The 56,584-nt window shown below is 40.6% G+C and carries 71 protein-coding genes, 1 pseudogene and 2 other annotated features (1 of these 74 cut by a window edge); of the genes and pseudogenes, 4 read left to right on the top strand and 68 right to left on the bottom strand.

Annotation, left to right across the window (positions count from 1 at the left end; genetic code table 11):
- The 3 genes from J7E67_RS25150 to J7E67_RS25140 form a co-directional block, all read left to right on the top strand.
- Positions 1-29, top strand: the end of a protein-coding gene (locus J7E67_RS25150; protein ID WP_214733019.1) for an S-adenosylmethionine:tRNA ribosyltransferase-isomerase. Its footprint begins 1,003 nt before the window's first position; 29 of the gene's 1,032 nt are visible here — the last part of the coding sequence; the start codon falls outside the window, past its left edge; its stop codon occupies positions 27-29.
- 113 nt (positions 30-142) lie between these two features.
- Complete coding sequence (locus J7E67_RS25145; RefSeq protein ID WP_214716683.1) at positions 143-1,255, top strand: GAF domain-containing sensor histidine kinase; 1,113 nt, start codon at positions 143-145, stop codon at positions 1,253-1,255.
- A gap of 13 nt (positions 1,256-1,268) precedes the next feature.
- Positions 1,269-1,910: a response regulator gene (locus J7E67_RS25140; protein ID WP_308160715.1), complete on the top strand. Its 642-nt coding sequence runs from the start codon at positions 1,269-1,271 to the stop codon at positions 1,908-1,910.
- A 10-nt stretch (positions 1,911-1,920) separates the two neighbouring features.
- Here the strand turns inward: J7E67_RS25140 and J7E67_RS25135 are convergent.
- Positions 1,921-2,052, bottom strand: a pseudogene (locus J7E67_RS25135) (lyase family protein); the annotation flags it as partial.
- 77 nt (positions 2,053-2,129) lie between these two features.
- On the opposite strand from J7E67_RS25135, the gene J7E67_RS25130 reads away from it, so the two are divergent.
- On the top strand, positions 2,130-2,564 hold the full coding sequence (locus tag J7E67_RS25130) for a CBS domain-containing protein (RefSeq protein ID WP_214716682.1): 435 nt from the start codon (positions 2,130-2,132) through the stop codon (positions 2,562-2,564).
- Positions 2,565-2,996: 432 nt separating this feature from the next.
- Here J7E67_RS25130 and rpsI read toward each other — a convergent pair whose 3' ends face one another.
- The 67 genes from rpsI to J7E67_RS24795 all read right to left on the bottom strand — a co-directional run bounded on the left by rpsI (position 2,997) and on the right by J7E67_RS24795 (position 56,375).
- Positions 2,997-3,389 carry a 30S ribosomal protein S9 gene (gene rpsI, locus J7E67_RS25125; protein ID WP_088085009.1) on the bottom strand — a complete coding sequence of 131 codons (393 nt, stop codon included), beginning with the start codon at positions 3,387-3,389 and terminating at the stop codon, positions 2,997-2,999.
- 20 nt (positions 3,390-3,409) lie between these two features.
- Complete coding sequence (gene rplM, locus J7E67_RS25120; RefSeq protein ID WP_088085008.1) at positions 3,410-3,847, bottom strand: 50S ribosomal protein L13; 438 nt, start codon at positions 3,845-3,847, stop codon at positions 3,410-3,412.
- A gap of 254 nt (positions 3,848-4,101) precedes the next feature.
- Positions 4,102-4,842 (bottom strand): tRNA pseudouridine(38-40) synthase TruA, encoded by a 741-nt coding sequence (truA, locus tag J7E67_RS25115; protein WP_214716681.1) that lies wholly within the window; start codon positions 4,840-4,842, stop codon positions 4,102-4,104.
- A gap of 12 nt (positions 4,843-4,854) precedes the next feature.
- Positions 4,855-5,652, bottom strand: coding sequence for an energy-coupling factor transporter transmembrane component T family protein (locus J7E67_RS25110; RefSeq protein WP_214716680.1), 798 nt, complete (start codon positions 5,650-5,652; stop codon positions 4,855-4,857).
- Positions 5,649-6,518 carry an energy-coupling factor ABC transporter ATP-binding protein gene (locus J7E67_RS25105; protein WP_214733018.1) on the bottom strand — a complete coding sequence of 290 codons (870 nt, stop codon included), beginning with the start codon at positions 6,516-6,518 and terminating at the stop codon, positions 5,649-5,651. Before J7E67_RS25105 ends, J7E67_RS25110 begins: the two co-directional genes overlap by 4 nt.
- Positions 6,494-7,333 (bottom strand): energy-coupling factor ABC transporter ATP-binding protein, encoded by an 840-nt coding sequence (locus J7E67_RS25100; RefSeq protein WP_214733017.1) that lies wholly within the window; start codon positions 7,331-7,333, stop codon positions 6,494-6,496. Before J7E67_RS25100 ends, J7E67_RS25105 begins: the two co-directional genes overlap by 25 nt.
- Before the next feature lie 401 nt (positions 7,334-7,734).
- Positions 7,735-8,097 carry a 50S ribosomal protein L17 gene (rplQ, locus tag J7E67_RS25095; protein WP_088085003.1) on the bottom strand — a complete coding sequence of 121 codons (363 nt, stop codon included), beginning with the start codon at positions 8,095-8,097 and terminating at the stop codon, positions 7,735-7,737.
- Positions 8,098-8,161: 64 nt separating this feature from the next.
- Positions 8,162-9,106 carry a DNA-directed RNA polymerase subunit alpha gene (locus J7E67_RS25090; RefSeq protein ID WP_214716677.1) on the bottom strand — a complete coding sequence of 315 codons (945 nt, stop codon included), beginning with the start codon at positions 9,104-9,106 and terminating at the stop codon, positions 8,162-8,164.
- A gap of 176 nt (positions 9,107-9,282) precedes the next feature.
- Positions 9,283-9,672: a 30S ribosomal protein S11 gene (gene rpsK / locus J7E67_RS25085; protein ID WP_075689916.1), complete on the bottom strand. Its 390-nt coding sequence runs from the start codon at positions 9,670-9,672 to the stop codon at positions 9,283-9,285.
- 22 nt (positions 9,673-9,694) lie between these two features.
- Entirely contained in the window at positions 9,695-10,060 is a 366-nt protein-coding gene (gene rpsM / locus J7E67_RS25080) for a 30S ribosomal protein S13 (protein WP_214716676.1), read from the bottom strand.
- Between the two features lie 24 nt (positions 10,061-10,084).
- Complete coding sequence (gene rpmJ, locus J7E67_RS25075; protein ID WP_000868344.1) at positions 10,085-10,198, bottom strand: 50S ribosomal protein L36; 114 nt, start codon at positions 10,196-10,198, stop codon at positions 10,085-10,087.
- Positions 10,199-10,236: 38 nt separating this feature from the next.
- Positions 10,237-10,455, bottom strand: a complete 219-nt coding sequence (gene infA / locus J7E67_RS25070; RefSeq protein ID WP_007085268.1) for a translation initiation factor IF-1 — start codon at positions 10,453-10,455, stop codon at positions 10,237-10,239.
- A gap of 193 nt (positions 10,456-10,648) precedes the next feature.
- Complete coding sequence (map, locus tag J7E67_RS25065) at positions 10,649-11,395, bottom strand: type I methionyl aminopeptidase (protein ID WP_214716675.1); 747 nt, start codon at positions 11,393-11,395, stop codon at positions 10,649-10,651.
- Positions 11,395-12,042 (bottom strand): adenylate kinase, encoded by a 648-nt coding sequence (locus J7E67_RS25060; RefSeq protein WP_214716674.1) that lies wholly within the window; start codon positions 12,040-12,042, stop codon positions 11,395-11,397. The genes map and J7E67_RS25060 overlap by 1 nt, the downstream gene beginning before the upstream one ends.
- 57 nt (positions 12,043-12,099) lie before the next feature.
- Complete coding sequence (gene secY / locus J7E67_RS25055) at positions 12,100-13,395, bottom strand: preprotein translocase subunit SecY (protein WP_214716673.1); 1,296 nt, start codon at positions 13,393-13,395, stop codon at positions 12,100-12,102.
- Positions 13,395-13,835 carry a 50S ribosomal protein L15 gene (rplO, locus tag J7E67_RS25050; protein WP_168241509.1) on the bottom strand — a complete coding sequence of 147 codons (441 nt, stop codon included), beginning with the start codon at positions 13,833-13,835 and terminating at the stop codon, positions 13,395-13,397. Before rplO ends, secY begins: the two co-directional genes overlap by 1 nt.
- A gap of 32 nt (positions 13,836-13,867) precedes the next feature.
- A complete protein-coding gene (gene rpmD, locus J7E67_RS25045) occupies positions 13,868-14,050 on the bottom strand; it encodes a 50S ribosomal protein L30 (protein ID WP_088084997.1) in 183 nt (60 codons plus the stop codon).
- 1 nt (position 14,051) lies between these two features.
- A complete protein-coding gene (rpsE, locus tag J7E67_RS25040) occupies positions 14,052-14,564 on the bottom strand; it encodes a 30S ribosomal protein S5 (protein WP_088084996.1) in 513 nt (170 codons plus the stop codon).
- A 24-nt stretch (positions 14,565-14,588) separates the two neighbouring features.
- The gene (gene rplR / locus J7E67_RS25035; protein WP_088084995.1) at positions 14,589-14,951 is read right to left on the bottom strand and encodes a 50S ribosomal protein L18; all 363 of its coding nucleotides are present in this window, start codon (positions 14,949-14,951) and stop codon (positions 14,589-14,591) included.
- A 32-nt stretch (positions 14,952-14,983) separates the two neighbouring features.
- Positions 14,984-15,520 (bottom strand): 50S ribosomal protein L6, encoded by a 537-nt coding sequence (rplF, locus tag J7E67_RS25030; RefSeq protein WP_088084994.1) that lies wholly within the window; start codon positions 15,518-15,520, stop codon positions 14,984-14,986.
- 31 nt (positions 15,521-15,551) lie between these two features.
- Positions 15,552-15,950: a 30S ribosomal protein S8 gene (rpsH, locus tag J7E67_RS25025; RefSeq protein WP_168241507.1), complete on the bottom strand. Its 399-nt coding sequence runs from the start codon at positions 15,948-15,950 to the stop codon at positions 15,552-15,554.
- A gap of 29 nt (positions 15,951-15,979) precedes the next feature.
- Complete coding sequence (locus tag J7E67_RS25020; RefSeq protein WP_034676107.1) at positions 15,980-16,165, bottom strand: type Z 30S ribosomal protein S14; 186 nt, start codon at positions 16,163-16,165, stop codon at positions 15,980-15,982.
- Positions 16,166-16,189: 24 nt separating this feature from the next.
- Entirely contained in the window at positions 16,190-16,729 is a 540-nt protein-coding gene (gene rplE / locus J7E67_RS25015) for a 50S ribosomal protein L5 (protein ID WP_088084992.1), read from the bottom strand.
- 28 nt (positions 16,730-16,757) lie between these two features.
- Positions 16,758-17,066, bottom strand: a complete 309-nt coding sequence (gene rplX, locus J7E67_RS25010; RefSeq protein WP_168245868.1) for a 50S ribosomal protein L24 — start codon at positions 17,064-17,066, stop codon at positions 16,758-16,760.
- Positions 17,067-17,101: 35 nt separating this feature from the next.
- A complete protein-coding gene (rplN, locus tag J7E67_RS25005) occupies positions 17,102-17,470 on the bottom strand; it encodes a 50S ribosomal protein L14 (protein ID WP_026565532.1) in 369 nt (122 codons plus the stop codon).
- Between the two features lie 40 nt (positions 17,471-17,510).
- The gene (gene rpsQ / locus J7E67_RS25000; protein WP_088084990.1) at positions 17,511-17,774 is read right to left on the bottom strand and encodes a 30S ribosomal protein S17; all 264 of its coding nucleotides are present in this window, start codon (positions 17,772-17,774) and stop codon (positions 17,511-17,513) included.
- Positions 17,775-17,796: 22 nt separating this feature from the next.
- A complete protein-coding gene (gene rpmC / locus J7E67_RS24995) occupies positions 17,797-17,997 on the bottom strand; it encodes a 50S ribosomal protein L29 (RefSeq protein WP_007085282.1) in 201 nt (66 codons plus the stop codon).
- Positions 17,987-18,421, bottom strand: a complete 435-nt coding sequence (gene rplP / locus J7E67_RS24990) for a 50S ribosomal protein L16 (RefSeq protein ID WP_026565529.1) — start codon at positions 18,419-18,421, stop codon at positions 17,987-17,989. The genes rpmC and rplP overlap by 11 nt, the downstream gene beginning before the upstream one ends.
- A 2-nt stretch (positions 18,422-18,423) precedes the next feature.
- A complete protein-coding gene (gene rpsC, locus J7E67_RS24985) occupies positions 18,424-19,080 on the bottom strand; it encodes a 30S ribosomal protein S3 (protein ID WP_214716672.1) in 657 nt (218 codons plus the stop codon).
- Positions 19,081-19,083: 3 nt separating this feature from the next.
- The gene (gene rplV / locus J7E67_RS24980) at positions 19,084-19,425 is read right to left on the bottom strand and encodes a 50S ribosomal protein L22 (RefSeq protein ID WP_088084987.1); all 342 of its coding nucleotides are present in this window, start codon (positions 19,423-19,425) and stop codon (positions 19,084-19,086) included.
- Between the two features lie 17 nt (positions 19,426-19,442).
- The gene (gene rpsS / locus J7E67_RS24975; RefSeq protein ID WP_026565526.1) at positions 19,443-19,721 is read right to left on the bottom strand and encodes a 30S ribosomal protein S19; all 279 of its coding nucleotides are present in this window, start codon (positions 19,719-19,721) and stop codon (positions 19,443-19,445) included.
- Positions 19,722-19,781: 60 nt separating this feature from the next.
- Positions 19,782-20,612, bottom strand: a complete 831-nt coding sequence (rplB, locus tag J7E67_RS24970) for a 50S ribosomal protein L2 (RefSeq protein WP_088084986.1) — start codon at positions 20,610-20,612, stop codon at positions 19,782-19,784.
- Positions 20,613-20,641: 29 nt separating this feature from the next.
- Positions 20,642-20,929, bottom strand: a complete 288-nt coding sequence (rplW, locus tag J7E67_RS24965) for a 50S ribosomal protein L23 (RefSeq protein WP_174523456.1) — start codon at positions 20,927-20,929, stop codon at positions 20,642-20,644.
- The gene (rplD, locus tag J7E67_RS24960; RefSeq protein WP_168241503.1) at positions 20,926-21,549 is read right to left on the bottom strand and encodes a 50S ribosomal protein L4; all 624 of its coding nucleotides are present in this window, start codon (positions 21,547-21,549) and stop codon (positions 20,926-20,928) included. Before rplD ends, rplW begins: the two co-directional genes overlap by 4 nt.
- 29 nt (positions 21,550-21,578) lie before the next feature.
- Complete coding sequence (gene rplC, locus J7E67_RS24955) at positions 21,579-22,205, bottom strand: 50S ribosomal protein L3 (RefSeq protein WP_098933839.1); 627 nt, start codon at positions 22,203-22,205, stop codon at positions 21,579-21,581.
- Positions 22,206-22,244: 39 nt separating this feature from the next.
- Positions 22,245-22,553, bottom strand: coding sequence for a 30S ribosomal protein S10 (rpsJ, locus tag J7E67_RS24950; RefSeq protein ID WP_066094693.1), 309 nt, complete (start codon positions 22,551-22,553; stop codon positions 22,245-22,247).
- 568 nt (positions 22,554-23,121) lie between these two features.
- Complete coding sequence (gene tuf, locus J7E67_RS24945) at positions 23,122-24,309, bottom strand: elongation factor Tu (RefSeq protein ID WP_088084983.1); 1,188 nt, start codon at positions 24,307-24,309, stop codon at positions 23,122-23,124.
- Between the two features lie 130 nt (positions 24,310-24,439).
- A complete protein-coding gene (gene fusA / locus J7E67_RS24940) occupies positions 24,440-26,518 on the bottom strand; it encodes an elongation factor G (RefSeq protein WP_214716671.1) in 2,079 nt (692 codons plus the stop codon).
- Between the two features lie 48 nt (positions 26,519-26,566).
- Complete coding sequence (gene rpsG, locus J7E67_RS24935) at positions 26,567-27,037, bottom strand: 30S ribosomal protein S7 (protein WP_098933842.1); 471 nt, start codon at positions 27,035-27,037, stop codon at positions 26,567-26,569.
- A gap of 40 nt (positions 27,038-27,077) precedes the next feature.
- On the bottom strand, positions 27,078-27,500 hold the full coding sequence (rpsL, locus tag J7E67_RS24930) for a 30S ribosomal protein S12 (RefSeq protein ID WP_026565517.1): 423 nt from the start codon (positions 27,498-27,500) through the stop codon (positions 27,078-27,080).
- 101 nt (positions 27,501-27,601) lie between these two features.
- Positions 27,602-27,850 (bottom strand): 50S ribosomal protein L7ae-like protein, encoded by a 249-nt coding sequence (locus tag J7E67_RS24925; protein ID WP_214716670.1) that lies wholly within the window; start codon positions 27,848-27,850, stop codon positions 27,602-27,604.
- Between the two features lie 246 nt (positions 27,851-28,096).
- Positions 28,097-31,696, bottom strand: a complete 3,600-nt coding sequence (gene rpoC, locus J7E67_RS24920; RefSeq protein WP_214716669.1) for a DNA-directed RNA polymerase subunit beta' — start codon at positions 31,694-31,696, stop codon at positions 28,097-28,099.
- A 90-nt stretch (positions 31,697-31,786) separates the two neighbouring features.
- Positions 31,787-35,344 (bottom strand): DNA-directed RNA polymerase subunit beta, encoded by a 3,558-nt coding sequence (rpoB, locus tag J7E67_RS24915; protein WP_214716668.1) that lies wholly within the window; start codon positions 35,342-35,344, stop codon positions 31,787-31,789.
- Positions 35,345-35,596: 252 nt separating this feature from the next.
- Positions 35,597-36,199, bottom strand: coding sequence for a class I SAM-dependent methyltransferase (locus J7E67_RS24910; RefSeq protein WP_214733016.1), 603 nt, complete (start codon positions 36,197-36,199; stop codon positions 35,597-35,599).
- 105 nt (positions 36,200-36,304) lie between these two features.
- Positions 36,305-36,664 (bottom strand): 50S ribosomal protein L7/L12, encoded by a 360-nt coding sequence (rplL, locus tag J7E67_RS24905; protein ID WP_214716666.1) that lies wholly within the window; start codon positions 36,662-36,664, stop codon positions 36,305-36,307.
- Between the two features lie 58 nt (positions 36,665-36,722).
- Positions 36,723-37,223, bottom strand: a complete 501-nt coding sequence (gene rplJ, locus J7E67_RS24900) for a 50S ribosomal protein L10 (protein ID WP_088084975.1) — start codon at positions 37,221-37,223, stop codon at positions 36,723-36,725.
- A 33-nt stretch (positions 37,224-37,256) separates the two neighbouring features.
- Positions 37,257-37,402, bottom strand: a sequence feature (ribosomal protein L10 leader region).
- A 53-nt stretch (positions 37,403-37,455) separates the two neighbouring features.
- Positions 37,456-38,154 (bottom strand): 50S ribosomal protein L1, encoded by a 699-nt coding sequence (gene rplA / locus J7E67_RS24895; protein ID WP_168241499.1) that lies wholly within the window; start codon positions 38,152-38,154, stop codon positions 37,456-37,458.
- 102 nt (positions 38,155-38,256) lie between these two features.
- The gene (rplK, locus tag J7E67_RS24890; RefSeq protein WP_007085303.1) at positions 38,257-38,682 is read right to left on the bottom strand and encodes a 50S ribosomal protein L11; all 426 of its coding nucleotides are present in this window, start codon (positions 38,680-38,682) and stop codon (positions 38,257-38,259) included.
- A gap of 234 nt (positions 38,683-38,916) precedes the next feature.
- Positions 38,917-39,453 (bottom strand): transcription termination/antitermination protein NusG, encoded by a 537-nt coding sequence (nusG, locus tag J7E67_RS24885; protein WP_214716665.1) that lies wholly within the window; start codon positions 39,451-39,453, stop codon positions 38,917-38,919.
- 135 nt (positions 39,454-39,588) lie between these two features.
- Positions 39,589-39,771, bottom strand: coding sequence for a preprotein translocase subunit SecE (secE, locus tag J7E67_RS24880; protein ID WP_088084972.1), 183 nt, complete (start codon positions 39,769-39,771; stop codon positions 39,589-39,591).
- A 47-nt stretch (positions 39,772-39,818) separates the two neighbouring features.
- Positions 39,819-39,965, bottom strand: a complete 147-nt coding sequence (rpmG, locus tag J7E67_RS24875; protein ID WP_214716664.1) for a 50S ribosomal protein L33 — start codon at positions 39,963-39,965, stop codon at positions 39,819-39,821.
- Positions 39,966-40,074: 109 nt separating this feature from the next.
- Positions 40,075-40,752 (bottom strand): RNA polymerase sporulation sigma factor SigH, encoded by a 678-nt coding sequence (gene sigH, locus J7E67_RS24870; protein WP_214716693.1) that lies wholly within the window; start codon positions 40,750-40,752, stop codon positions 40,075-40,077.
- 42 nt (positions 40,753-40,794) lie between these two features.
- On the bottom strand, positions 40,795-41,304 hold the full coding sequence (locus J7E67_RS24865; RefSeq protein WP_214733015.1) for an NYN domain-containing protein: 510 nt from the start codon (positions 41,302-41,304) through the stop codon (positions 40,795-40,797).
- Between the two features lie 2 nt (positions 41,305-41,306).
- Positions 41,307-42,053 (bottom strand): 23S rRNA (guanosine(2251)-2'-O)-methyltransferase RlmB, encoded by a 747-nt coding sequence (rlmB, locus tag J7E67_RS24860; RefSeq protein WP_088084968.1) that lies wholly within the window; start codon positions 42,051-42,053, stop codon positions 41,307-41,309.
- 1 nt (position 42,054) lies between these two features.
- Positions 42,055-42,474 carry a Mini-ribonuclease 3 gene (locus tag J7E67_RS24855; RefSeq protein WP_214716662.1) on the bottom strand — a complete coding sequence of 140 codons (420 nt, stop codon included), beginning with the start codon at positions 42,472-42,474 and terminating at the stop codon, positions 42,055-42,057.
- Between the two features lie 3 nt (positions 42,475-42,477).
- Positions 42,478-43,875 (bottom strand): cysteine--tRNA ligase, encoded by a 1,398-nt coding sequence (gene cysS / locus J7E67_RS24850; RefSeq protein ID WP_214716661.1) that lies wholly within the window; start codon positions 43,873-43,875, stop codon positions 42,478-42,480.
- Entirely contained in the window at positions 43,856-44,524 is a 669-nt protein-coding gene (cysE, locus tag J7E67_RS24845; protein ID WP_214716660.1) for a serine O-acetyltransferase, read from the bottom strand. The genes cysS and cysE overlap by 20 nt, the downstream gene beginning before the upstream one ends.
- Before the next feature lie 228 nt (positions 44,525-44,752).
- Positions 44,753-45,002, bottom strand: a binding site (T-box leader).
- 46 nt (positions 45,003-45,048) lie between these two features.
- Complete coding sequence (gene gltX, locus J7E67_RS24840; protein ID WP_214716659.1) at positions 45,049-46,506, bottom strand: glutamate--tRNA ligase; 1,458 nt, start codon at positions 46,504-46,506, stop codon at positions 45,049-45,051.
- A gap of 114 nt (positions 46,507-46,620) precedes the next feature.
- Positions 46,621-47,103: a 2-C-methyl-D-erythritol 2,4-cyclodiphosphate synthase gene (gene ispF, locus J7E67_RS24835; protein WP_214716692.1), complete on the bottom strand. Its 483-nt coding sequence runs from the start codon at positions 47,101-47,103 to the stop codon at positions 46,621-46,623.
- A gap of 114 nt (positions 47,104-47,217) precedes the next feature.
- Complete coding sequence (gene ispD / locus J7E67_RS24830) at positions 47,218-47,919, bottom strand: 2-C-methyl-D-erythritol 4-phosphate cytidylyltransferase (protein ID WP_214716658.1); 702 nt, start codon at positions 47,917-47,919, stop codon at positions 47,218-47,220.
- Positions 47,920-47,944: 25 nt separating this feature from the next.
- Positions 47,945-49,033, bottom strand: a complete 1,089-nt coding sequence (locus J7E67_RS24825; protein WP_214716657.1) for a PIN/TRAM domain-containing protein — start codon at positions 49,031-49,033, stop codon at positions 47,945-47,947.
- A gap of 206 nt (positions 49,034-49,239) precedes the next feature.
- Positions 49,240-50,313, bottom strand: a complete 1,074-nt coding sequence (gene disA, locus J7E67_RS24820; protein ID WP_214716656.1) for a DNA integrity scanning diadenylate cyclase DisA — start codon at positions 50,311-50,313, stop codon at positions 49,240-49,242.
- A gap of 3 nt (positions 50,314-50,316) precedes the next feature.
- Entirely contained in the window at positions 50,317-51,699 is a 1,383-nt protein-coding gene (gene radA / locus J7E67_RS24815) for a DNA repair protein RadA (RefSeq protein WP_214716655.1), read from the bottom strand.
- A 107-nt stretch (positions 51,700-51,806) separates the two neighbouring features.
- Positions 51,807-54,248 (bottom strand): ATP-dependent Clp protease ATP-binding subunit, encoded by a 2,442-nt coding sequence (gene clpC, locus J7E67_RS24810; protein WP_214716654.1) that lies wholly within the window; start codon positions 54,246-54,248, stop codon positions 51,807-51,809.
- Positions 54,249-54,265: 17 nt separating this feature from the next.
- On the bottom strand, positions 54,266-55,336 hold the full coding sequence (gene mcsB / locus J7E67_RS24805) for a protein-arginine kinase McsB (protein ID WP_214716653.1): 1,071 nt from the start codon (positions 55,334-55,336) through the stop codon (positions 54,266-54,268).
- Between the two features lies 1 nt (position 55,337).
- A complete protein-coding gene (mcsA, locus tag J7E67_RS24800) occupies positions 55,338-55,886 on the bottom strand; it encodes a protein-arginine kinase activator protein McsA (protein WP_168241486.1) in 549 nt (182 codons plus the stop codon).
- 27 nt (positions 55,887-55,913) lie between these two features.
- The gene (locus J7E67_RS24795) at positions 55,914-56,375 is read right to left on the bottom strand and encodes a CtsR family transcriptional regulator (RefSeq protein ID WP_214716652.1); all 462 of its coding nucleotides are present in this window, start codon (positions 56,373-56,375) and stop codon (positions 55,914-55,916) included.
- Positions 56,376-56,584 lie beyond the last annotated feature (209 nt).

The raw sequence follows: 56,584 nt of genomic DNA, 5'->3' as shown, positions 1-56,584 counted from the left end.
AGTTTGGGGATATGAATCTAATCTTATGACGAAAGGAGGCAAAAAGCATCAGAAAAGGCAGCTTTTCTAAGTTCAAAGGAAGCGAAACAAACCACCTAATAAGCTATAATAACAGTAAATGCAGGACGCTGGAGGAGAATGTATGTCGGAAGAGAATAAAGATATCGGCATTTTAAAGGAAATCGCTGAACTATTAAATGAAGGAACCGATACAAATGACGTATTGTCTGGAGTGTTGAAAAGGCTTCTTCAAGTGACGGGACTTCAAACAGGCTGGATATTTTTATTGGATGAACATGGAACGCATCATCTTGCAGCCGACGAAGCCCTGCCGCCTGCTTTGGCGAATAACGATAATCAGAGGATGTGTCAGGGTGGATGCTGGTGCGTCAATAAATACAACACTAAGAGATTGAACAAAGCCACCAATATTATGGAATGTAAACGGATTGAAGATGCCCTAGAAGATCAGGCTGGTGAAACATGCGGTCTCACCCATCATGCCACTGTCCCGCTCGGAGCTGGAAATGAACGATTCGGGATCTTAAATGTAGGTTCGCCCTACAAAACCCATTTTCAAAAGAAGGAACTCGCATTACTGGAAGCCGTTGCGTATCAAATCGGCACGGCGCTGAAACGGATCAAACTTACCCAGCGGGAACAAGTAACAGCACTGGTCGCTGAGCGGAATCGGCTTGCAAGAGATCTTCATGATTCTGTTAATCAGCTGTTATTTTCCTTAAGCCTTACAGCGAGGGCTGGAGTGGAAATGACAGAGCAGGATGAAGTGAAACAAACGTTTGGCTATATACAGGATTTAGCGCAGGAAGCGCTTGGCGAAATGAGAGCATTAATCTGGCAGCTGCGACCGCTTGGATTGGAGAATGGAGTAGTAAGTGCCCTGAAAAGTTATGCAGAAATGCTCGGACTGTCCATTGAAGCAAACATCACAGGAGCTGCTAGCATTCCAGGAACGGTCGAGGAAGCATTGTGGCGCATCGGCCAAGAGGCTCTGGCCAATTGTAAAAAGCACTCCCAGACCACAGAAACCAGCCTCACCTTTCATGCTGCCAAAGATGAGGTTGTCATGTCCATCAAGGATCACGGCTGCGGCTTCCACTTTGGAGAAAATCTCGAGATCCCCTCATTGGGATTACAAAGCATGAGAACACGGACAGAGGCATTAAATGGCCAATTTCATTTAAAAAGCAAACCAGGAAGCGGGACAGAAATAGAAATTCATATACCGTATTAAGGAGGAGAACTCAGTGAGTATCCGCGTACTAATCGCCGATGACCATCACGTCGTCAGAAGAGGTCTAGTCTTTTTTCTTCGGACCCAAAAAGAACTTGAAATTATCGGGGAAGCCGCCAATGGCAAGGAAGCGGTTGATCAGGCAAAATTACTGAAGCCAGATATTATTTTAATGGATCTGGTGATGCCGGAAATGGACGGAATCCAAGCCACAAAGATTATTAAAAAAGAACAGCCAGACATCAAAATCATGATGTTGACGAGCTTTTCCGACCAGGATCATGTCATTCCAGCGCTCGAAGCCGGTGCTTCAGGGTTCCAGTTAAAAGATATCCAGCCCGATGAACTGGTCACATCCATTAAAAAAATCATTGGCGGAGAAAACCAGCTCCACCCAAAGGCTACCTCTCATTTACTTGCCAATTTGTCCAATAAAAACAAGCAAGAAAAGAATTTACTAGCGGAATTAACGAAAAGAGAGTTGGATGTTTTAAAAGAAATTGCCAACGGAAAAAGCAATAAAGAAATTGCAGCCTCGTTATTCATCACCGAAAAAACAGTAAAAACCCATGTATCAAACCTTTTGGCGAAACTCGAATTGGCTGACCGGACACAAGCCGCCTTATATGCAGTAAAAAACCAATTAGTAGACTAAAACCCCGTCATAATGAAGAACCAGGCTGACGTGCAGGTAATGTTATCTCGCCGAGTCCTATGCGAGGACCGGAAGCCATCAATCTCAAATCATTGGCAATCTTGGACATGTCCATTATTCATATTTTAAGTGCAGCTGATATATAGAAAAAAGTTACCATTAATAATATCGCCAATGTTACCCATCCTATAAAGGAAAAACATATTTGGAGGTAATTTCATGGCACAATTAAGAGATATCATGACATCAAATGTTCTTACAGTTAACGAAACACAGACCGTACAGGAAGCTGCAGCATTAATGAGCGAATATAATATCGGAGCTATCCCAGTAATCAATAACAGCAGACAAATGGTTGGAATTGTAACGGATCGTGATATTACCCTTCGTACTACAGCACAAGGAGAAGATCCACAAACACCAGTATCTCAAGTCATGACTGCACAGCAGATCGTACAAGGTACACCTGATATGGATGTCCATCAAGCAGCAAATTTGATGGCACAGCAGCAAATTCGCCGATTGCCGGTAATCGAAAATGGACAAATAGTAGGAATGGTTGCTTTAGGTGATCTAGCAGTACAAAATCAATATGCAAACGAGGCAGAACAGGCATTACAAAGTATTTCAACTCCTTCCGCACCTCAACAATAGTAAGGGGTTACCTTTATTGTCATAAAATAATTATTAGCACAGATCAGCCCTTGATCTGTGCTAACATTTTTTTAAGTAAATAAATTAGATGTAGCCGTTAATAACGCTGCACTAACTCCAGATGACAAACCGGCTGCTGAATTTGATGAAAATTATTAGAATCGTTTAATCTCAGTTGATTTAACTGGCACAGCACTTTGCTTAAAATATGAATTGCAGCAAATGTTAAAACAAGGACATAGTGGAAAAAAACGAAGATTTACCTCTTCGTTTTTTTAATTTGTTACTCACCGCTTAAAAGTTTCAAAAGTATATTGAGCCATGATATGTGGTCAAAAAAATTTTTCGTGATCAAAATGTGGTCAAAAGCACTTTTTAGGCATAAAAAAGACCCCCAACCAAATTGGTTGAGAGCCTTTGAAACGCCAAAAATTAACGTTTTGAGAACTGAGGCGCACGACGAGCACCTTTAAGACCGTATTTTTTACGTTCTTTCATACGTGCATCACGAGTTAATAATCCAGCGCGCTTTAATGTTGGACGGAATTCAGGGTCAGCTTGAAGTAATGCGCGAGCAATACCGTGGCGGATTGCGCCAGCTTGACCAGTGTATCCACCGCCGCTTACGTTTACAAGAACATCATAGCTTCCAACTGTTTCAGTAGCTACTAATGGTTGTCTTACAACAACACGTAATGCTTCAAATGGGATATAATCTTCAATTTCACGACTATTTACAATAATTTTACCTGTGCCTGGTACTAAACGTACGCGTGCAACAGAACTTTTACGGCGACCTGTACCGATATATTGAACTTGTGCCAAGTTAATTCCCTCCCTCTTTATTAACCGCGAAGTTCGTAAACTTCAGGTTGTTGTGCTTGGTGCGGATGTTCGCTGCCAGCATATACATGTAATTTTTTAAACATTTGACGGCCAAGAGAATTCTTTGGAAGCATACCTTTAACAGCAAGCTCGATCATTTTCTCAGCATAGTTAGTACGCATTTCTAGAGCAGTTCTTGTTTTTAAACCACCTGGATGCATTGTGTGACGGTAGTAAATCTTGTCAGTTAATTTCTTTCCAGTAAGTTCTACTTTTGAAGCATTAAGAATAATTACATTATCACCAGTGTCAACATGTGGTGTAAAAGTTGGTTTGTTTTTACCACGTAAAATTGATGCTACTTCAGAAGCAAGACGTCCAAGAGTTTTGCCCTCAGCATCAATTACGTACCATTTACGCTCGATAGTGTTGGCATTTGCCATAAACGTTGTACGCATGAGTTTCCCTCCTAATTTAAATCCATAAAAGATTATTGTTTTCGCACTTTCAAAGCAATTAGAGTTCGATTCTGTTCCGGGAATCAACTTCTAATACCCTTGTGCGGTTAAGTTTGTATTCATATATTTTCAATCACGATGAAGACTTTCCGGGGCTTTATCGTGGGATTAAAAACACGCACATCTAATATAATAAAACCTGCAGGTCAATATGTCAAGAAAATGTTACACCAGGTGAAGTTGTTTAGCTCATTTTATTCATAAAAGACTTCCCAAAGATATAAACCATGACCTGGAGCTGTCTTTCCCGATAGCCTCCGGTCTTTATGGGCTAATATTATCGGAATATCCTCAGGGCTGCGTTCACCCGATCCGACCTCTAATAAAGTTCCAACCAAAATACGCACCATATTATACAAAAAGCCATTTCCAACAAAACGGATTGTCAGTGACTCATCCTTACGTGTAAAGTCAATCGATTCAATCGTTCGAACTTTATCAACTACTTCCGTCTTTGCCGCACAAAAACTAGTAAAGTCATGTGTACCAAGGAAAAGTTTACTTGCCTGCTCCATCGCCTGTAAATTTAAACGGTATGGATATTGATAAGCAAATTTCCGCTGAAAGGGATCTCTTTTTTGAGATAAATGAAGAACATAGCGATATTCCTTCCCTTTCGCGTCGAAGCGGGCATGAAAGGACTCGGTGACAGGAACAACCTTTAGAACGGAAATATCTTCAGGCAGCATGGAATTCAATGCTTTCTCCCACTTGTCAGCTGGAATTAGTAGTGGTGAATCAAAATGAATGACTTGTCCTTTTGCGTGAACACCGGCATCCGTTCGACCTGAGCCGACGACTTTCACCATATCACCCTTATGCATTTTTGATAAAACATCTTCTAATACAGACTGTACGGTTCGCTTATTTGGTTGGACCTGGTAGCCGGAAAAGCCCGACCCGTCATAGGAAATAATACATTTATACCTTGCCATGGTTTCGCTCCATTATGAACGTAATAAAAATAGTAGGATCGATAGAAGGACTAATAGCCCCATCTGTAAGGAATCAGCAATTTTCCAGGATAATTCCCGGTATTTTGTTCTTCCTTCCCCGCCTTGATATCCTCTAGCCTCCATCGCGATCGCTAATTCCTCCGCTCGTTTAAAGGAACTGACAAACAATGGGATAAGCAGTGGAATGACGGCTTTGATGCGTTCCTTAAAAGGACCGCTAGCAAACTCAACGCCACGGGCTATTTGCGCCTTCATTATTTTATCCGTTTCCTGCATAAGTGTTGGAATGAACCTTAAGGAAATAGACATCATTAATGCCATTTCGTGAACAGGGAAACGGACCTTTTTTAAAGGATCTAACAGCGTTTCAAGGCCATCGGTAATCTCAATTGGGGTGGTGGTTAACGTCAACAGTGACGTCATTAATATTAAGAAAAAGAATCGTAAGGAAATAAAAATCCCCTGCCTGACCCCTTCCTCATAAATTTTTACAGGACCTAGTTCAAATAAAAGGGTACCCTCTTTTGTGAAAAACAGTTGCAGCACTAAGGTAAAAAGAACGAGCCAGATGACTGGTTTAAGACCGCCATATAAAAAGCGAACCGGGACCCGCGACAATCCAAGCATTAAAAAAGTATAGATTCCAATAAGTGCATAGGTTACGACATTGTTTGCTAAAAAAATAACACAAACAAAAAGAAAGATGATCATTAATTTTGAACGAGGGTCCATTTTATGAATAATAGAATCTGACGGGACATAGCGTCCAAAAATCATTTTTTCCATCATGAGTGAACACCTCTACTTATTACCTTAGTAACAGCAGTAGACAACTCATCAATGGTTAGAAAAATTTTCTCTAATTTCATGCCAAGTTTCTCCTCAAGCTTAAGTTGAAACCGAACCACTTCAGGAACATCAAGTCCCATTTCAACCAGCTCAGTCGGCGCAGAGAATATCTCCTCTGGTGTTCCTTTTTTGACAACCTTCCCTTGCTGCATAATCACAATTTGGTCTGCGTATCTAGCAGCATCCTCCATACTATGTGTAACAAGAATGGTAGAGAGCTTTCTTTCCTTATGGAGAGAAAAGAACATATCCATAACTTCTTTTCGGCCTCTTGGGTCTAATCCAGCAGTAGGCTCGTCCAGGACAATAACATCGGGCTCCATTGCAAGTACTCCTGCAATTGCGACGCGGCGCATTTGTCCACCAGAGAGGTCAAACGGTGATTTATTTAGTATATCTTCCTCTAGACCCACTTGTTTTAAAGCAACCCGTGCCCTTTCCTTTGCTGCTGTTTCAGAAACCCCAAAATTCAACGGCCCAAAAATAATATCTTTTTCCACCGTCTCTTCAAATAATTGGTGTTCAGGAAATTGAAAGACGATGCCAACTTTTTGCCGGACTTTTTTTAAGTTCTTATTTTTTTGCAAAGCTTTAATTTCATGTTCACCAATTGCTACTGTTCCTTTTGTTGGTTGAAGGAGAGCGTTTAAATGCTGCAGGACTGTTGATTTCCCTGAACCGGTATGACCAATAATCGCCATATACACACCTGAAGGAATATCAATAGACACATCCTCAATGGCCAGTCGTTCAAAAGGAGTATTGACTTGATAACGATAATCTACATTGTTGAGCGAGATGTCCATAACTCTTTCACCAACTCTTCTTCCGATAAATAGTGCCTAGATAGATCGATTCCATGATTCCTTAATGCTTTCGTCATTTTCACTGAAAAAGGAATATCTAACCCTAACTGAACCAATTGTTCATCCATAGAGAAAATCTCTTCAGGTGTACCCTCCCGGAAGACCTCCCCTTTGTTCATGACGATGATTCGATCCGCCTTAGCCGCCTCTTCTAAATCATGTGTAATCGAGATAACGGTCAATGATTTCTCTTCTTTTAATAATCGGACGGTCTCTAATACCTCTTCGCGTCCTCTTGGATCAAGCATGGAAGTTGCCTCATCAAGTATGATGATCGATGGCCGTAAAGCTAGCACACCAGCTATTGCCACACGTTGCTTTTGTCCGCCTGATAGATGGTGGGGCTCTTGATATAGAAACTTATCCATCTTAACTCTCTTTAACGAATCCGCGACTCTTTGAACCATTTCGTCTCTAGGAATGCCGTTATTTTCTAGACCAAAAGCCACATCATCCTGTACTGTCGTTCCAACAAACTGATTGTCAGGGTTTTGAAAGACCATCCCTAATTTTTTACGGATATCCCAAATTGACTCTTCATCCAACTTTATACCGCAAACTGTAATCTCACCAGTTTGTGGAAATTGCAGCCCATTTAGGAGTTTTGCCATCGTGGATTTGCCTGACCCATTATGACCGACAATCGCAAGCCATTCCCCCTCATATATATCAAAAGAGACATTATTTAGTGCATAACGATCTTGTGCGTCATATTGAAAAGATACTCCATTAAGAGATACAATTGAATTTTTCACAGATAATTCCTCCTCTCAGCTAAACTATTCTCCGCTCATTATTTCTTTTACATATAAAAAAAAGCCTGCACCTCGTCCCTATGCAGTTTCTCTGTAAACTGCAGTTTAAGGAATTTCTATAAAAGAAATGAGAGGAGGTGCATGAGCTAGACGAGACGTATTTAATTCAATCTGCACAACAATAGCGCGAGATGATAAAAGATACAAGAAATCAAGTCACATAAAAAGTTACAAGATATCAAGTAGGACTTTTAGATTTTCTCCAATGAATTGGAGTTACGCTCATCGTAACACTCTTTTTGGCTTGGGTCATCTTGATATAAGATTCACTTACAGAAAAAGGGCAAAGAACAAGTTTGTTTGTAAACTGTCCAGCGCCCTTGTTGTCTGTTAAAGATATATTAAACTAACTCGATAATAACCATTGGTGCACCGTCACCGCGGCGTGGTCCAAGTTTCATAATACGAGTGTATCCACCTTGACGCTCTTGATAACGCGGAGCGATATCAGCGAAAAGTTTTTGTACTGCACTTGTATTATTTTCAGCATCAGCAACTTCGTTACGAACATATGAAGCAGCTTGACGACGAGCGTGTAAATCACCACGTTTACCTAAAGTGATCATTTTTTCAACAGTCACACGAATTTCCTTCGCACGAGTTTCTGTTGTTTCAATGCGCTCATTGATAATTAAATCTGTAGTTAAATCACGTAGCATAGCTTTACGCTGTGCACTTGTGCGTCCTAACTTTCTGTATGCCATGAAGGGTTCCCTCCTTTGTTGAAGTCATTAAACGGATTAACGCATGTGTATTACGATATACAAATCAGTCGTCTTTACGCAAGCCTAATCCAAGCTCTTCTAGTTTTGCCTTCACTTCTTCAAGTGATTTACGGCCTAAGTTACGAACTTTCATCATATCTTCTTCAGTCTTATTCGCTAATTCCTGAACAGTGTTGATTCCAGCACGCTTTAAGCAATTATAAGAACGAACAGAAAGATCTAGTTCTTCAATAGTCATTTCAAGGACTTTTTCTTTTTGGTCTTCTTCTTTTTCAATCATGATTTCAGCATTTTGAGCTTCATCAGTTAAACCAACGAAGATATTCAAATGCTCGGTCAAAATTTTGGATCCAAGAGCGATCGCTTCTTTTGGCCCAGTGCTTCCATCTGTCCAAACATCAAGTGTGAGCTTGTCGAAATTAGACATTTGACCAACACGTGTGTTTTCTACTTGAAATTGTACGCGAGAAACTGGCGTGAAAATAGAATCAATTGGAATAACACCTATCGGTTGATCTTCTCTTTTGTTTTGAACAGCCGGTGTATATCCACGTCCACGTCTAGCAGACAAACGCATGCGAAGATGACCATTTGCAGCTAATGTTGCAATATGAAGCTCAGGATTTAAAACCTCAACATCACTATCATGAGTAATATTGCCAGCTAAAACTGGACCCTCACCTTGTACATCAAACTCAAGCGTCTTCTCTTCATCAGAGTAGATTTTTAAAGCTAATTTTTTAATGTTTAAAATGATGGATGTTACATCCTCTACGACGCCTTCAATTGTTGAGAACTCATGAAGTACCCCATCGATTTGAATCGATGTAACCGCGGCACCTGGGAGTGAAGATAATAGGATACGACGTAAGGAGTTACCCAAAGTGGTACCATATCCACGCTCAAGTGGCTCTACGATGAATTTGCCATACTTAGCATCATCGTTGATCTCAATCGTTTCGATTTTTGGTTTTTCTATTTCGATCATCAAATAACCCTCCTTCAAAACGTCGAAACTCTAAATCAGCATATTTGCTAATTAAAAGTCCCCATGTATACGTTCCCGTTTTGTGCACAACAACTGGAATAAATCTTCTGTAAGAGTGCAAAAAATTAGTATCATATCCCATTATAGACGCATGATACAAAATCTATACAGAAAAATTAAACACGACGACGTTTTGGTGGACGGCATCCATTATGAGGAACAGGTGTAACGTCTTTAATTGCAGTTACTTCTAGACCAGCAGCTTGAAGAGCACGGATTGCAGCTTCACGTCCTGCACCAGGTCCTTTAACAGTAACTTCTAAAGTTTTCATACCATGTTCAATGGAAGTCTTAGCTGCTGTTTCAGCCGCCATTTGTGCAGCAAATGGTGTAGATTTACGAGAACCTCTAAATCCAAGAGCACCAGCACTTGACCATGAAATTGCATTACCATGTACATCAGTAATTGTTACAATCGTATTGTTAAATGTTGAACGGATATGAGCGATACCAGCTTCAATATTCTTTTTAACACGACGTTTACGTGTATTCGTTTTACGTGCCATTTAAATTAACCTCCTTTACCGATTACTTCTTCTTGTTCGCTACAGTCTTACGAGGACCTTTGCGTGTACGAGCGTTGTTTTTCGTATTTTGTCCACGAACTGGTAAACCACGACGATGACGTAATCCGCGGTAGCAGCCGATTTCCATTAAACGCTTAATGTTAAGAGAAATTTCACGGCGAAGGTCACCTTCAACTTTTAATTTGTCGATGATGTCACGGATTTTGTTTAATTCGTCTTCTGTTAAATCACGTACACGTGTATCTACAGAAACACCAGCTTCTGCTAGTACTTTTTGTGCAGTATTTTTACCAATTCCATAAATGTAAGTTAAAGAGATAACTACACGTTTTTCACGTGGAATATCTACACCAGCAATACGTGCCATAGAAAATGCGCACCTCCTTCAAAATTAACCTTGTTTTTGTTTATGTTTAGGGTTTTCACAGATAACCATAACTTTTCCGCGTCTACGGATAACTTTACATTTTTCGCAGATCGGTTTAACAGATGGTCTTACTTTCATTATTATCCTAACCTCCTTAGTAGTACGGAGTGCAAGCATTATTTAAAGCGGTAAGTAATTCTTCCGCGTGTTAAGTCATATGGAGAAAGCTCAACAGTCACTTTGTCACCCGGAAGGATCCGAATGAAATGCATTCGTATTTTACCAGAAACATGCGCTAGCACGGTATGACCGTTTTCTAATTCTACCTTAAACATTGCATTTGGCAATGTTTCAATGACTTTACCTTCAATTTCAATTACATCATCCTTGGCCATCGATCTCGTCTCCCTTCTATTTTCAGGATTGCGTTTATTCAAACTAGGTAGAGCAAGCAAAGCTATTCGCTCGTATGTCGTCCTGCAACCTTTCAATTCTAACATATTGAGCAGCATTCTGTCCTCAGTAAATATTACAAATTACCTAAAAACGGATCAGAATTGATAACAACTATTGAAATCCACACAAAACTTATAATTTGGTTAGGATTTCAAATCCTGCATCAGTGATCGCAACCGTATGCTCGAAATGCGCACAACGCCTGCCGTCAACAGTTACAACTGTCCAATTGTCAGTCAATGTTCTCACATATCGGCTTCCGGCATTTACCATCGGTTCAATAGCAAGTACCATTCCAGGCATAAGACGCGGACCATTGTTTGGTGGACCAAAATGTGGAATATGAGGTTCCTCATGTAAGTCTTGCCCTACTCCGTGTCCTACATACTCGCGTACAATAGAAAAGCCATTTGCTTCCACATACGTTTGAATCGCATGGGAGATGTTCGAGAGTCGCTCGCCCGGTTTTGCTTCGTTTATGCCTAGATAAAGAGATTCCTCTGTTACCTTCAGCAAATGCTGGGAATTATCATCAATCTCTCCTACAGCATAGGTCCAAGCTGAATCACCATGATAACCTTCATACTTAGCACCGATATCGATGCTAATAATGTCTCCTTCATTGAGAACACGATTACCAGGAATTCCATGAACAAGTTCTTCGTTCACACTTGTACAAATGCTGCCGCGAAAACCATTATACCCTTTAAACGAAGGAAATGCATCTTGTGAGAGAATAAATTCTTCAGCAATCATGTCTAATTCCTTTGTGGTAATCCCAGGAGCTACATGTTTTTGTAACTCTTGGTGGGTAAGGGCCACAATCCGCCCGGCCGCGCGCATGATTTCAATTTCCCTAGGGGTTTTGCAAATGATCATTATAAGCCCCCAAGTAATTGCTCGATATCAGCGAATACCTTGTTAATATCCTGCTGACCATCAATCGTGCGAAGATAACCTTTTGTTTCATAAAAAGTTAATAATGGTTCTTGTTGTTTGATATTTACGTCTAAACGATTTTGAACAGTTTCTACATTATCATCCGCTCTTTGGTATAACTCACCGCCGCAACGATCGCATACGTCCTCTTGTTTTGGAGGATTAAAAACTAAATGATACGTAGAACCACATTCTTTACAAATACGACGCCCTGTCAAACGTTCCATTAATAAATCCTTATCCACATTAATATTAATTACATAGTTAATTTTTTTATTTAAATCAACTAAAAGATTTTCCAACGCCTCTGCTTGAGGTACAGTTCTAGGAAAGCCATCTAAAAGGAATCCTTTTTGACAATCTTCCTTGCTTAATCGTTCACGAACAATTCCGATTGTTACTTCATCAGGAACAAGTTCGCCCTTATCCATGAATGATTTCGCTTGTAAACCTAGTTCTGTTCCTTCTTTCATCGCTGCACGGAACATATCTCCAGTAGAGATATGAGGGATGCCGTAATTTTCGACGATTCTTTCAGCTTGAGTACCTTTTCCGGCACCTGGAAGCCCCATTAATACTAAATTCACACGTGTTCCCCCCTCGTGCTATAAATTGGTTTTAGGGAGCAGTGGCCCCCAAAACCTTTACTTTATAAACCCTTTATAGTGACGTTTAACTAATTGTGCTTCAAGTTGTTTCATCGTATCTAATGCTACACCGACAACGATTAGCAAACTTGTTCCACCAATTTGAGCCGATTGCGGCAGATTGGCTAAATTAATAAATAACATAGGCAATACAGCAATCACTGCTAGGAAGAGTGCACCAACGAAAGTTAAACGATATAAGACGCGTGTTAAGTATTCTTGCGTACTCTTTCCTGGACGGATCCCTGGAATATAGCCGCTTTGCTTTTGCAAGTTTTCCGCTGCTTGTTCAGGGTTAACTTGGATAAATGCATAGAAATAAGTAAACGCGATAATTAACGCAGCATATAACGTCATCCCGATTGGATGAGAATAATCAAATACTTTTGTAATCCAAAGTGTTACATCATTAGTTGGGAAAAATGATGCGACCGTTCTTGGTGTTACAATGAATGAAACCGCAAAGATTACAGGAATTACACCCGCCGCATTAACTTTTAATGGCATGTGGGTGGATTGTCCTCCAACAGGATTACGTCCAGCAACCACACGTTTAGCATATTGAATAGGTATCTTACGATTTGCTTGTTGGATAAAAATAACTCCAACTACAATTGCCACAACAGCAAGTGCTATTAAAACTACAGTAACAATACGTAAGAATAATGCCTCTCCTGCATTCTCAAATTGCTGTACATAAATTTGATTAATAGTTGATGGCATTCCAGCAACGATACCGGCAAAGATGATAATGGAAATTCCATTACCAACACCTTTTTCAGTAATTTGCTCCCCTAACCACATTAAAAATGCTGTACCTGCAGTTAAGACAACTGCAATAAGAAGATACGTAGCAATTCCAGGATTTTCAATCAATTGACCGCTGGCTAAATTATTAAAGCCATAGGACATACCTAATGCTTGGATAAAACCAAGCACTATTGTGAAATATCGGGTGATTTGAGCAATCTTACGACGACCTGATTCCCCTTGCTTAGACCATTCCGTAAATTTAGGAACAACATCCATTTGCAGGAGCTGTATAATGATCGAAGCAGTAATATATGGCATAATCCCCATTGCAAAGATGGAGAATTGTTTTAAAGCTCCACCGCCAAAAGTATTTAAAATACCGAAAACACTAAGCTTATCTTGATTTGCAAGTACATCTGCATTTACATTGGGTACTGGGATAAATGTACCTAATCGAAATACGACTAACATTAAAAGGGTGAATATGATCTTCTGTCTTATCTCACCCACGCGCATAAAATTGGAGATTGTCTGGAACATTAGATCACCTCAGTGTTTCCACCAGCAGCTTCGATCGCTTCCTTAGCAGCAGAGGAGAATTTGTGAGCTTTGACAGTCAACTTTTTCTCTACGTTCCCTTTTGCAAGAATTTTGATTCCTGCTTTTTCGTTACTTACTACACCTGATTCGATAAGAAGTTCTGGAGTAACTTCTGTACCTTCAGCAAAGCGGTTTAAAGCATCAAGATTTACAACTGCATATTCCTTACGGCTGAAGTTTGTAAATCCGCGTTTTGGTAAACGACGGTATAAAGGTGTTTGACCACCTTCAAAACCTAGACGTACACCGCCACCCGAACGAGCGTTTTGACCTTTATGACCTTTACCGGCAGTTTTTCCTTGACCAGAACCGATACCGCGTCCTAGACGCTTACGATCTTTACGAGAACCCTCAGCAGGTTTTAGTTCATGAAGTTTCATATTGGCACCTCCTTATGAAAGAAAACAATAAATTATTGTTCTTTAACTGTTACAAGGTGAGCAACTTTGGTAATCATACCGCGAATAGCAGCGTTATCTTGATGCTCAACCGTTTGATTCAATTTACGTAATCCTAAAGCTTTAACTGTTTCACGTTGATCGCCAGGACGGCCAATTACGCTGCGAGTGAGGGTAACTAATAGTTTATTCGCCATTTTATTTCCCCCCGTATCCTAACAGTTCTTCTACTGATTTACCACGTAGTTTAGCTACGTCTTCAGCACGTTTTAATTGTTTTAAACCATCAATTGTTGCACGAACCATGTTAATAGGAGTATTTGTTCCTAATGACTTAGAAAGGATATCAGCTACTCCGCCTAACTCTAGTACAGCACGAACTGGTCCACCAGCGATAACTCCTGTACCTTCTGAAGCAGGTTTTAGAAGAATTTCACCAGCACCAAAACGTCCGATTACTTGGTGAGGAATGGTTGTTCCAACCATAGCTACTTCTATTAAGTTTTTCTTTGCATCTTCGATGGCTTTACGAATAGCATCAGGTACTTCTTGAGCTTTACCAGTACCGAAACCAACGTGACCGTTTTTGTCGCCTACAACAACAAGGGCTGTGAAGCGGAAACGACGTCCACCTTTAACAACTTTCGCAACACGGTTAACCGTGACTACGCGTTCTTCTAGTTCAAGTTTGTTTGGATCAATACGACGCATCTTTTTGTGTCCCTCCTTTGTCTTTTAGAATTGTAAGCCGTTTTCACGGGCAGCATCAGCTAATACTTGAATACGTCCATGGTATAGGTATCCGCCACGATCAAAGACAATAGAAGTGATACCTTTTTCTACCGCACGTTTAGCAACTAACTCACCGATCATTTTAGCAGCTTCAACATTATTAGTTGATTCTAAAGTAAAGTCTTTATCTAAAGTAGAAGCACTTGCTAAAGTTACTCCATTAATGTCATCAATTATTTGAGCATAAATATGTTTGTTAGAACGAAACACATTTAGACGTGGACGAGCTGAAGTTCCGCTAAGTTTCGCACGAACACGAGCATGTCTTTTCTTGCGAGTAGCGTTTTTATCAAGCTTCGTAATCATTTACGTCACTCCTTTCGTTTACCTATGAGGCATTACTTACCAGTTTTACCTTCTTTACGACGAACAAATTCACCTTCGTAACGAATTCCTTTACCTTTATAAGGCTCAGGAGGACGAACTCCGCGAATATTCGCTGCTAATGCACCAACACGTTCTTTGTCAGTACCTTTGATAACGATTTTTGTATTAGCAGGCACCTCGATTTCAAGGCCCTCTTCAGGTTCGATCTCAACTGGATGAGAGTATCCAACGTTTAATACAAGCTTGGTACCTTGCTTTTGAGCACGATAACCAACCCCGATTAACTCTAAGCCTCTAGTGAAGCCAGTGGATACACCTTCAATCATGTTCGCAAGCACGGCACGAGTAGTTCCGTGTAATGCGCGGTGTTCTTTTACATCAGAAGGACGAGTGATTGTTACAAGATTCTCTTCCACGTTGATAGTAATATCAGGATGGAAAGTACGAGTAAGTTCACCTTTAGGTCCTTTAACTGTAGCAGTACTATTATTTAAAGTAACTGTAACTCCTGCTGGAATAACAATTGGTTTTTTTCCTACGCGAGACATTTAGTGCACCTCCATTCATTCAAAAGCTCAATTACCAAACGTAAGCTAATACTTCTCCGCCGACTTGTTTTGCACGAGCTTCTTTATCTGTAATAACACCTTGTGATGTTGATACTAATGCGATACCAAGACCGTTAAGAACGCGTGGTACCTCAGTTGATTTTGCGTAAACTCTAAGTCCAGGCTTGCTTATGCGCTTAAGACCAGTAATAACACGTTCATTACTAGCACCGTATTTTAGGAAGATACGGATGATACCTTGTTTGTTGTCTTCGATAAATTCGACGTCACGTACGAAACCTTCGCGCTTTAAAATTTCAGCAATTTCTTTTTTCATATTAGAAGCAGGCACTTCTAACTTTTCGTGACGCACCATATTCGCATTACGAATGCGAGTAAGCATATCAGCAATTGGATCTGTCATGACCATTATTTTTACCTCCTTCCCAGACTTGGGTTTTACCAGCTAGCTTTTTTAACACCAGGAATTTGTCCTTTGTACGCTAATTCGCGGAAACAAATACGACAAAGCTTAAATTTACGGTATACAGAGTGTGGACGGCCACAACGTTCGCAGCGTGTATACTCTTGTACTGCATATTTAGGCGTGCGCTTTTGTTTCGCAATCATTGACTTTTTAGCCACGTTTTCGCCTCCATTATTTAACGATTACTTTTGGAATGGCATTCCAAATTGAGTTAAAAGTTCACGAGATTCTTCATCAGTTTTAGCAGTCGTTACGATAACGATATCCATACCACGAACCTTGCTTACTTTATCGTAATCAATTTCAGGGAAAATTAATTGTTCTTTAATTCCCAATGTATAGTTACCGCGACCGTCGAATGCTTTTTTAGAAATACCACGGAAGTCACGTACACGAGGTAAAGAAACAGAAACTAATTTATCCAAGAATTCGTACATGCGCTCACCGCGAAGTGTAACTTTTGCACCGATTGGCATACCTTCACGAAGGCGGAAGCCAGCGATAGATTTTTTCGCACGTGTCACGACTGGTTTTTGACCTGTGATCGTTGAAAGTTCTTCAACTGCATTATCAAGTGCCTTTGCATTTGCAACTGCGTCACCAACGCCCATATTCACGACGATTTTATCAAGTTTAGGAACTTCCATAACTGATTTATAGTTGAACTTGCTCATAAGAGCAGGAGTAACTTCTTTAACAAATTTTTCTTTTAGGCGGTTCACTTATTGTACCTCCCTTCTTAATTTTGAACTATTTATCTAAAATTTCACCGGATTTTGCTACGCGTACTTTTTTGCCATCTACCGTAGTGGAACCTACACGAGTCGGGTTACCAGACTTAGGATCGATAGGCATTACGTTCGATACATGAATTGGAGCCTCAAAGCTGATGATACCGCCTTGTGGATTCACTTGAGAAGGTTTTGAGTGTTTCTTTGCAATGTTCACACCTTCTACTAGTACACGGCTATCTTTAGGATAAGCAGCAAGGACTACTCCTGTTTTGCCTTTATCCTTTCCAGAGATGACTCTTACGTTGTCACCTTTTTTCACATGCATCATTAAGCACCTCCTTAAAGGCATTTGAATTTAAATTATAGTACTTCTGGAGCTAGAGAAACGATTTTCATAAAGTTGTTGTCGCGAAGTTCACGGGCAACTGGTCCGAAGATACGAGTACCGCGTGGGCTCTTATCATCTTTGATAATTACACATGCGTTTTCATCAAAACGAATGTATGAACCGTCAGGTCGACGAGCACCGCTCTTTGTACGAACAATAACTGCTTTAACAACGTCACCTTTTTTAACAACGCCACCTGGTGTTGCTTGTTTTACTGTACAGACGATAACATCACCAATACCAGCAAACTTGCGACCTGAACCACCAAGAACTTTAATCGTTAGTACCTCACGAGCACCAGAGTTGTCAGCAACTTTTAAACGTGATTCTTGTTGAATCATGTGTGTAACCTCCCTTCGGAATGAAGCTTAATCCGAACAATTAAATAATAACTGCTTTTTCTACAACTTCAACTAAACGGAAACGCTTAGTAGCTGAAAGCGGACGAGTTTCCATGATACGTACTACATCGCCGATTTTTGCTTCGTTTTGCTCATCATGAGCTTTATACTTTTTAGAGTACTTAACGCGTTTACCATATAAAGGATGCTTTTTTTGTGTTTCAACAAGAACCGTTACTGTTTTATCCATCTTGTCAGAAACAACGCGTCCTGTGTAAACTTTACGTTGGTTACGTTCACTCATTGTGTGAACCTCCCTTCAATAATCACTTGTTAACGCTGATTTCTCTTTCACGAACAACTGTTTTCATACGAGCAATCGCTTTGCGTACTTCACGAATGCGAGCAGTGTTTTCAAGTTGTCCTGTCGCCAATTGAAAGCGAAGGTTGAAAAGTTCTTCTTTTAAAGATTTTACTTTTTGTTCAATTTCAGCAGTGGTTAGGTCACGAAGTTCATTAGCTTTCATTTGATTCACCACCAATTTCTTCTCGTTTAACAAACTTACACTTAACAGGAAGTTTGTGCATTGCAAGTCGAAGTGCTTCACGAGCGATCTCTTCAGAAACGCCAGCAATTTCGAACATGATTTTTCCAGGCTTAACAACAGCTACCCAGCCTTCAGGTGCACCTTTACCGGAACCCATCCGTACTTCTAGAGGTTTAGCAGTGTAAGGCTTGTGTGGGAAGATTTTAATCCAAACTTTACCGCCACGTTTCATGTAACGTGTCATCGCAATACGTGCTGCTTCGATTTGGCGATTCGTGATCCATGAAGCTTCTAATGCTTGTAGGCCGAATTCACCGAATGTTACTTCAGTACCGCCTTTTGCGTTACCACGCATGTTACCACGGTGTTGACGGCGATATTTTACGCGTTTTGGCAATAACATGATTATTTGCCTCCTTCCGCATTTTTCTTCTTAGTAGGAAGGACTTCTCCCTTATAGATCCATACTTTTACGCCTAGCTTACCATAAGTAGTATCGGCTTCTGCAGTAGCATAGTCGATATCTGCACGAAGTGTATGAAGTGGAACAGTTCCTTCGCTGTAATGTTCAGCACGAGCGATATCTGCACCGCCAAGACGACCAGATACTTGTGTTTTAATACCTTTCGAACCAGCACGCATAGCACGTTGAATAGCTTGCTTTTGTGCACGACGGAAAGATACACGGTTTTCTAATTGACGAGCAATATTTTCAGCAACAAGTTTCGCATCAAGGTCAGCTCTCTTGATTTCAAGGATATTGATGTGAACACGTTTGCCAGTTAATTGATTTAGTGCTTTACGAAGTGCTTCAACTTCCGTACCGCCTTTACCAATAACCATACCAGGCTTAGCTGTATGCACTGTTACGTTTACACGGTTTGCAGCACGTTCGATTTCTACTTTGGAAACAGAAGCATCTTTTAAACGCTTCGTGATGTATTCACGAATTTTAAGGTCTTCGTGTAAAAGAGTAGCGAAGTCTTTGCCTGCGTACCATTTAGATTCCCAATCACGGATGATTCCAATACGCAAACCGACAGGATTTACTTTTTGACCCACAGCTTATCCCTCCTTCTTTTCTGATAATACGATTGTGATGTGGCTAGTGCGCTTTAAGATCTGGCTTGCACGGCCCATTGCGCGAGGACGGAAACGTTTCAACGTTGGTCCTTCGTCAACAAATGCTTGTGCAACAACTAGGTTGTTAACGTCCATCTCATAGTTGTGCTCAGCGTTTGCCATAGCTGATTTTAATACTTTTTCAACAATTGGAGAAGCAGCCTTAGGTGTGAGATTTAAAATCGCCACAGCTTCACCAATTTGCTTTCCTCGAATTAAATCTACGACTAAACGTGCTTTACGAGGAGCAATACGAACTGTTCTTGCAACAGCTTTAGCTTGCATTTGGATGCCCTCCTCTCTTAACGTCTTGTTTTCTTGTCATCATTACCATGGCCCTTGTAAGCACGAGTTGGAGCAAATTCTCCAAGCTTGTGTCCTACCATGTCTTCAGTAACATATACAGGCACGTGTTTGCGACCATCATATACAGCGATAGTGTGGCCAATAAATTGTGGGAAGATTGTAGAACGGCGTGACCAAGTTTTAATAACTTGTTTGCTTTCAGTCTCGTTCAACTTTTCTACCTTAACCATTAAATGATCATCAACAAATGGTCCTTTTTTTAAGCTGCGACCCATGAAGGAACCTCCCTTCGTGACTGTTCTACGGTTCTTTCTTTGAACCGTAGGATAATCACGTTATTTTTTACGACGACGTACGATAAACTTATCTGATTTGTTTTTCTTTTTACGAGTTTTGTAACCAAGAGTTGGTTTACCCCATGGAGACATTGGTGACTTACGTCCGATTGGTGAACGTCCTTCACCACCACCGTGTGGGTGATCGTTAGGGTTCATAACAGATCCACGTACAGTTGGGCGCTTGCCTAACCAACGATTACGTCCTGCTTTACCAATGTTAATTAATTCGTGTTGTTCGTTACCTACTTGACCGATTGTTGCACGGCATTCAGCAAGAATCATACGAACTTCACCAGAATTTAAACGTACTAGTACGTATTTTCCTTCTTTACCAAGTACTTGTGCGCTTGTTCCAGCAGAACGAACTAACTGGCCGCCTTTTCCTGGTTTTAACTCGATGTTGTGTACTACTGTACCAACAGGAATGTTTGTTAGTGGAAGTGCGTTACCCACTTTAATATCAGCCTCAGGGCCAGACATTACTTCCAATCCAACTACTAGGTTTTTAGGAGCTAAGATATAACGCTTTTCTCCATCCACATAGTTGATTAACGCGATATTTGCAGAACGGTTTGGATCGTATTCGATCGTAGCAACGCGTCCAGGTATGCCATCTTTGTTACGTTTAAAGTCAATTAAACGGTATTGACGTTTATGACCGCCACCTTGATGACGAACAGTTAACTTACCTTGGTTATTACGGCCGCCTTTTCTCTTTACAGGTGCTAATAGAGATTTTTCTGGAGTGCTAGTTGTGATTTCTGCGAAATCAGAAGTAGTCATTCCGCGACGACCATTGGAGGTAGGTTTGTACTTTTTAATCGCCATTTTTTTTCCCTCCTCTTCTTGATAGGTTCTTATGCTTCAAAGAATTCGATTTCTTTGCTATCAGTAGTTAATTTTACAATTGCTTTACGACGTTTATTTGTGTAACCACCGAATTTTCCCATACGCTTAAATTTACCTTTGTAGTTCATGATGTTTACTTTCTCAACATCAACGCTAAAGATTTCTTCGATTGCATCTTTAACTTGTGTTTTGTTAGCTCTCACATCAACTTCAAATGTATATTTCTTTTCAGCCATTAGGTCAGTAGTACGTTCAGTGATAACGGGGCGCTTAATGATATCGCGTGCATCCATTATGCAAGCACCTCCTCTACTTTTTCAACCGCTGCTTTAGTCATGATTAACTTCTCATGATTAACAACATCTAATACGTTAATTCCATCTGCTGTTACTACTGTGATACCAGGAATGTTACGAGCAGAAAGTGCTACATTTTCATCAAGGTCAGCTGTAACGATTAATGCTTTTTTCTCAACAGAAAGACCGTTTAATACTGTTTTGAAATCTTTCGTTTTCGGAGTATCGATAGCTAAGATATCTAACACTAAAATGTTTTCTTCTAACACTTTAGAAGAAAGCGCAGATTTGATTGCTAAACGACGAACCTTTTTCGGTAATTTATAGCTGTAGCTGCGTGGTGTTGGACCGAATACAGTACCACCTCCGCGCCATTGTGGAGAACGGATTGACCCTTGACGAGCGCGTCCAGTTCCTTTTTGACGCCATGGCTTACGACCACCGCCGCGTACTTCAGAACGAATTTTAGTTTTATGAGTTCCTTGACGTAATGAAGCTCTTTGCATAACAATTGCTTCAAATAATACGTGCTGGTTAGGCTCAATACCAAATACAGAATCATTAAGTTCGATATCACCAACTTGTGATCCAGTTTGGTTTAATAATGCTACTTTAGGCATTCCTTTGTTCCTCCTTTCTTAAAAAGTGACTATGCTTTAATCGCACCTTTAATTTTTAATAAAGCTTTTTTAGCGCCAGGTACATTACCTTTGATTAAAAGTAAGTTACGCTCTGTATCAACCTTTACGATTTCAAGATTTTGTACAGTGATTTGTTCTCCACCCATACGGCCAGGTAATAATTTACCTTTGAATACGCGGTTTGGAGCAACTGGTCCCATTGAACCAGGACGACGGTGGTAACGTGAACCGTGAGCCATTGGGCCGCGTGATTGTCCGTGGCGCTTAATTACACCTTGGAAACCTTTACCCTTTGAGATTCCTGTTACATCTACGATATCGCCAGCAGCGAAAATATCAACCTTGACTTCTTGACCAACTTCATAGCTTGCTAAGTCATCTCCGCGGAATTCGCGAACGAAGCGCTTAGGAGCAGTGTTTGCTTTAGCAACATGGCCTTTTTCTGGTTTGTTAGCTAACTTTTCACGTTTATCTTCAAAACCAACTTGAACTGCAACATATCCATCGCTGTCAACTGATTTCTTTTGAAGAACTACGTTTGGAGCTACCTCAACTACAGTTACTGGAATTAAGTTACCGTTACTAGCAAATACTTGAGTCATACCAATCTTTCTTCCTAAGATTCCTTTGGTCATTTAAGTCACACCTCCTAGATTATTTATCATTTATTTTGATTAAAGTTTAATTTCGATATCAACACCAGATGGTAAATCTAAACGCATTAACGCATCAACTGTTTGTGGAGTTGGGTTAACGATGTCGATTAGACGCTTATGTGTCCGTTGTTCGAATTGCTCACGTGAATCTTTGTACTTATGAACCGCACGCAGAATCGTGTAAATAGTTTTTTCAGTCGGTAGCGGAATTGGACCAGATACAGCCGCACCAGAACGTTTTGCTGTTTCAACGATTTTTTCTGCAGATTGATCAAGGATTCTGTGATCATACGCTTTTAAACGGATACGAATTTTTTGTTTTGCCATTATTTTCCCTCCTTTATTCGCCTATTTTCTAAATAGACATTCTCAGTGAAAATTTCCCTCACACACTCGCCATGGCAAAGCGGCCGGGTGTGTCAGCAACCTTCCACATCATCGCAGTCAAAGACCAACATTGTCTATTATACATAAAACATAAAACAAACGCAACACTTATTACGATTTTTTTTTATGCTTCTGTTTCGAACACTTTTCCTATTATAGCGGCTGATATACACTTTATCAACTATTATTATCAATCTCCAGAAATATCCTAATTAGAAAAGCGGAAGCGACCGTTTAGCGGCGTATGGACTGGAGCGCTTCGACTGAGATAAAGGAAACACGAAGTGCGTTAGCGATTCGATGTTGACTTATCGTAGGGAGAAGAGCGAAGTCCACTAGCCGCTGGGAGCTGAAGCTAGACAATTAAGAAAGTTCATATATTTATATAGAAGAAACTCGATCTAAAACCCTTTTTAAAACAACAAAAAAAGCAGATGGATCGTCATCCATCTGCTCTTTATATGTTTAATAATTATCCACTCAGCACCAAAGGAGCTGCAGTTTCTAATTACTCAGTGATTGTAGTGATTGAACCTGAACCTACTGTACGTCCACCTTCACGAATAGAGAACTTAGTTCCTTCTTCGATAGCGATTGGAGCGATAAGTTCAACAGTCATTTCGATGTGGTCGCCAGGCATAACCATTTCAGTACCTTCTGGAAGCATACAGATACCTGTAATATCAGAAGTACGGAAATAGAATTGTGGACGGTAGTTTGAGAAGAATGGAGTGTGACGTCCACCTTCTTCTTTTGATAATACATAAACTTGTGCTTTGAACTTTGTGTGTGGAGTGATTGACTTTGGTTTAGCCAATACTTGACCACGTTCGATATCTTCACGTGCTACACCACGAAGAAGGGCACCGATGTTGTCACCAGCTTCAGCGAAATCAAGAAGCTTACGGAACATTTCTACACCTGTTACAGTAGTAGATTTTGGCTCTTCAGTGAAACCTACGATTTCAACTACATCCCCAACTTTAACTACTCCACGCTCAACACGTCCAGTAGCAACTGTTCCACGACCAGTGATTGAGAATACATCCTCAACTGGCATCATGAAAGGTTTGTCAGTGTCACGAGTTGGTGTTGGAATCCACTCATCAACCGCAGTCATAAGTTCATTGATTTTTTCTTCCCACGCAGCTTCGCCTTCTAATGCTTTAAGTGCAGAACCTTTGATAACTGGAGTGTCATCGCCAGGGAAGTCGTATTCTGATAATAGATCACGAATTTCCATTTCTACTAATTCAAGAAGCTCTTCATCGTCAACCATGTCACACTTGTTCATGAATACAACAAGGTATGGTACACCTACTTGACGTGAAAGAAGGATGTGTTCACGAGTTTGTGGCATTGGGCCGTCAGTTGCAGATACAACTAGGATACCGCCGTCCATTTGCGCAGCACCAGTGATCATGTTTTTAACATAGTCAGCGTGTCCTGGGCAGTCTACGTGTGCATAGTGACGAGCATCTGTTTCATATTCTACGTGTGCAGTAGAGATTGTGATACCACGTTCTTTTTCTTCTGGTGCACCATCGATTTGATCGTATGCACGTGCTTCTGCTTTACCTGATTTAGCAAGAACAGAAGTGATTGCAGCTGTTAAAGTTGTTTTACCATGGTCAACGTGTCCGATTGTACCAATGTTAACGTGTGGCTTTGAACGGTCGAATTTAGCTTTACCCATTAGGAAATCCTCCTCTAAATTATAAAAATTTAAGTTTAGTTTTTTATGTAAGCCGTGAATAGGGTTGCCCAAATTCACGGCTTCCACTGCTTACAATTGTAGTTATACTTTATCAAAAGGTGAAAATCAATTATTCACCTTTACTTTTTTTAATAATTTCTTCCGAAATTGATTTTGGTACTTCTTCATAGTGATCAAAGTGCATAGAGAATACTCCACGACCTTGTGTACTTGAACGAAGAGATGTAGCATAACCAAACATTTCAGATAGCGGAACCATTGAACGAACTACTTGAGCGTTACCTCGTGCGTCCATTCCTTCAACACGACCACGACGGGCTGTGATTTGCCCCATGATATCACCTAAATATTCTTCAGGGATAATAACTTCAACCTTCATGATAGGTTCAAGTATTACTGGACTACATTTAGAAGCAGCATTTTTTAATGCCATTGAAGCAGCAATTTTAAAAGCCATTTCAGATGAGTCAACATCATGGTATGATCCATCAAATAGTCTTGCTTTAATATCCACTAAAGGATATCCAGCAAGAACACCGCGATCAAGTGAATCTTCAAGACCAGCTTGTACTGCAGGGATGTATTCACGAGGAACAACACCACCAACAATACCGTTTACAAACTCGAATCCTTTACCTTCATCATTAGGTGAGAATTCAATCCAAACGTGTCCATACTGTCCACGTCCACCAGATTGACGTGCGAACTTGCCTTCAACTGATGCAGAAGAACGGAAAGTTTCACGATATGCAACCTGCGGAGCACCTACATTAGCTTCAACCTTAAATTCACGACGCATACGGTCAACGATAATATCTAGGTGAAGTTCACCCATACCAGCAATAATGGTTTGTCCAGTTTCCTGGTCAGTATGTGCACGGAAAGATGGGTCTTCTTCTTGTAGTTTTTGCAGTGCATTAGACATTTTATCTTGGTCTGCTTTTGATTTTGGTTCAACTGAAAGTTGGATTACAGGCTCTGGGAATACCATTGACTCAAGGATAACAAGGTTTTTGTCATCACAAAGTGTATCACCAGTAGTCGTATCTTTCAAACCAACAGCAGCAGCAATATCTCCAGCATAAACTTTTGAAATTTCCTGACGGCTGTTTGCATGCATTTGTAGGATACGTCCAACACGCTCACGCTTGCCTTTAGTCGAGTTTTGAACATATGATCCAGACTCTAAAGTACCAGAGTAAACACGGAAGAATGTTAATTTACCAACATAAGGATCAGTCATAACTTTAAATGCAAGTGCAGAGAATGGCTCTTCGTCACTTGAGTGACGCTCAATTTCTTCATCCGTATCTGGTAGAGTACCCTTAATAGCTGGTACATCTAATGGAGATGGAAGATAATCAATTACTGCATCAAGCATTAACTGAACACCCTTGTTTTTGAAAGCTGACCCGCAAATGACTGGGTAGAATTCAACATTAACAGTACCTTTACGAATCGCTGCTTTTAGCTCTTCTTTAGTGATTTCTTCGCCACCAAGGTATTTTTCCATTAATTCTTCATCTAACTCTGCCACAGCTTCAACTAACTTTTCACGGTATTCATCAGCTTGAGCACGATATTCTTCAGGAATTTCACGTACTTCAATGTTTTCACCTAAGTCGTCTGCGTAGAATACAGCATTCATTTCCACAAGGTCAATGATTGCTTCAAACTGATCTTCAGCGCCGATAGGTAATTGTACCGGATGTGCATTTGCACCAAGACGTTCATGTAATGTCTTTACAGAATATAAGAAATCTGCTCCGATTTTGTCCATCTTGTTAACAAAAACTACACGTGGTACACCGTAAGTGGTTGCTTGACGCCAAACTGTTTCAGTTTGCGGTTCAACACCTGATTGTGCATCTAGTACAGCTACCGCACCATCGAGTACACGAAGTGAACGTTCAACTTCGATGGTGAAGTCTACGTGTCCTGGTGTATCGATAATGTTTACACGATGGCCATGCCATTGTGCTGTTGTTGCAGCGGAAGTGATTGTAATTCCGCGTTCTTGTTCTTGCTCCATCCAGTCCATCTGAGATGCACCTTCATGTGTTTCACCAATCTTATGGATACGACCAGTGTAATAAAGAACACGCTCAGTGGTAGTCGTTTTACCGGCATCAATGTGAGCCATGATACCGATATTACGAGTGTTTGCTAAGGAGAACTCTCTTGCCATTGGGTCTTTCTCCTTCCTAGTTTGAAAGTTTTTATATTGAAGGTTAGATTACCAACGATAGTGAGCAAACGCTTTGTTTGCTTCTGCCATTTTGTGTGTATCTTCACGCTTTTTAACAGATGCACCTGTGTTGTTTGCTGCATCCATGATTTCATTAGCTAAACGCTCTTCCATCGTTTTTTCTCCACGGTTACGTGAATAATTCACTAACCAACGAAGACCTAGAGTTGAACGGCGGTCAGGACGCACCTCAACTGGAACTTGGTAGTTAGCACCACCTACACGGCGAGCTTTTACTTCAAGTACAGGCATGATGTTTTTAAGAGCTGCTTCAAAAACTTCCATCGGCTCTTTGCCAGTACGTTCGCGAATTGTATCGAACGCTGAGTAAAGAATTTCTTGTGACTTACCTCTTTTACCGTCAACCATCATTTTGTTGATTAAACGAGTAACTAATTTAGAGTTATAAAGTGGATCTGGTAACACGTCTCTTTTTGCTACAGGACCTTTACGTGGCATTATATTTCCTCCTTTCAAAGAAGCTTCTATTTAAGTTGTTTTATTTCTTAGCTGCTTTTGGTCTCTTAGTACCGTATTTAGAACGTCCTTGCATACGGTTGTTTACACCAGCTGTATCAAGTGCTCCACGTACGATGTGATAACGTACCCCTGGTAAATCCTTTACACGTCCTCCACGGATAAGAACAACGCTGTGCTCTTGAAGATTGTGTCCAATACCAGGAATGTATGCTGTCACCTCAATACCATTAGTCAAACGTACACGCGCATATTTACGTAACGCTGAGTTTGGTTTCTTTGGAGTCATTGTACCAACACGAGTACATACACCGCGTTTTTGTGGTGATGATACATTCGTTTGTGATTTTTTGAAGCTGTTATAACCTTTATTTAACGCAGGTGATTTTGACTTTTCCTCTTTAGATTGACGAGGCTTGCGCACTAATTGGTTAATAGTAGGCATTTGTGTTTCCTCCCTTCATTAATTGTAAGCCCACACATCCAGGTGGTTCATTTTTTCGCAAAAACAAAGTTTTTGCAGACTTGCTATCTACAAAAACGCTTTTAGCTGATAATTGCAACAGTTGAAGCACCAACTTCAATCCCACATGCCTTCCCGAGTTTTTTCATCGAGTCAACATAGAGGATAGGAACATTTATATCAAGAGCTTCTTTAACAACTGCTGCTGTTACTTTCGCATCAGCATCACTTGCTATAATCAACTCTCGCACATTACCATCTTTAAGTGCTTTGACTGTTTGTTTTGTTCCTATAACGAACTTTCGTGCCTGCAATACTTTTTCATAAGACATAATTCATATCCTCCAAAGTATCAGGTGAATAGGAGCACCTTTGATATAGTACCATCTTTGCAAATGGATGTCAACACGACTTTAGATAATTTCTTAAAATAAGGAATATCGAAAAGCGCAAGCGCCTTGATCAGGGGCGACAAGCATAAGACGAGCCGACGGGAAGGTTGCTTTATAACCTTCCCGACGGATTGGCTTATGACCTCGAGCCCCTAGGCGCTGGAGCTAGACATTAACCATATTTTATTAATCAATAGTAACTGTTTCTTCAGAAGTGGTATCACGGAGTACAGGCTCAGCTTTACGATAACGCGGCATCCCTGTTCCAGCCGGAATCAGCTTTCCTATAATAACATTTTCTTTTAGACCTAGTAATTCATCACGTTTACCTTTGATAGCTGCATCGGTAAGAACTCTTGTTGTTTCTTGGAACGATGCTGCAGATAGGAATGAATCAGTTTCAAGCGACGCTTTGGTAATACCAAGTAATACTGGACGACCTGTAGCCGGTAATTTGCCAGCTAACAATGCCTTTTCATTCGCATCAGTAAACTGATGGATATCAAGAAGCGTTCCTGGAAGAACATCTGTTTCACCAGCATCCCCCACACGAACCTTGCGCAGCATTTGACGGACCATTACTTCAACGTGCTTATCACCAATTTCTACCCCTTGCATACGGTAAACCTTTTGTACTTCTTTTAATAGGTACTCTTGAACAGAGGTAACATCTTTTACTCTGATTAACTCTTTCGGATCAATCGAACCTTCAGTTAGTTCTTCACCACGAGCGACATGATCATTTACTGCCACTTTCAAGCGTGCTGTATATGGAGCATTGTAGGTGCGTGATTCAACTTCACCTTGAACAACAATTTCATGTTGGCGATCACGGCCTTCATTAATTCCAACAACAACACCTTCAATTTCAGTGATAACTGCTTGACCTTTAGGGTTACGAGCTTCAAAAATCTCTTGGATACGCGGTAAACCTTGAGTAATATCGTCTCCCGCAACACCACCTGTATGGAAAGTACGCATTGTTAACTGTGTACCCGGCTCACCGATGGATTGCGCTGCAATAATACCTACAGATTCACCAACCTCAACCTCTTGACCAGTTGCCAAGTTGCGGCCATAACACTTCTTACATACACCATGACGGGTATTACATGTAAACGCAGACCGGATTTTTACTTGTTCAATACCTGATTCGACAATAATTTCTGCTAAATCCTCAGTAATCAAGCCATTTTCAGGAACAAGTACTTCCTTGGTTTCTGGATGTCTAATCGCAGTTCGTGCATGACGGCCAATTAGACGTTCATCCAATCCTTCGATAATTTCAGTTCCATCTTTTAATGCACTGATTATAAAGCCACGGTCTGTTCCACAATCATCATCACGGACAATAACATCCTGTGCAACGTCAACAAGACGACGTGTTAAGTAACCAGAGTCAGCCGTTTTAAGGGCAGTATCAGCAAGACCTTTACGCGCACCATGAGTGGAGATAAAGTACTCTAATACGGTTAATCCTTCACGGAAACTTGATTTAATCGGTAATTCAATAATTCGCCCAGCCGGGTTGGCCATTAGACCACGCATACCAGCTAACTGGGTAAAGTTAGATGCGTTACCACGGGCACCGGAATCACTCATCATAAAGATTGGATTCGATTTATTCAGGGATTTCATTAGTTTACCTTGAATGGTGTCTTTTGCGGCACTCCAGATCGCAATAACACGATCGTAACGCTCATCTTCAGTAATTAGACCACGTCTGAACTGCTTCAAAACGTTATCTACTTTACCTTGTGCTTCTTTAAGAATTTCCTGCTTTTCAGGAAGTACGACAATGTCAGCTACACCAACCGTAAGTCCTGCTTTCGTTGAATGCTTAAAGCCCAAGTCCTTCATGCGGTCAAGCATTTTTGACGTTTCGGTAATTTTGAAACGCTTGAATACTTCAGCAATGATATTTCCAAGGATTTTCTTTTTGAACGGATCAATTAATGGCATTTCTTGAATTTTCGCCCTAATGTCTTCGCCTTTTTCAACAAAATATTTTACAGGTGTTTCTACTTCCAAATTCTGTCTAGTTGGTTCATTAATATACGGGAATGATTTTGGCAGAATTTCATTGAAAATAAGTTTACCAACCGTTGTGATTAATAACTTATTATTTTGTTCTTCTGTGAATGTTTCATTTCCTAATGAGCCCGCATGGACAGCTACACGTGTATGCATGTGAACATAGCCGTTTTGATAAGCAAGTACTGCTTCGTTCGTGTCTTTAAAAATCATTCCCTCACCGACAGCGCCATCTCTTTCCAAGGTTAAGTAATAGTTACCTAAAACCATGTCTTGAGAAGGAGTAACAACAGGCTTACCATCTTTAGGGTTTAAGATATTTTGTGCTGCAAGCATTAATAATCGTGCTTCTGCTTGTGCCTCTGATGAAAGCGGCACGTGAACAGCCATTTGGTCACCATCAAAATCCGCATTGTATGCTGTACATACAAGAGGATGAAGACGAATCGCACGGCCTTCAACAAGTGTTGGTTCAAATGCTTGAATCCCTAATCTATGCAATGTAGGGGCACGGTTTAATAATACCGGATGCTCTCTGATTACATCTTCAAGTACATCCCACACATCTGGAGATACTCTTTCTATTTTACGTTTTGCAGATTTGATGTTATGCGCTAAGCCCTTTTCAACGAGTTCCTTCATAACAAATGGCTTAAATAGTTCTAACGCCATTTCTTTAGGAAGTCCGCACTGATACATTTTTAAGTTCGGTCCTACAACGATAACGGAACGTCCAGAATAATCTACACGTTTTCCAAGCAAGTTTTGACGGAAACGGCCTTGCTTTCCTTTTAGCATATGGGAAAGTGACTTCAATGGACGGTTACCTGGTCCTGTAACTGGACGCCCGCGGCGGCCGTTATCAATCAAGGCATCAACAGCTTCTTGAAGCATCCGTTTTTCATTCTGAACAATAATGCTTGGAGCACCTAAATCTAACAAACGCTTTAAGCGGTTATTACGGTTTATTACACGACGATAAAGATCGTTTAAGTCAGATGTCGCAAATCTCCCCCCATCCAATTGAACCATTGGACGAAGTTCAGGAGGTATAACTGGAAGAACGTCAAGAATCATCCATGAAGGCTCATTTCCAGAACCACGGAATGCTTCCAGCACTTCAAGGCGTTTAATCGCACGCGTACGACGCTGACCTTGCGCACTTTTTAATTCCTCTTTTAAGGCGTCTACTTCCTTGTTTAAATCGATATCAAAAAGAAGTTTTTTAATTGCTTCTGCACCCATGGCAGCTTGGAATTTGTTTCCGTACTTTTCACGGTATGCCCGATATTCTTTTTCAGATAATAGCTGCTTTTTATCAAGAGCTGTATCACCGGATTCCGTCACTACATAAGAAGCAAAGTAGATGATTTCCTCCAAAGCCCTTGGTGACATGTCTAAAACAAGTCCCATTCGGCTTGGAATTCCTTTAAAGTACCATATATGTGAAACTGGTGCAGCAAGCTCGATGTGCCCCATTCGTTCACGACGAACTTTAGCACGAGTTACTTCCACACCACAGCGGTCACATACAACGCCTTTATAACGGACACGCTTGTACTTCCCGCAATGACATTCCCAGTCCTTCGTTGGACCGAAAATTCGTTCACAGAATAAACCATCCTTTTCAGGCTTTAATGTACGATAGTTAATCGTTTCTGGTTTTTTGACTTCTCCGAAAGACCATGAACGGATTTTGTCCGGTGAAGCAAGACCAATCTTCATATACTCAAAATTATTAACATCCAGCAAGGGGCCTACCTCCCTTTTGATATCTCCAGGTTTTACCCTTATTGCCCAATAAAGTTGGAGTGCAGATTGCACTCCAACTAGCATATATTATTACTCTTTTGAACCGACTTTTTCAGATTCAAATGCTTGCTCAGGAACGATGTTTAACGTATCGACTTGTTGTAAGTCATCATCATCTTCCGTATCGCGCATTTCGATTTCTTCTTCATCACCAGAAAGAATTTTTACATCCATTCCAAGACTCTGAAGTTCTTTAATTAATACTTTGAATGATTCAGGAACACCAGGTTCTGGAACATTTTCGCCTTTAACAATCGCTTCATATGTTTTCACACGACCAACAACGTCATCTGATTTAACAGTAAGAATTTCTTGAAGTGTGTATGCTGCTCCGTATGCTTCTAGTGCCCAAACTTCCATCTCACCAAAGCGCTGTCCGCCAAATTGAGCTTTACCGCCCAATGGCTGCTGCGTAACAAGTGAGTAAGGACCAGTTGAACGGGCATGGAGTTTATCATCGACCATGTGTGCGAGTTTAATCATATACATGACACCCACAGAGACACGGTTATCAAATGGTTCCCCAGAACGGCCATCATAAAGGACCGTTTTCGCATCACGAGCCATTCCTGCTTCTTCAATCGTTCCCCAAACATCTTCTTCACGCGCTCCATCAAATACAGGAGAAGCGACATGAATACCTAGGTAGCGAGCTGCCATCCCAAGGTGAAGTTCAAGCACCTGTCCAATGTTCATACGTGAAGGTACGCCCAGTGGATTCAACATGATATCAACAGGTGTACCATCTGGTAAAAACGGCATATCTTCTTCCGGTAAAATACGAGAGATTACCCCTTTGTTACCATGACGTCCCGCCATTTTATCTCCCTCAGAAATCTTACGCTTCTGAACGATATAAACACGGACCAGTTGATTCACACCTGGTGGCAGTTCATCGCCATCTTCACGATTAAAGACTTTTACATCAAGAACAATTCCGCCGCCGCCATGTGGAACTCGTAGTGACGTATCACGAACTTCACGTGCCTTTTCACCAAAGATCGCGTGTAAAAGACGTTCTTCTGCCGTTAATTCTGTAACTCCTTTTGGCGTAACTTTACCAACTAGGAGATCTCCGTCTTTAACTTCAGCACCGGTACGGATAATTCCACGCTCATCCAAGTTGCGAAGGGCATCTTCACCCACGTTTGGAATATCACGTGTAATTTCTTCAGGTCCAAGCTTTGTATCCCGAGATTCTGACTCGTATTCTTCGATATGGATAGATGTGTATACATCATCTTTAACAAGACGTTGACTCATAATAATCGCATCTTCATAGTTATAGCCATCCCATGTCATAAAGGCAACAAGGACGTTGCGTCCAAGAGCTAATTCACCAAGTTCCATTGATGGACCATCAGCAAGAATCTCGCCTTTTGTTACGCGGTTGCCCACAGCAACGATTGGACGTTGGTTATAACATGTTCCTTGATTGGAACGGATGAATTTTAACATACGGTACTTATCAAGATTACCTTTAACCTCTTGACCATCAACAACATTAATGCGACGCACCCATACTTCACGTGCTTCTACATGCTCAACAATACCTTCGTGCTTACAGATAACCGCAGCACCTGAGTCTTTACCGGATACGTATTCCATACCCGTTCCAACTCTAGGAGCTTCTGGCTGCATAAGCGGTACTGCTTGACGCTGCATGTTCGCACCCATAAGGGCACGGTTGGAGTCATCGTTTTCAAGGAATGGGATACACGCTGTTGCCGCAGACACAACCTGCTTTGGCGATACATCCATATAATCAATTCGTTCACGTTTAACTACCGTGTTTTCACCACGGAAACGAGCAACAACATCTTCATCGACGAATGAACCATCATCACTTAGACGAGAATTCGCTTGGGCTGTAACATAGTTATCTTCTTCATCAGCAGTTAAGTAATCAATCCGACTCGTTACTTTCCCTGTATCAGGGTCGACACGACGGTAAGGTGTTTCAATAAACCCAAAACGGTTTACTTTTGCATAAGATGATAACGAGTTTATTAGACCAATGTTCGGACCCTCTGGTGTCTCAATCGGACACATACGGCCATAGTGAGAGTAGTGAACGTCACGAACTTCGAATCCAGCACGCTCACGCGTTAAACCACCTGGTCCTAATGCAGATAGACGACGCTTGTGTGTTAATTCAGCAAGCGGGTTGGTTTGATCCATGAACTGCGATAATTGCGAGCTTCCGAAGAACTCTTTAATCGAAGCAATAACCGGACGAATATTAATTAATTGCTGTGGTGTGATTGTTGCTGTATCTTGGATTGACATTCTTTCGCGAACTACACGTTCCATACGGGATAATCCGATTCGGAACTGATTTTGTAGGAGTTCTCCTACAGAGCGAAGACGTCTGTTTCCTAGATGGTCAATATCATCTGTATCGCCTACTCCATGCAATAAATTGAAGAAGTAGCTAATCGACGCAATGATATCAGCTGGTGTAATATTTTTAATTGGTTCGGCCACATAGGCGTTACCTAAGACATTAATTACTTTTTCATTCTCATCGCCAGGAGCATAAATCTTAATGTCCTGAAGAGTAATTTCCTCATCGACTACGCCGCCATAAGGATTGAAGCCTTTGAAATTAATATTCTTTTCCAAGGCTGGTAAGACTCTATCCAGGTTTCTCCTGTCTAGAACTGTTCCCTTTTCAGCGATAATTTCGCCCGTTTCAGGATCCGCAAGGGATTCTGCTAAGCGCTGGTTGAATAAGCGGTTTTTAATATGAAGCTTTTTATTAATTTTATAACGACCTACATTCGCAAGATCATATCGCTTTGGATCGAAGAAACGCGAAATTAATAGACTCTTTGCGTTTTCAACAGTAGGGGGTTCACCCGGACGAAGTCGCTCGTAAATTTCTAGAAGCGCTTTGTCAACACCTTCTGTATTGTCCTTCTCTAATGTGTTACGGATGTACTCGTTATCACCGATCAATTCGATGATTTCTTGATCAGAACCGAAGCCAAGTGCACGCAAAAGAACCGTAACGGGCAGTTTCCGAGTACGATCTATTCTCACATATACGACATCTTTGGCGTCTGTTTCATATTCCAGCCAAGCGCCGCGGTTCGGAATGACAGTAGCCGAGTAGCCACGTTTTCCATTTTTATCGAGTTTCCCACTAAAGTAAACGCTCGGAGAACGCACTAATTGTGAAACGATAACACGTTCTGCCCCGTTAATGACAAACGTACCCGTTTCAGTCATAAGTGGAAAATCACCCATAAAAACATCTTGATCTTTTACTTCGCCTGTTTCTTTGTTTACAAGACGTACTTTTACACGTAATGGAGCAGAATATGTAACGTCCCGTTCTTTTGATTCTTCAACAGAATACTTTGGATCGCCAAGGCTGTAATCAATAAATTCTAGTGATAGGTTACCAGTAAAATCTTCTATTGGTGAAATATCCTGGAACATTTCACGCAAACCCTCATCAAGAAACCATTGATAGGAAGTGGTTTGGATTTCAATAAGATTTGGTAATTCTAAAACTTCACTGATTCGTGCGTAACTTCTTCGTTGGCGGTGTCGTCCATACTGAACTAGTTGACCTGTCAACTGATTCACCCCTCAAATCAAGCGTTATTATTAAAATCTATAAGCGTTTATGGATCAGAACTTTACTTCCTTTCCAATAAACAAAAAGAAAAAGGGTTTTTTACTAAAAACCACATTTTCACATTTTGACTATTATTTTGTCATCATTTCCTTAATATCCCTTTTTTATACGCTGAAATTAAGTATTTAAAGGAATAATTCGGAAATTATTATGATGGCATTTTATAATGCTATCATAGTGACATTTTCAAGTCAACTTTTTTGTGCCTTTATGACAAAATAACCTTTGGATTTGTCAATAGTTTCGACGTGGTTAAATAAATTATTTAATTTTTCAATTGCGGATGGTGCTCCTTGTTTCTTTTGAATGACAACCCAGAGCTCACCCTGAGATGTAAGATGCTCGAAGCTTTGTTCAAAAATATCATGAACCGTTTTTTTCCCCGCTCTAATCGGTGGATTTGTTAAAATAGCAGCAAACGTGTTTTCTTTTACATTCAGCAAACGATCACTTTCATATATCTCAACGTTCTGTATCCGATTAAGTTCTGCATTTTCCTTCGCCAAAGCAATTGCCCGTTCATTAACATCAATCATATGTATCATACGATCATGGTAAGATTTCGCAATCGAAAGACCAATTGGTCCATAGCCGCAGCCTACATCCAGGAGTAATCCATCTGCATTCGGCATTTCAAAAGACTCAATTAATAAACGTGAGCCGAAATCTACTTCTCTTTTTGAAAAAACACCGTTATCCGTTTTAAAACGGAACTGGTTATCTTTTAAAGTGTAATCCCAAAATTTTGGGTCACTTTCAACCTTCTGCATTCGAGAATAGTAGTGTTCAGACAACTGACTCACCTCCGAGGAATATTAATAATTGAAGATAAACGAGGACTAAAAATTTAGTTAAGGCAAAAAAAGCCCGCTTATACAGCGAGCTTTTTTATAAGATTATTACTTAACTTCAACGTTTGCTCCAACTTCAGCAAGTTTAGCTTTAACTTCTTCAGCTTCTTCTTTAGAAACGCCTTCTTTAACAGCTTTTGGTGTGTTGTCAACAAGGTCTTTTGCTTCTTTAAGTCCAAGACCAGTGATTTCACGAACAGCTTTGATAACCTTGATTTTTTGATCGCCAGCGCTAGCTAGGATAACATCAAATTCAGTTTGTTCTTCAACAGCCGCTACAGCTGCGCCACCCATTGCAACAGGAGCTGCAGCAGTTACGCCGAATTCTTCTTCGATTGCTTTTACTAGATCGTTAAGTTCTAAAACAGTCATAGTTTTAACTGCTTCAATGATTTGTTCTTTAGTCATGATAAATTTCCTCCTTAGTTTTCGTTCAAATTTATTTGATGTGCGTATTCAGGCTAACTTACGCGCCTTGTTCTTCTTTTTGTTCTGCAACTGCTTTTGTAACAAGAGCAAGGTTGCGGATTGGAGCTTGTAGTACGCTGAGTAACATAGATAGTAAACCTTCGCGTGATGGTAGGTCAGCAAGAGCTTTAATTTCTTCAGCTGTTGCAACGTTTCCTTCAATTACACCTGCTTTAAGTTCAAGTGCTTCATGTTTTTTCGCAAAGTCATTCAAGATTTTAGCTGGTGCTACTACATCTTCAGTACTGAACGCGATTGCGTTAGGACCTGTTAATGCAGCGTTTAAACCAGCAAGTTCAGCAGCTTCAGCCGCACGGCGAACCATTGAGTTTTTGTAAACTTTAAATTCAACGCCTGCTTCGCGAAGTTGTTTACGAAGTTCAGTTACTTCTGCAACTGAAAGACCACGATAATCAACAACAACTGTTGATACACTGTTCTTTAACTTATCAGTAATTTCGTTAACGATTAGTTGCTTTTGTTCGATTACACTGCTCATCTTTACACCTCCTGTAGATTGTCTACATTCATACTAGGCAAATAAAAGCCTCCATATCAATCGGTGACATGGAGGCAGCATACAACAGCTGAATAATTCAGCCAATTCTATCGCATTACCTCGGCAGGAAATTAAGCTGCTAGAGCACCTGCTGTCTTCAGTACAAATGTTATTATTTTAAACAACAAAATAGATTATATAAAATCTATTCTAGATTGTCAATTGGTAAAATTTATTTAACTGCTACAGATGAAGGATCAACTTTAACGCCAGGTCCCATTGTTGAAGCAACAGTTACGTTCTTCATGTAAGTACCTTTTGCTGCAGATGGTTTCACTTTTAGCATAGTTTCAAAGATAGTGTTGAAGTTTTCAACAAGCTTCTCGTTTTCGAAAGATGCTTTACCGATTGGCACGTGAATGTTACCAGACTTGTCAACGCGGTATTCAACTTTACCAGCTTTAATTTCATTAATCGCACGAGTCACATCAAATGTTACTGTACCTGTTTTAGGGTTTGGCATTAAACCTTTAGGTCCTAATACACGACCAAGTTTACCAACTTCACCCATCATGTCAGGAGTTGCTACGATTACATCAAATTCAAACCAACCTTGTTGGATTTTGTTGATGTACTCTGCATCACCTACATAATCAGCACCAGCTGCTTCTGCCTCTTTTACTTTTTCACCCTTAGCGAAAACTAGAACGCGTTGCGTTTTACCAGTTCCGTTTGGAAGTACAACTGCACCACGGATTTGTTGGTCAGCTTTCTTAGGGTCAACACCTAAACGGAATGCTACTTCTAGAGTTGCATCAAATTTAGTGAAGTTTGTTTTTTTAGCAAGATCAATTGCTTCTGCAATTGGATATGCCTTTAGGCGATCTACAAGCTTTGAAGCTTCTAAATACTTCTTACCTTTTTTAGCCATTTTTATTTCCTCCTAGATTGTGGTTTTAGCGAATTATTCTCCCACGAATAAAGGTTGCGCAGAAACGCAACCCCACTCATTCAACACGAACAGTTACATGAATTAGTCTTCGATGACGATACCCATGCTGCGCGCAGTACCTTCGACCATGCGCATTGCTGCTTCAACGCTAGCTGCGTTTAGGTCAGGCATTTTTTGTTCCGCAATCTCGCGTACTGTATCACGCTTTACTGTTGCTACTTTATTACGGTTAGGTTCACCAGAACCTGACTGAATTCCAGCTGCTACTTTCAAAAGAACGGCAGCAGGAGGAGTTTTCGTAATAAATGTAAATGAACGGTCTTCAAATACCGTGATTTCAACAGGAATGATCAAACCAGCTTGATCTGCTGTACGAGCGTTAAATTCTTTACAGAATCCCATGATATTAACACCGGCTTGACCTAGTGCAGGACCAACTGGCGGCGCTGGATTAGCTTTCCCAGCAGGAATTTGTAATTTAACGACTTTAATTACTTTTTTAGCCACGAGACACACCTCCTTAAAGTCCGTGATGTGGTAATAGGAATCCGTTAGGAATCCTCCCACTCAGGCATCTGTCTTTATCTATTGATCATAAAGAACTTAACATAAGTCTTGTCTCACAGTGGAGACATACTGACCTATGAAATATTACCACTTTTTAAAAATGATTTCAAGTTTTTTTACAATATAACATTATTTTCTTTGAATATCGCCGCAATTGAGGCGCTTCTGCTTGTCTTAATCTAGCTTCTCGATTTGTGTGAAATCCAGTTCTACCGGGGTATCACGGCCAAACATATTGACAAGAACCTTCAGTTTTGCGCGATCCTTATCCATTTCTTCCACAGACCCAGTAAAGTTCGCAAATGGACCTTCCTTCACTCGAACCGTTTCACCAATCTCATAATTAGCATCGACGCGATTTTCGGAAACCCCCATGCGTTTTAAAATAACGACAACTTCTTCCGGAAGCAATGGAGTAGGCTTCGATCCACCACCAGATGAACCAACAAAGCCGGTTACACCCGGGGTATTCCGAACCACATACCAAGAATCATCAGTCATCACAATTTCAACTAATACATAACCAGGGAACACTTTGCGCTTTACTACTTTTGTCTTGCCATTTTTGATCTCAGTCTCTTCTTCTTCAGGGACAACCACTCTGAAAATCTTATCTGTCATACCCATCGATTCGACTCGTTTTTCTAAATTCGCTTTTACCTTATTTTCATAACCTGAGTAAGTATGTAAAACATACCAATTTTTTTCCATTTAAGAGGACTTGAACGTCCGTCCCTCCCTATTTCTTATTCAAAGACTATTTTTTGAACAAACAAAAAACCCGTGAAACGGGCTTTAGATAAAAATTCCTTTATTAATCACCATTATACCATGAAAGTGGATTTATTATTCAAGAATTAAGCGAATCAATTTTGAAATCCCTAAATCTAGAACCGCAAAGAACGCTGCAAAAAAAACAACGGTCGATAGAACAGTAAGCGTTGAGCGAGTTAGTTCCCCACGTTTTGGCCAGCTAACTTTTCTCATCTCACGGAAAATATCACTGAAGAATTTAGTTATGCGCTGCATTTCTGTAACCCCCAAAATCTAAAAATAACTGCAAAAATCTATGATCATTATTTCGTTTCTCTATGAATGGTATGGGTGGTGCAGGTTTTGCAGAATTTTTTCAATTCTAATCTCTCTGTTTGTGTCTGCTTGCTGATCGTCGAATAATTTCGCGAGCCGCAAACAGCACAGGAAAGGATTACTTTTTTACTCATAGTCGACACCTTTACCCAATTTTCTATTATATCCTTAAAAATGTAGCATGAGTCCTAATTATTGTCAATAACCCTTGGAAACGGTTCAATTTTATGACATATTTAATCATCAAAGTGAAAATTCACGAAGTTCTAAATATCTTTCCAGCTTTCTTTTGACACGCTGCAGAGCATTATCAATTGATTTCACATGGCGGTTTAGCTCTTCAGAAATCTCTTGGTATGATTGACCATCTAAGTAGAGAGCCAATACCTTCCTTTCTAAATCACTTAATAATTCAGTCATTTTCACTTCGATATGGTCAAATTCTTCCTGATTAATAATCAGTTCCTCTGGGTCAAGAACCTTTGTTCCTGACAAAACATCCATTAATGTTCGGTCCGATTCTTCATCGTAGATTGGCTTGTCCAATGAAACGTATGAATTTAACGGGATATGCTTCTGCCTTGTGGCGGTTTTGATTGCTGTAATGATTTGACGAGTTATACAAAGCTCTGCAAATGCCTTGAAGGAGGTAAGCTTGTCCTCCCGAAAGTCACGAATTGCCTTATACAGTCCAATCAAACCTTCTTGGACAATATCTTCCTTATCTGCACCGATTAAAAAATAGGACCTTGCTTTTGCACGTACAAAATTACGATACTTATGGATTAAATAATCCAATGCTTCACTATCACCTTGGTGCACTAAATCAACAATTCCTTCGTCTTCCATTATCAGGAACTGCTGGTTGATCTTTGTTCCGAAGTCCGTACTCAAAGTAGATCCCCTCCACCGAACAAGCATAGATAGTAATAGTATACATGACAATTTTTTATTAGTCCACGTTCACTTTTGTCCTCTGCGCCACTTTTCGAAAATTTCTGCCATTTCCGCACTCATCTTTATTTTAGAAACGGGTCTTTTTTCTTGAATGGTTTTCACTTTCTTTTCGATGCCTCTTTCAATCGAAGACATTTCAATGAGCAATTCACGTGCAGACTTCCTTAATGCCCCTTGTCCAAAAATAGCCCATTGCTCTGTAAAGTCGGAAGTCGCTACATGAATTTGTGTTCTTCGATTACTTAAACTAATGGCCATTTTTTCAATCCGCTCATCTGCCGTCTCATTTTCTTTCGTAAAGATAACTTCTATTTTATGATTTTTATACTTCTTTTCCGTCCCTTGTACAAAATAGGCATCGAATACCACAATCACACGGAAGCCTGAATAGGCTTGGTATTCAGCCATTCTTTCCACTAAGCGGTCCCGTGCAGCAGGTAAATCATGATCCTTTAAAGCTCTTAGTTCAGGCCAGGCTCCGATGATGTTGTAACCGTCCACAAGCAGGATATCCATTACTATCCCTCAAGTGTGTGTCGTTTTCGATATACCTCATACATCAGTAAAGCCGCCGCAACAGAAGCATTTAACGAAGTTACTTTACCAACCATTGGCAAATGGATGAGAAAATCACATTTATCGCGGATCAGTCTTCCCATTCCTTTTCCTTCACTGCCAATCACCAAGCCTAGTGGCAGCGTCCCGTCTAATCTTCGGTAATCATCTTTGCCTTTTGCATCTGTTCCGGCAATCCAAATACCTCGTTCCTTAAGTTCATCGATGGTTCGCGCCATATTAGTGACACGGACCACTGGGATATATTCAATCGCACCTGTCGAAGCTTTGGCAACTGTTGCTGTTAGGCCAACAGCCCGCCGCTTTGGAATAATGATGCCATGAGCACCGACTGAATCGGCTGTTCTCATGATCGACCCAAGGTTATGAGGATCCTCAATTTCGTCCAGCAATAAAAAGAATGGCGGTTCATTTTTCTTTTCTGCTGCTGCAAACAAATCATCCATTTCCGCATATTGATAGGCAGCAACATAAGCAAGAACTCCTTGATGATTTTCATCCGCGATTTGGTCAATTTTTTTCTTAGGAACAAATTGAACAATCACATTTGCTTCTTTGGCTAATTGCGTAATTTGCTGCATTTGGCCACGCTGCGATCCTTCGGCAATTAATATTTTATTAATATCCCTTTCTGATTTAAGCGCTTCGATGACTGGATTTTTGCCAACAATATATTCTTGTTGTTCCATCCTAGCGTTCCTCCTTTCTTTGCTCCACATATGAAAATGCCCTGCTAATAAGCTCTTCTAAACGTTCTTTTTTACCCGTTAGATACAGGTAACCCATCAATGCTTCAAATGCTGTACTATAGTGATAAGTTTGGACATCTGTATTTTTTGGAACAGTGCCTGATTTTGCATTTCTACCGCGCATAACCACCGCTAATTCTTCTTCATCAAGCAGTTTATGATCCATCATTTGAAAAAGAATTTGGCTTTGTGCCTTTGCCGAGACGTAACTGGTCCCGGTGCGGTGTAACTGATTCGGTCTTACCTTACCGCTATAGAGGAGGTGGCGCCTTACATAGGTTTCATAAATCGCGTCACCCATGTAGGCAAGAGCGAGACTATTCAATTGTTTAACATCCACTGTATTTTCATATTTAAGCATGAATTAGCCTCTTTTCCACCTTGTACCCTGCGGTGTATCTTCTAAAATAATATTCATTTCCTTTAGCTGATCTCTTATTTGGTCAGACAATTGGAAATTACGGTCTTTTCGAGCTTGGATTCGCTTTTCAATCAGCGCATCGATTTCTTCGTCAAGCATTTCTTCTTTTTCAAATGTCAGCCCTAAGACATGGAATAACTTTTCAAATTGTTTTGTAAAGGCATCAATGACTTCTACAGCTGTATTTTTCTCTAAAAGATAATAATTAGCCAGTTTTGAAAGGTCGAATAAAACGGAAATCGCTTTAGCTGTATTGAAATCATCATCCATTGCCTCAATAAATTCTTCTTGCCTTTTTGCAATACTTTCAAGCCATACCTGATTCGAATCTGTTAAGTCAGTACTCGCTTCTTTCCGATGCTTTAAGTTTTGATAAGAGGTGGTTATGCGTTCAAATGCGGCTTTCGTACTCTCCAGTAATTCCTCGCTGTAATTAATCGGATTGCGGTAATGAACGGATAACATAAAAAACCGTAACACTTGCGGATTATGTTTTTTAATAATGTCATGGACAAGGACAAAGTTTCCTAATGATTTAGACATTTTTTCATTATCAATATTGATATAGCCATTGTGCATCCAGTAACGAGAAAATAATTTTCCTGACAGTGCTTCTGATTGGGCAATTTCATTTTCATGATGCGGGAAGGTTAAATCCTGTCCACCCGCATGAATATCAATGGTTTCGCCAAGATACTTTTTCGCCATTGCCGAGCACTCGATATGCCAGCCCGGCCGGCCAAGCCCCCACGGACTCTCCCAGAAGATTTCTCCTTCTTTGGCCGTTTTCCATAGGGCAAAGTCTAAGTCGTCTTGTTTCCTATCGCCGACTTCAATTCTTGCACCTACTTGCAGGTCATCAATGGATTGATGCGATAGCTTACCATATTCATCGAATTTTCTTGTCCGGAAATAAACATCACCTGCAGATTCATAAGCGTAGCCCTTTTCGACTAATTGACTAATAAAATCAATGATAATGTCCATGTTTTCCATTACCCGAGGATGAACATCTGCCTTTTGGCAGCCTAATGCCGTCACATCTTCAAAATAGGCATTGATAAATCGGTCCGCAATCGCCGGAACACTTTCTCCTAACTGATTAGCTGCCCGAATCAATTTGTCATCGACATCGGTAAAATTGGAAACATATTGAACATCATAGCCGCGATATTCCAAATAGCGCCGAACGGTATCAAAGACGATTGCCGGACGTGCATTACCGATATGAATATAATTATAGACCGTCGGACCGCAAACATACATTTTGACTTTCCCTTCTTCGAGCGGTACGAAGGTTTCCTTTTTACGAGTTAGTGTATTATAAAGTTGAATGGCCATTGACTTTTATCCTTTCTCCTTTTAATTCTTCGAGTTCGTGCATTAATTTATCCAGATCATTTTGCATTTCTCTTAAGCGGTCTGCTACAGGGTCTGGTAAGTCACAGTGGTTCAAATCCCTTGTAATTCTTCTTCCATCCTGGATCACCACTCTCCCTGGAATCCCAACTACCGTTGAGTTAGGGGGTACTTCTATCAATACAACCGAGCCGCCGCCAATTTTGGAATTTTCTCCAACGGTTATCGAACCAAGCACCTTTGCACCTGTGGCAATCAGGACATTATCCTTAATCGTCGGATGCCGCTTTCCTTTCTCTTTACCCGTTCCACCAAGTGTTACCCCTTGATATATAGTTACATTATCCCCAATTTCGCACGTTTCCCCTATAACAACGCCCATACCATGGTCAATAAAAAATCTTCTGCCTATTTTTGCCCCAGGATGAATTTCAATTCCGGTAAAAAAGCGGCTTACTTGTGAAATAACCCTGGCTAGAAAATAGAATTTCCGATTAAAGAGTGCATGCGCGAGTCGATGTGACCAAATGGCATGCAAGCCTGAATACGTCAAGATGACTTCTAAATGACTTCTTGCTGCAGGATCTTGTTCAAAAACAACCTCAACGTCCTCCCTCAACTTCTTGAACATTACCATTCTCCCCCTTTTTATAAAGCGTAAGCCGCCCGTTTAGCGGCGTATGGACTAGAGCCCTTTGACTGAGATAAAGGAAACACGGAGAGCGGTAAGCGATCCGATGTTGACTTATCGTAGGGAAAAGGGCGAAGTACACTAGCCGCTGGGCCGCTTGCGCTAGACTGTTATCTAAGTTCAAAGTTATATATCTTCTTAGAAACAAAAAAGCGCCTCTGTCTTAACGACAGAGACGCTTATGCGCGGTTCCACTCTGATTAGACCGAAAAGCTTGTTTTGGAAAAAGAAAGCTTAATATGGGTCTCACTCTACCTGTTAACGGATAGGTTCCGCCCATTTCTACTAGAAGTTGACTCTTTTCGAAACAGGGCTCAGAGGTGCATTTCAAAAAACGAGAGGCTTAAACCACTTTCAGCCGGTGATGGTTTTCTCTTTAAAGCATCCTTTTTTTACTTATCCTCTTCTACACTTTAGTAACTATATAATTGTTTACTCTACTATATTACATTTCTTCCCCAATGTTAACTAATAATTTTATTAATTCTCGTTTGAACCTTATCTTTACCTAAGAGTTCAATTGCCATTGGGAGGTCTGGTCCATGTGTTTGGCCTGTTACCGCCGCTCGAATTGGCATAAATAGATTTTTCCCCTTTTGACCGGTCGACTTTTGAACTGCCTTCATGGCTGCCTTTATACCATCAGCCCGGAAGCTTTCCAGTTGGTCAAGTTCATGTGAAAATGCCCTTAACACTTCTGGAACAGTTTCCCCGGTTAATATTTCCTTTGCATCTTCTTCATAGATGGCATCCACTTGAAAGAACATATCTGATAATTCCACGACTTCAGCACCAAAGCTCATTTTTTCCTGTAAAAGAGCTACAAGTCCTTGGAGCCATTGATACTGTTCATCTGTCATGCTTTCACTTATTCGGCCTGCCTTAATTAAGTGAGGCATAGCCAGATCAACTACACGGTTCATCTCAATTTTTTTCATATATTGATTATTCATCCACAACAGCTTTTGCTTATCAAATAATGCTGGCGATTTGGATAGGCGATTCGCGTCAAATATTTCAATAAACTCGTTCTTAGAGTAAATTTCTTCTTCACCTGTCGGCGACCAGCCGAGTAGTGTAATAAAGTTAAATAATGCTTCTGGAATATAACCCAATTCTTCATATTGTTCAATAAACTGAATGATGGACTCATCACGCTTACTTAACTTTTTGCGGCTTTCATTGACAATCAAAGTCATGTGTCCAAAAATTGGCGGCTCCCAGCCTAATGCTTCATAGACCATCAATTGCTTTGGCGTGTTAGAAATATGATCATCGCCACGGAGCACATGAGAGATTTTCATTAAATAATCATCAATCGTTACAGCAAAGTTATAGGTTGGGGTGCCATCCTTTTTAATGATGACCCAATCACCCATCCCTTCCGATTCAAACGAAACACTGCCCTTGACCATATCATCAAACGTATAGGTTTTCCCTTCAGGTACGAGGATGCGGATGCTTGGCTGACGGCCTTCGCTTTCAAATTGACGGCGCTGTTCATCGGTTAAATGGCGGCATTTACCGGAATAATGAGGTGTTTCTCCTCTTTCGCTCTGGGCCTCCCGCTCTGCTTCGATTTCAGCTTCTGTACAATAACATTTATAAGCATGGCCATTTGCCAATAATTGGTTGTAGTAGGCTTCATAAAGATCATTACGCTCCGATTGGCGATAGGGACCGTATTCACCGCCAACGTCGACACCCTCGTCCCAATCCATCCCAAGCCATTTTAAATATTTTAACTGGCTTTCTTCTCCGCCTTCAATATTCCGCTTTTTATCGGTATCTTCAATTCGGATAATAAATTTCCCGCCATGATGGCGTGCAAATAAATAATTAAATAATGCAGTACGGGCGTTTCCAATATGTAAATGTCCCGTTGGACTTGGAGCATATCTTACACGAACTTCGTTTGACATAACTATAATGCCTCCATTCTCGAAAAGCAAAAGCCCCTAGGTGCTGGAGCTAGACAGCTTTACCATATGTTTTTATCTGATTTATTGTATCATTGTGCCCTTCACTGTAAAAGGTTAATTGTTAACCTTTTTTAACAATACAACCACCTGGGAAGCAATGCCTTCCCCTCTGCCGGTGAAACCTAGCTTTTCTGTTGTTGTCGCCTTTACATTGACTTGTTCAGGTGCTGCCTCTAGTAATTCCGCAATCCTACCGCGCATTTGCTCAATATAGGGTGCCATTTTTGGCTGTTGAGCAATAATTGTACAATCGGCATTCACAAGCTCGTACCCTTTATTTTTCACCAATTGCCATACATGCTCCATCAGCTTCGCGGAGTCAGCATCTTTAAAATCTGGATCGGTATCCGGAAAGTGTTTGCCAATATCGCCTTCCCCAATCGCACCAAGGCAGGCATCGGAAACCGTATGTAATAACACATCAGCATCCGAATGACCTAGCAAACCCCTTTCATAAGGGATTGTAATCCCACCAATGATTAGCGGGCGCCCTTCTGTTAATTGATGAACATCAAAGCCCTGACCAATTCGAAACATCATTAAAAACTCCTTTTTTCTATTGTCTAGCTACACAAGAATAAGCTTCGGAAGCAAAGCATCGCACGAAGGAAAAGCGATAGCTTTTTCGAGGAGCGCCTAGGAAAAAAGGAACTACTTTTTTCTCTGGTCAAGGCGCTTCCGCTTTTCTATTATCGCTTCAGCAAAGAACAAATCTTCTGGTGTCGTTAGTTTTATATTATCGTAATCGCCTTCTACCACCTCAACAGGATAGGGAAGCCGCTCAACCAAACTAGCATCATCGGTTCCCAGAAAGTGATCCTTTTCGGCCTTTTCGTACGCTTCCTTAAGCAGCAAAATACGAAAAGCTTGTGGGGTTTGAACAGCCCACAAGCTTGAACGTTCGACAGTTTCAACGACCACACCATCATTTATCTTTTTCATGGTGTCTTTTGCCGGCACTCCCAAAATGGCTGCACCTGTTTCTTCAGCCATTTCAGTTAAACGGTGGATATGTCCTTTTAAGATAAAAGGACGCGCCGCATCATGCACAAGAATAATCCCGTCGGTTTCGACTGATTTAAGAGCATTATAAATGCTATCCTGACGTTCATTTCCACCCGGTACTAAGTTGATAACCTTCGTCACATGATACCGATCGAGTAACACTTGAAATTCTGGTTTATCCTGTGGGTGTATGGCTAAAATAATCCCGCTGCAAGCTTCATCCTGTTCAAACACCCTTAATGTATGGATTAGAACAGGAATACCGTTTAGTTCCAATAAAAGCTTATTTTTCCCTGCTCCCATTCTTTTTCCCTGGCCCGCTGCCGGGAGAATGACTTGGTAGGTCATATCATTACCCCACTCTATCTTCTATCTACAGTGCTTTTTCTAATAATTTGGGCTTGGCAAATATCATTCGTCCTGCAGATGTCTGGAGAACACTCGTTACGAGAACCTCGATTCTTTTCCCGATATATTCTCTACCTTCCTCAACCACAATCATCGTTCCGTCATCTAAATAAGCAACGCCTTGATGATATTCTTTTCCATCCTTAATGACTTGAACGGTTAATTCCTCACCAGGAAGGACAACAGGCTTAACTGCATTGGCTAAATCATTGATGTTTAACACAGATACATTTTGCAATTCACAGACTTTATTCAGATTAAAATCATTCGTGACCAAGATGCCATTGGTTATTTTAGCTAATTTAACGAGCTTTGAGTCCACTTCACTAATTTCCTCAAAATCGCCCTCATAAATTTCTACCTTTATAGCGAGTTCCTTTTGAATTCGGTTTAATATATCCAAGCCTCTGCGGCCGCGATTTCGTTTCAGCACATCGGAAGAATCGGCAATATGCTGTAATTCCTCAAGGACGAACTGTGGAATGACAATCGTTCCTTCTAAAAATCCGGTCTGACAAATATCAGCAACGCGCCCATCAATGATAACGCTCGTATCTAATATTTTCAAAGGATGATTAACTTCCTTATCATTCTCTTCCTCACTGGTTTTTTTCTTGTTACCGCGGTTTCCAAAAAGACCTAATAATTCATCTCTCTTCTTGAAGCCTACCTGAAAGCCGAGATAACCAAACAAAATGGTCAGTAATATCGGAGCCACAGCATTTAATATTGGGACTTGCACAGCATTCAGGGCAAAGCCGATTAAAAACGCAACCAACAATCCAAAGATTAGACCTACACTACCAAAAAGGACATCTGTTACAGGAACTTTCACTAAAGAATCTTCAGCCCATTTAATAAAGTTAAAAACATAATCTACTGCCCAAAAGGTAATAAGATAAAAAATAATAGCACCTATAATAGCAGTGATATACGAGTTGTTAATTAAGGGAATGTCATTGATATGAAGTAAATTGAACAATTCCGGTAATAACAAAATACCAAGCGTACCACCTATAATGAGGAAGCAAGCCTGCACAATACGTTTTAACATTCCTTCACCTCCTCTATTCATTATAAACATATTCATGGAAATGAAACCTTAATTTATAGATTATTTTTCGATTACAAAAACGTATTAAATTTAATTTGTTAGTGAAAATTAATAGGTTGAAGATTCTCCCCTAGGGTAGCATTGGAAAATTTTCGTGTCAAACAATTGGATTTTTTTAACTTTTAGGAACCTAGATATAATTGCTTTTATAGATGGCGATCGGTGTATAACCGCTCTTTTATCAATTTAAAGCCTTCCTTAATCTTTTTGGCACGAACTTCCCCGATTCCTTCCACATCATCAAGTTCTTCCACTGTTGCAGTTATTATTTTTGAAAGCTCACCAAAACTGCTGATGAGATTTTCAATAATGATGGATGGAAGTCTTGGAATTTTATTAAGAATTCTGTAGCCGCGCGGACTTTTATTTTCATCAAGGTGCACATAGCCAAGGTATCCCATCAATTTTAATAAGACCATATCCTCAATGGTACCGCTCGTAGCCATAGCCTGCATCCGTCCAATCACTTCTCTGGGCTTGATGTCCCTGTCGAAGGCATAATCTTTAATAATAAGCATGGTCTCGTCTTCGAGATCTGTTAATATTTCATTCAATTGTAAACGAATGAGACGGCCTTCTGTTCCTAACTCATGTAAATAGGTTAGAAGTTCATTCTTAATCTTTAAGACCATTTCAAAACGGTGGAGAACAAGTAAAAAATCGTTATAGGTTACGGACTCCTCGAACTCTAGAATACTCAAATTGCTGATACTTTGTTCCAAAACCGTTTTATACTTCTCAAGCGTCTGAATGGCTTGATTGGCTTTTGTTAAAATTACCGCAATATCTTTTAATGCATAGCGAAAATTCCCTTGATACAGGGTAATGACATTTCTTCTTTGGGAAATGGCAATCACTAGGGCTTTTGTTTGTTTCGCTACCCTTTCTGCTGTGCGGTGCCGCATCCCTGTTTCAGAAGAAGGTATATCGGAATCAGGGGCTAACTGGGCATTGGCAAAGAGAATTTTATTTCCTAATTCATTAAGGATAATGGCCCCGTCCATTTTCGCTAATTCATATAAAAAGCTGGGCGAAAATGGGCAGTTGATTTCAAAGCCGCCGTCAACGATACTTTTTACCTTTTCGTTAAAACCAATGACAATAAGGCCGCCTGTGTTCGCACGGAGCACATTGTCGATTCCCTCGCGAATGGGTGTACCAGGTGCAAGGAACTGTAAAACTTCACTTACGGTATGCTCACCAAGTTTTTTACTCTCCATCTGCTACCCTCCTAGCGCTGCTTTTAATGCTTCGCTCACTGACTTCACACCAATGAGTTCAACTCCGTTTGGGCCCTTCCAGCCGCTAAGATTATTAGCAGGGAGAATGACACGCTCAAATCCTAGCTTGGCCGCTTCCTGGACACGCTGCTCAATCCTTGAAACCCTTCTTACTTCACCGGTTAACCCGACTTCTCCGATAATACAATCGGTTGGTCTTGTGGGTTTATCTCTAAAGCTGGAAGCAATACTGACAGCCACTGCTAAATCAATTGCTGGTTCATCCAGTTTTACGCCACCAGCAACTTTTAGGTATGCATCCTGATTCTGAAGGAGCATCCCAACCCGCTTTTCTAATACTGCCATCAAAAGTGGCACACGGTTATGATCAATTCCCGTTGCCATTCTTCTTGGGTTCCCAAAGCTAGTGGGGGAAATTAACGCTTGAATTTCAACGAGGACCGGTCTTGTCCCTTCCATCGATGCGACCACCGTTGAGCCAGCAGCACCTCGTGAGCGCTCTTCTAAAAATATCTCGGAGGGATTTGCCACTTCTTCAAGACCAAATTCTTTCATTTCAAAAATTCCCATTTCATTGGTTGAACCAAAACGGTTTTTAACTGCCCGTAAAATCCGATAGGTATGATGTCTTTCTCCTTCAAAATAGAGGACGGTATCCACCATATGCTCTAACAGCCTAGGACCGGCTATCGATCCTTCTTTGGTTACGTGTCCAACAATAAAGATCGCAATCCCTTTGGTTTTCCCAATTCTCATTAATTCCGAGGTACACTCACGCACCTGTGAGACACTCCCAGGTGCGCTTGTTACATCTGGGTGAAATACCGTTTGGATAGAATCAATGATGACAAAGCTTGGATTTGTACTATCGATGGTCCGGTTAATTTCCTCAAGATTCGTTTCAGAGTAAACGAGGAGATTTTCAGAGGATATTCCTAATCGCTCCGCACGAAGCTTTGTTTGCCGTAATGATTCCTCACCAGATATGTATAAAACCTTATTTCCTTTATTAGCTAATTGTGATGATACCTGTAACAGAAGCGTTGATTTACCGATTCCAGGGTCTCCGCCAATCAGCACTAAGGATCCCTTGACCACACCCCCGCCAAGTACCCGGTTTAATTCATTTAAGTCCGTTTGAATCCTTGGTTCATTCTCCATTTCAATGGAATTGATCGGCATTGGTTTGGTTAATAGTCCTGATCCGCCTTGGGAATGGGCGAATGCCCCTCTTCTTGTTGCACCAGTTACTTCAACTTCCTCGACCATCTTATTCCATTCACCGCAGCCAGGGCATTTCCCCATCCACTTTGGAGATTCATACCCGCACTCCTGACACATAAACTTTGTCTTTCGTTTTGCCATTCTACTTCGATCCTCTCTTGCGCACAAATAAATGAAAAAAGAGGCACACGGTTTAGCTTTATTAACGTGTACCTCTCATGGTATAGCAACACTAATTGATTACATTTCTATTTTACCAAACTTGTTTTCTCTTCCATTCGAACAATAAATTCTCCATTATCAACATCGATCACCGCATGCTGACCTGTTAACAAGGTTCCTTTTAATAATTCTTCTGAAAGTCGGTCTTCAATATGCTTTTGAATCGCACGGCGTAATGGTCTTGCCCCATACTCAGGGTCATAACCTTCCTGAGAAATTTTTCCCTTCGCTGCTAAAGTTAATTCTAAAGAAATATTTTGCTCTTTTAAGCGTTTAATTAACTGCTCTGAAAGTAAAGTTACAATCTCTTCAAGATGCTTTCTCTCCAACGCATGGAAAACAATAATTTCATCAATACGGTTCAGGAATTCAGGGCGGAAGGCTTTCTTTAATTCGCCCATTACTTTCCCCTTCATGTCTTTATAATCCTGATCGCCATCCTGAATATTAAAGCCGACATACTTGTTCCGTTTTAAGGCTTCAGCACCCACATTGGATGTCATAATCAAGACGGTATTACGGAAATCTACTGTTCTTCCTTTTGAATCAGTCAAACGGCCATCCTCTAGAACCTGCAAAAGGATATTAAATACATCTGGATGTGCCTTTTCTATTTCATCAAGTAAAACAACGGAATATGGCTTTCTGCGAACCTTCTCTGTTAATTGTCCGCCTTCCTCATAGCCTACATATCCTGGCGGAGAGCCAACTAGACGAGAGGTAGAATGCTTCTCCATATACTCGGACATGTCAATCCGAATCATCGCATCCTCGTCACCAAACATGGCTTCAGCAAGGGCACGGGCTAATTCTGTTTTCCCTACACCAGTAGGTCCTAAGAAAACGAAGGAACCAATTGGCCGTTTTGGATCTTTTAATCCTGCTCTGGCACGACGGACTGCCTTAGATACTGCCTTAACAGCCTCCTCCTGGCCAATGACACGAGAATGGAGAACTTCCTCTAAATTAAGCAGCTTCGTCATCTCTGTTTGAGCTAGCTTGGAAACAGGGACACCGGTCCAACTTGAAACAACACTTGCAATATCTTCAACTGTTACTTCATTGTTTTCTTTCCCTTGCTTTTCCTTCCAGCTCTTCTTTGTTTCCTCGAGTTGTTCACGCAAACGCTGCTCCGTATCCCGTAAAGAAGCCGCTTTTTCAAATTCTTGACTTTGGACTGCAGAATCCTTTTCTTTTCGTACTTCCTCAAGCTTCACTTCTAATTCTTTTAAATTAGGTGGGGTGGTAAAGGAACGAAGACGTACCTTGGAACCTGCTTCATCGATTAGATCAATCGCTTTATCTGGCAGGAAGCGATCAGAGATATAGCGGTCTGATAGTTTAACAGCTGCCTTAATCGCTTCATCTGTAATGGAGACACGATGATGGGCTTCATAGCGGTCACGTAAACCTTCTAAAATCTGGATCGATTCTTCCGCTGTTGGTTCATCGACACGAATTGGCTGGAAACGTCGTTCTAAAGCGGCATCTTTTTCGATATATTTTCGATATTCATCAAGTGTGGTTGCTCCAATACATTGGAGTTCTCCACGAGCAAGCGATGGCTTTAAAATATTGGAAGCATCAATAGCCCCTTCTGCACCACCCGCACCAATCAATGTATGCAACTCATCAATGAAAAGAATAATATTTCCTGCTTGGCGAATTTCATCCATGACTTTTTTCAAACGATCTTCAAATTCACCACGGTATTTTGTCCCTGCTACGACTGTCCCCATATCAAGCGTCATTACTCGTTTATCACGCAGTATTTCCGGGACTTCATTATTGACAATTTGTTGGGCGAGTCCTTCTGCTATGGCTGTTTTACCTACACCAGGCTCTCCAATTAATACCGGATTATTTTTTGTCCGACGGCTTAACACTTCAATCACACGTTGAATTTCCTTACCGCGTCCAATAACAGGATCCAGGCTTCCTTCGCGGGCAATTGACGTTAGATCCCGTGCAAGGCTATCTAGCGTCGGCGTGTTAGCACTTGCTGATGCCCCGCCTTGATGCCCGCCAGACTCATTACTTCCTAATAGTTGAAGCACTTGCTGTCTTGCCTTATTTAAACTAACTCCCAAATTATTAAGTACTCGGGCAGCAACCCCTTCTCCTTCTCGGATTAAGCCAAGGAGAATATGCTCAGTCCCTACATAGGAATGTCCTAATTTTCGTGCTTCATCCATCGATAATTCAATGACCTTTTTAGCTCTTGGAGTATAGTGAATGGTTTGAGAAGCATCCTGTCCTTTTCCAATTAAATTTTCTACTTCTTTTTGGATTTTTTCAGAACCTAAACCAAGTCCATAAAGGGCTTTCGCAGCAATCCCTTCACCTTCCCGAGTTAACCCCAATAAAATGTGCTCTGTTCCAATATTGTTATGACCAAGACGAATCGCTTCCTCTTGTGCTAAAGCTAGAACTTTCTGCGCTCTTTCAGTAAAACGGCCGAACATCATATTCTCTTCCTCCCCACCTATTTTTCTTGCTCCATTTTTATTCGTTCCCTAATTAATGCTGCCCGTCTGATGTCTCTTTCATGTGGTCTTAATGAACCCCCAGCATATTGCTGTAAGAATCCTGGCTGGGTCAGTATCATTAATTCATTTAAGATTGTCTTAGGCATTTTATCAATATAACCCATATCTATTCCAAGCCGAACATCGGATAAACATCTAGCTGCTTCTTTCGATTCAATAATTCGGCTATTAGATAACACACCTAATGATCTGAATACTCTGTCTTCTAATTGTATGTTTGAAGTTTTTCGTAATGCTTCACGGGCCGACCTTTCTTGTGAAATGAGTTGACTTACAACCCCTTTTAGGTCACGGCCAATGTCCTCTTCTGATTTACCAAGTGTGATTTGATTAGAAATTTGAAATATATTACCTAATGCTTCGCTGCCTTCACCATAAATTCCTCTAACAACAAGACCTAATTGGTGAATTGCAGGAATAATTTTATTAATTTGCTGTGTTAACATTAACCCTGGCAAGTGCATCATGACCGAAGCACGGAGACCTGTTCCAACGTTTGTAGGACAACTGGTTAAATAGCCGTGTTTTTCATCAAATGCGTATTGAATATTACTTTCAAGCCAATCATCGATTTCATTCGCAGCATCCAACGCTTCAGATAATTGCAAACCTGGATACAAGCATTGAATCCGGATATGATCCTCTTCATTAATCATAATACTTACTTCTTCGTTTTCGGTTAATAGAACCGCCCCATATGGTGAATCTTCAGCTAGATGAGGGCTTATTAAATGTTTTTCAACCAATACTCTTTTTTGGAGCGGCTGTAATTCTTCAATTTTCAACAATTCCATTTGGCCAAACTTTTGAATAGGAGACTGTTTTAAAATTTCTTCCATATTTTCAATAATCAATTTTGCTTCTTCATGTGAAAAAAGGGTTGGAAATTTATAAGCATCAAAGTTACGAGCCAAACGAATCCGGGAGCTAAGGACAATATCTGAATCCGGTCCTTCCGCACTCATCCAGGAGCTGACAGCTTGATTTAGAAATCGTTCAAGCGACATGTTATTCCCCTCCCTCGTGGCTGGCTGCTAAATTTTTCTCCAACTTTCGTATTTCATCACGAATCTCTGCCGCCTTTTCAAATTCTTCATTTTGGATTGATTCCTTTAGATTACTTTTCAATTCTTCAATTTGTTTACGAAGATGGATTCCTCCGCCAATTCTCTTCGGTATTTTCCCATTATGTGTCCAGTTCCCGCTATGAAGTCGTCTTAAAACTGGTATAAGTTGTTCTTTAAACGCTTCGTAACAATGGGAACATCCAAAGCGGCCTACCTTTAAAAACTGTGGAAATGTCATTGAACAAGAATCGCATTGAAGAATCTCCTCCTGGTGGAAGGGACTTTGGCTAGGCTTTTGAAAGTTTGGATCAATATTTAATAATCCTGCTAATAAATTATTAAAAGCAAAACCAGATTCCCCATTAAAAATGAACATTTCTCCCTTTTCCTGAGCACACTTTTCACAAAGATGCACTTCAGTCTTTTCACCATTAATGATTTTTGTAAAATGAAGCGCTGCAGGTCTCTGATTACATTCTTGGCAAATCATACTTTCACCTCTTACTCAGAAAAAAATTTATTTATATTTTAAAGATGTTAACATCGCTTTTAGCATTCTTGCTCTTAATTCATCTCGGTATGGAAGATCAATATAAAGAACGGAACGATCGATTACACTTAACATAATTTTCGCTTCCCGCTGTGAAATAATTTCTTCTTGTACGAGCCTTAAAATGACATCCTCTGCACTTGTTTGACTAACCATTCCTTGTATAAGTGAGAGCAATTGATCAATTAAATGGGCCAAGTCATGGGATTGAACCTTCATAATCCTTATATACCCGCCACCGCCCCGTTTACTCTCCACAATATATCCTCTTTCGATTGTAAAACGGGTATTAATCACATAATTTATTTGAGATGGTACACATTGAAATTTATCAGCGATTTCACTTCGTTTAATTTCAACAAGATCCTTTTCACTTAATTCCAATACTTGTTTAAGATATTTTTCAATGATATCAGAGATGTTTCTCATCTTCCCACCCCCATTCTCTGACTTTGACTATATTTGACTAAATTATACTGAATTTTTTATGTAGATGCAACGATTCACTACTAATGATTTTCTCCAAAACCCGCCATTGTGAAACGTACATTAGTTAAAATATGTAGGGGTGAGATTGAGAACACAAAAAAGACAACCATTTCTGGTTGTCTTAGATTTGCCTGGCAACGTCCTACTCT

The organism is Bacillus sp. ISL-46, from assembly GCF_018613205.1.
The sequence above is the reverse complement of the archived record's forward strand: the minus strand, read 5'-3'. Positions and strand labels throughout refer to the sequence as shown.

Excerpts from the sequence above, each read along its gene's own strand:
- J7E67_RS25145 (WP_214716683.1), top strand. The coding sequence starts at position 143 with ATGTCGGAAGAGAATAAAGATATCGGCATTTTAAAGGAAATCGCTGAA.
- J7E67_RS25130 (WP_214716682.1), top strand. The coding sequence starts at position 2,130 with ATGGCACAATTAAGAGATATCATGACATCAAATGTTCTTACAGTTAAC.
- rplM (WP_088085008.1), bottom strand. The coding sequence starts at position 3,847 with ATGCGTACAACGTTTATGGCAAATGCCAACACTATCGAGCGTAAATGG.
- truA (WP_214716681.1), bottom strand. The coding sequence starts at position 4,842 with ATGGCAAGGTATAAATGTATTATTTCCTATGACGGGTCGGGCTTTTCC.
- J7E67_RS25110 (WP_214716680.1), bottom strand. The coding sequence starts at position 5,652 with ATGATGGAAAAAATGATTTTTGGACGCTATGTCCCGTCAGATTCTATT.
- J7E67_RS25105 (WP_214733018.1), bottom strand. The coding sequence starts at position 6,518 with ATGGACATCTCGCTCAACAATGTAGATTATCGTTATCAAGTCAATACT.
- rplQ (WP_088085003.1), bottom strand. The coding sequence starts at position 8,097 with ATGGCATACAGAAAGTTAGGACGCACAAGTGCACAGCGTAAAGCTATG.
- J7E67_RS25090 (WP_214716677.1), bottom strand. The coding sequence starts at position 9,106 with ATGATCGAAATAGAAAAACCAAAAATCGAAACGATTGAGATCAACGAT.
- rpsK (WP_075689916.1), bottom strand. The coding sequence starts at position 9,672 with ATGGCACGTAAAACGAATACACGTAAACGTCGTGTTAAAAAGAATATT.
- rpsM (WP_214716676.1), bottom strand. The coding sequence starts at position 10,060 with ATGGCACGTATTGCTGGTGTAGATATTCCACGTGAAAAACGTGTAGTT.
- rpmJ (WP_000868344.1), bottom strand. The coding sequence starts at position 10,198 with ATGAAAGTAAGACCATCTGTTAAACCGATCTGCGAAAAATGTAAAGTT.
- infA (WP_007085268.1), bottom strand. The coding sequence starts at position 10,455 with ATGGCCAAGGATGATGTAATTGAAATTGAAGGTAAAGTCATTGAAACA.
- map (WP_214716675.1), bottom strand. The coding sequence starts at position 11,395 with ATGATCATTTGCAAAACCCCTAGGGAAATTGAAATCATGCGCGCGGCC.
- secY (WP_214716673.1), bottom strand. The coding sequence starts at position 13,395 with ATGTTCCAGACAATCTCCAATTTTATGCGCGTGGGTGAGATAAGACAG.
- rplO (WP_168241509.1), bottom strand. The coding sequence starts at position 13,835 with ATGAAACTTCATGAACTAAAACCTGCTGAGGGTTCTCGTAAAGATCGT.
- rpmD (WP_088084997.1), bottom strand. The coding sequence starts at position 14,050 with ATGGCGAATAAACTATTAGTTACCCTCACTCGCAGCGTAATTGGCCGT.
- rpsE (WP_088084996.1), bottom strand. The coding sequence starts at position 14,564 with ATGCGTCGTATTGATCCAAACAAACTTGAACTAGAAGAACGCGTAGTC.
- rplR (WP_088084995.1), bottom strand. The coding sequence starts at position 14,951 with ATGATTACGAAGCTTGATAAAAACGCTACTCGCAAGAAAAGACATGCT.
- rplF (WP_088084994.1), bottom strand. The coding sequence starts at position 15,520 with ATGTCTCGCGTAGGAAAAAAACCAATTGTTATTCCAGCAGGAGTTACA.
- rpsH (WP_168241507.1), bottom strand. The coding sequence starts at position 15,950 with ATGGTCATGACAGATCCAATTGCTGATATGCTTACTCGCATTCGTAAT.
- rplX (WP_168245868.1), bottom strand. The coding sequence starts at position 17,066 with ATGCATGTGAAAAAAGGTGACAACGTAAGAGTCATCTCTGGAAAGGAT.
- rplN (WP_026565532.1), bottom strand. The coding sequence starts at position 17,470 with ATGATTCAACAAGAATCACGTTTAAAAGTTGCTGACAACTCTGGTGCT.
- rpsQ (WP_088084990.1), bottom strand. The coding sequence starts at position 17,774 with ATGAGTGAACGTAACCAACGTAAAGTTTACACAGGACGCGTTGTTTCT.
- rpmC (WP_007085282.1), bottom strand. The coding sequence starts at position 17,997 with ATGAAAGCTAATGAACTTCGTGACCTAACCACTGCTGAAATTGAACAA.
- rplP (WP_026565529.1), bottom strand. The coding sequence starts at position 18,421 with ATGTTATTGCCAAAACGCGTAAAATATCGCCGTCAACACCGTGGTAAC.
- rplV (WP_088084987.1), bottom strand. The coding sequence starts at position 19,425 with ATGCAAGCTAAAGCTGTTGCAAGAACAGTTCGTATTGCTCCTCGTAAA.
- rpsS (WP_026565526.1), bottom strand. The coding sequence starts at position 19,721 with ATGGGTCGCAGCTTAAAAAAAGGACCATTTGTTGATGATCATTTAATG.
- rplB (WP_088084986.1), bottom strand. The coding sequence starts at position 20,612 with ATGGCGATTAAAAAGTACAAACCTACCTCCAATGGTCGTCGCGGAATG.
- rplD (WP_168241503.1), bottom strand. The coding sequence starts at position 21,549 with ATGCCTAAAGTAGCATTATTAAACCAAACTGGATCACAAGTTGGTGAT.
- rplC (WP_098933839.1), bottom strand. The coding sequence starts at position 22,205 with ATGACCAAAGGAATCTTAGGAAGAAAGATTGGTATGACTCAAGTATTT.
- rpsJ (WP_066094693.1), bottom strand. The coding sequence starts at position 22,553 with ATGGCAAAACAAAAAATTCGTATCCGTTTAAAAGCGTATGATCACAGA.
- tuf (WP_088084983.1), bottom strand. The coding sequence starts at position 24,309 with ATGGGTAAAGCTAAATTCGACCGTTCAAAGCCACACGTTAACATTGGT.
- fusA (WP_214716671.1), bottom strand. The coding sequence starts at position 26,518 with ATGGCAAGAGAGTTCTCCTTAGCAAACACTCGTAATATCGGTATCATG.
- rpsG (WP_098933842.1), bottom strand. The coding sequence starts at position 27,037 with ATGCCACGTAAAGGTCCTGTAGCAAAAAGAGACGTGTTACCAGATCCA.
- rpsL (WP_026565517.1), bottom strand. The coding sequence starts at position 27,500 with ATGCCTACTATTAACCAATTAGTGCGCAAGCCTCGTCAATCTAAAGAG.
- J7E67_RS24925 (WP_214716670.1), bottom strand. The coding sequence starts at position 27,850 with ATGTCTTATGAAAAAGTATTGCAGGCACGAAAGTTCGTTATAGGAACA.
- rplL (WP_214716666.1), bottom strand. The coding sequence starts at position 36,664 with ATGACTAAAGAACAAATCATTGAAGCAGTTAAAACTATGACTGTTTTA.
- rplJ (WP_088084975.1), bottom strand. The coding sequence starts at position 37,223 with ATGAGCAGTGTAATCGAACAAAAGCAACTAATCGTTAACGAAATTACT.
- rplA (WP_168241499.1), bottom strand. The coding sequence starts at position 38,154 with ATGGCTAAAAAAGGTAAGAAGTATTTAGAAGCTTCAAAGCTTGTAGAT.
- nusG (WP_214716665.1), bottom strand. The coding sequence starts at position 39,453 with ATGGAAAAAAATTGGTATGTTTTACATACTTACTCAGGTTATGAAAAT.
- secE (WP_088084972.1), bottom strand. The coding sequence starts at position 39,771 with ATGCAGCGCATAACTAAATTCTTCAGTGATATTTTCCGTGAGATGAGA.
- rpmG (WP_214716664.1), bottom strand. The coding sequence starts at position 39,965 with ATGAGTAAAAAAGTAATCCTTTCCTGTGCTGTTTGCGGCTCGCGAAAT.
- sigH (WP_214716693.1), bottom strand. The coding sequence starts at position 40,752 with ATGCTTGTTCGGTGGAGGGGATCTACTTTGAGTACGGACTTCGGAACA.
- J7E67_RS24865 (WP_214733015.1), bottom strand. The coding sequence starts at position 41,304 with ATGGATATCCTGCTTGTGGACGGTTACAACATCATCGGAGCCTGGCCT.
- rlmB (WP_088084968.1), bottom strand. The coding sequence starts at position 42,053 with ATGGAACAACAAGAATATATTGTTGGCAAAAATCCAGTCATCGAAGCG.
- J7E67_RS24855 (WP_214716662.1), bottom strand. The coding sequence starts at position 42,474 with ATGCTTAAATATGAAAATACAGTGGATGTTAAACAATTGAATAGTCTC.
- cysS (WP_214716661.1), bottom strand. The coding sequence starts at position 43,875 with ATGGCCATTCAACTTTATAATACACTAACTCGTAAAAAGGAAACCTTC.
- cysE (WP_214716660.1), bottom strand. The coding sequence starts at position 44,524 with ATGTTCAAGAAGTTGAGGGAGGACGTTGAGGTTGTTTTTGAACAAGAT.
- gltX (WP_214716659.1), bottom strand. The coding sequence starts at position 46,506 with ATGTCAAACGAAGTTCGTGTAAGATATGCTCCAAGTCCAACGGGACAT.
- ispF (WP_214716692.1), bottom strand. The coding sequence starts at position 47,103 with ATGTTTCGAATTGGTCAGGGCTTTGATGTTCATCAATTAACAGAAGGG.
- ispD (WP_214716658.1), bottom strand. The coding sequence starts at position 47,919 with ATGACCTACCAAGTCATTCTCCCGGCAGCGGGCCAGGGAAAAAGAATG.
- J7E67_RS24825 (WP_214716657.1), bottom strand. The coding sequence starts at position 49,033 with ATGTTAAAACGTATTGTGCAGGCTTGCTTCCTCATTATAGGTGGTACG.
- disA (WP_214716656.1), bottom strand. The coding sequence starts at position 50,313 with ATGGAGAGTAAAAAACTTGGTGAGCATACCGTAAGTGAAGTTTTACAG.
- radA (WP_214716655.1), bottom strand. The coding sequence starts at position 51,699 with ATGGCAAAACGAAAGACAAAGTTTATGTGTCAGGAGTGCGGGTATGAA.
- clpC (WP_214716654.1), bottom strand. The coding sequence starts at position 54,248 with ATGATGTTCGGCCGTTTTACTGAAAGAGCGCAGAAAGTTCTAGCTTTA.
- mcsB (WP_214716653.1), bottom strand. The coding sequence starts at position 55,336 with ATGTCGCTTGAACGATTTCTAAATCAAGCTGTCAGCTCCTGGATGAGT.
- mcsA (WP_168241486.1), bottom strand. The coding sequence starts at position 55,886 with ATGATTTGCCAAGAATGTAATCAGAGACCTGCAGCGCTTCATTTTACA.
- J7E67_RS24795 (WP_214716652.1), bottom strand. The coding sequence starts at position 56,375 with ATGAGAAACATCTCTGATATCATTGAAAAATATCTTAAACAAGTATTG.